Here is a 56,374-nt window from a genome sequence, read left to right as displayed (position 1 = left end):
GGTAATGACAATTTGCTTTGCGCCGACGCTGGCTGCGGTTTCGCTGACCATGACCGTCTCTTCTGCATAAGGGGAAAAGCTGATGGAGATAACGATATCGCGACTCTTGATTCGGCTGATTTGCTCTCGCAGCATACCCCCCATGCCATCAAGCAGTATTGGGCGGCATTCAAGGTGGCTGAGCGCGTAAGTCAGATAGGCGGCCACGCTAAAAGAGCGCCGCAGGCCAGCGATATAAATCGTATCGGCCTCCGCCAGTAATTGAACGGCGCGTTGCAGCATGTCGGGATCGGTACGCGACGCCAGCTGTTGCAGCGCCTGAGCATTCGAACGGGCAAATTCTTGCAGGATGTCTAACGGCGTTTCCGGTACGGATTCGCTCTCCATCTCTCTGAACAGCCGCGCGCGATCGCTGTAGCTGGCCGTTTCTTCCACCAGGTTCATACGAAACAGTTGTTTCATTTCGTTGAAACCGGTGAAGTCAAACGCGTTGGCGAAACGGATAAGCGTCGATGGCGGCACGTCCGCCCGCTCGGCGATGACGGCGACGGTATCGAACGCTACGCTGTTAGTGTTATCCAGCACATAGCGGGACACCTGCTGCAATCGTTTACTGAGACTATCGTAACGGTCGCGAATTTGCTGCTGTAGCTCGCTCAGACTGGATGCTGTCGTCATGTTATCCCCCATACTTAGTTTTCTGATTCTAAACGCAAAACCGTACATTTTAAATGTTAGCGATACATCCGGCCCGGCGATGCAGCCTGTTAACATAAAAATCCATTCCTGATCACAATAATCAATATTTATTTTATTTCAACTTAAAATAGAACGTTTGTTTCATATACAGTGTTCGGGTAACAGTCACGTATTAACAGCGAGAGGTTCAGGATGGAGACGGTAGCGAATTTTATTCACGGCGAATGTGTTACAGGCTCAGGCCAGCGCGTTCAGGCGATCTTCAACCCCGCCACGGGCGAGCAAATTCGTCAGGTGGTGATGAGCACGGCGCAGGAAACGGAGCGAGCCATTGCCGCTGCGCAGCAGGCGTTTGCCGCCTGGTCAAGGCAGTCGCCGCTGAAACGCGTGCGAGTGCTGTTTCGTTTTAAAGCGCTGCTGGAGCAGAACATGGATTCGCTCGCCCGGCTGGTCAGTGAAGAACATGGCAAAGTGTATTCTGATGCGGTGGGCGAACTGACGCGCGGTCTGGAAGTGGTCGAGTTTGCCTGCGGCATTCCACACCTGCAAAAAGGCGAACATTCGGCGAATGTCGGCACCGGTGTTGACAGCCATTCACTGATGCAGCCTCTGGGCGTGTGCGCCGGGATCACCCCGTTCAACTTCCCGGCGATGGTGCCGATGTGGATGTTCCCCATCGCGCTGGCTACCGGCAATACCTTTGTGCTTAAGCCGTCGGAAAAAGATCCCTCGCTGCCGCTTGCGCTGGCAAAACTGCTGAAAGAGGCCGGTCTGCCGGATGGCGTTTTTAACGTCGTGCAGGGCGATAAAGAAGCGGTGGATGTTCTGCTGACCGATCCGCGCGTTCAGGCCGTCAGTTTTGTCGGCTCGACGCCGATTGCAGAATATATTTATCAGACGGCGTCGGCGCACGGCAAACGCTGTCAGGCGTTGGGCGGGGCGAAAAACCACTGCATTCTGATGCCGGACGCCGACATGAATATGGCAACCAATGCGATTATGGGCGCGGCGTATGGTGCGGCGGGCGAGCGCTGTATGGCGCTCTCCGTGGTGCTGGCGGTGGGGGATAACACGGCGGACGAACTTTGCGCGCGGCTGGAAACGCAGATCGCCGCGTTACGCGTTGGGCCGGGGCTTGATCAAACGCCGGAAAATGAGATGGGCCCGCTGATCTCCGCCGCACATCGCAGTAAAGTGCTGGGCTATATCGACAGCGGCGAGGTGCAGGGCGCGCGGCTGCGGGTGGATGGTCGCGGCTTTAGCGTGAAGCGCCACGAACAGGGCTTTTTCGTCGGGCCGACCTTGTTTGATAACGTCACGCCTGAGATGACGATTTACAAAGAAGAGATCTTTGGCCCGGTACTCTCCGTGGTGCGGGTGAAGGATTACGCCAGCGCGGTGGATCTGATTAATCGCCACGAATATGGCAACGGGACGGCGATCTTTACCCGCGACGGCGGCTGCGCGCGTCGTTTCTGTGAAGAGGTGCAGGCCGGGATGGTCGGCGTTAACGTGCCGATTCCGGTGCCGATGGCGTTCCACAGCTTCGGCGGCTGGAAACGGTCTATTTTTGGTCCGCTTAACGTTCATGGTAATGACGGCGTGCGTTTTTATACCCGCATGAAAACTGTTACCGCCCGCTGGCCGGAGATGCAGCAGGATAGCGGCGCCGCGTTCTCCATGCCAACGCTGGGCTGACGGAGGGACTTATGACAACCGTACGTATGACCATGGCGCAGGCGCTGGTCAAGTTTCTCAACCAACAGTACGTCGATGTAGACGGGCAGGAGATGCCGTTCATCGAAGGCGTGGCGACCATCTTCGGCCACGGCAACGTACTCGGCATCGGGCAGGCGCTGGAGCAGGACGCCGGGCACTTGCGGGTGCATCAGGGCTGTAATGAACAGGGAATGGCGCACATGGCGACAGGGTTCGCGAAACAGCACCGTCGCCAGCGCATTTACGCCGTCACCTCTTCGGTAGGGCCAGGCGCGGCCAATATGGTGACGGCGGCGGCCACGGCGACGGCGAACCGTATTCCGCTGCTGCTGTTGCCGGGCGATATCTACGCCAGCCGCCAGCCGGACCCGGTATTACAGCAAATTGAGCAGTACCACGATCTCAGTATCAGCACCAACGACTGCTTTCGCCCGGTTTCGCGCTACTGGGATCGTATCAACCGCCCGGAACAGTTGATGAGCGCGATGCTTAACGCCATGCGCACCCTGACCGATCCGGCTGATACCGGCGCGGTGACGATCTGTTTACCGCAGGATGTGCAGGGCGAAGCCTGGGATTACCCGCAGAGTTTCTTTGCCCGTCGCGTTCACCATATTGAAAGACGACCGCCGGACCCACACCGGCTGGCGCAGGCGCGGGCGCTGATTGCCCGTAAACGCCGCCCGCTGGTGGTTTGCGGCGGCGGGGTGCGTTATTCCGGCGCGCACGACGCGTTTCGTCAGTTTGTGGAAAACCTGCACCTGCCGTTTGCGGAAACGCAGGCCGGGAAAGGCGCGCTGGTCAGCGACCATCCGCTGAATCTGGGCGGTATTGGCGTTACCGGCGGGCTGGCGGCAAACCAGCTTGCGCCGCAGGCCGATCTGGTTATCGGCGTCGGCACGCGTCTGACCGATTTCACTACCGGTTCGAAAGCGCTGTTTGCACACCCGGACGTAGAATTTCTCCTGCTGAATGTCGCCGAGTTCGATGCCCTCAAACTGGACGCCACGGCGCTGGTGGCCGATGCCCGCGCCGGTCTGACGGCGCTGACGGAAGGGCTTCAGGATTATCGCAGCGGCTGGGGAGACGAGGTGGCGCAGGCGAAATCGGCCTGGGACGAGGAGTGCCGCCGGCTGTGGTCTCGCCAGTGGCGCCCGGATGACGCGCCGGAAATTGCCGGGCACCTTGATGCGCAACTGGCGGAATACAGTGAAGCGCTGAACACGCGGCTGACTCAGACTCGCGTTCTGGGGATTATCAACCAGCACATTGAGGATGACGCCATTGTGGTCGGCGCGGCGGGATCGCTGCCGGGCGATTTGCAGCGTCTCTGGCAGGTGAAAACGCCCGACAGCTACCACCTGGAGTACGGCTATTCCTGTATGGGGTATGAAATTGCGGCCGCGCTTGGGGCGAAACTCGCGAAGCCGCAGCTGCCGGTCTATGCGATGGTGGGCGACGGTTCGTACATGATGCTGCATTCCGAGCTGCAAACGGCGGTGCAGGAGGGGATAAAAATCACCATCCTGCTGTTTGATAACGGCGGGTTTGGCTGCATCAATAACCTGCAAATGGGGCATGGGATGGGCAGTTTTGGCACCGAGAATCGCGCCCGTCAACCACAATCCGGCCAGCTGGACGGCCCGCTGGTGGCGGTTGATTTCGCCCAAAATGCGCAAAGCTACGGCTGCCGGGCGTGGCGGGTACATGATGAGCAGAGCCTGCTGACGGCGCTGGAGGCGGCGCGCGCGCATCCGGGGCCGACGCTGCTGGATATTAAAGTGCTGCCAAAAACGATGACTCACGATTACGCTTCATGGTGGCGCACCGGCGATGCGCAGGTGGCCGATTCACCGTCGGTGCGAAAAGCCGCCGAGCAGACGTTCGATCAGGTGAAAAAGGCGCGTCAGTATTGAGTGAGTAATGCCGGATGGCGCTAACCCGTAGGCCGGATAAGGCGTTCGCGCCGCCATCCGGCAACCTGCGACAACGAAATTTTCATTTCATTTTTCCTGTTTTTTCATTCCTCGCCCTCTTTCTGAATGAAAGGGGGCCAGGCTCTGCATCTTCTCCATCGTTGTGTTGTGAGATTGATAACAAAATTTACCTCAATCATCACAAGAATGTTAACTTGCGCGCAAAAACATAATTTTCACTATTTATAAAAATGAAATAAATGTTTTATTTAAGGGGTCGTTAGTTCACCGCATTCACCAACACCGGGAGCCGTTATGTTTAACATTGCTTTACTGGGAGCTGGCCGAATTGGTCAGGTACATGCCGCTAACATCGCAACCCACAAAGAGACAACCCTGTGGTCTGTCGTTGATCCGAACGAGACCTTTGCCTCCCGCCTGGCTACACAATATCAGGCCCGTCAGCAAAGTCTTGATGAGGCGATGACCGATCCTGATGTTCATGCCGTGCTGATTGCCTCCGCCACGGATACCCACGCCGATTTGATTGAACTGGCCGCCCGCCACGGCAAAGCCATTTTCTGTGAAAAGCCCGTACATCTTGATCTTGCCCGCGTGCGCGACTGCCTGAAAGTGGTCAAAGAGTTCGACGTGCCGCTGTTTATCGGCTTTAACCGTCGTTTCGACCCACAGTTCCGCCGCGTTAAAACCGAGGCGCAGAGCGGGCGCATCGGCAAGCCGGAATCATTGCTGATTATCTCCCGCGATCCTTCTCCGCCGCCTGCGGAATATGTGCGCGTCTCCGGCGGGATGTTCCGCGATATGACCATCCACGATTTCGATATGGCGCGTTTCATCATGGGGGAAGAGCCTGTTTCGGTCTACGCCCAGGGAAGCAATCTGGTCGATCCGGCAATTGGCGCGGCAGGCGATATCGACACCGCGTTTATCGTGCTCAAGTATGCCTCCGGCGCGCTGGCGACCATCGTTAACAGCCGTCGCTCGTCTTATGGCTATGACCAGCGTCTGGAGCTGCACGGTTCCGAAGGTCTGCTTACGGCGGGCAATATCCTCGAAAACCAGGTGCAGCACTTTGGCCAGAACGGCTGCACCAGCGCGCTGCCTGAGCATTTCTTCCTGCAACGTTATCAGGCTGCCTATGCCGCCGAGTGGGAGCACTTTGTCGCCATCTTACGCGGTGAGGCAGTGCCGGAGTGCAGCGGTGATGACGGTGAGCGTGCGCTGTATCTGGCTGATAAAGCGCTGGAGTCATTGCACAGCCAGCGTGAAGTTCTCCTCTGATTTTCCATAACAACACACCCTACACAGAGAGACATAACAATGAAAAAGCTGATTTTAGCCGCCTTCATCGCCATGACAGCCGGGGCGGCAATGGCCGAGAACGAACAAATTGTTTTCAGCACGCCGAATCTGGCAATGCCGTTTGAAGTTCACATGCAGCGCACGGCGGTGAAAGCCGCGAAAGAGATGGGCGTCAGCCTACAGGTTCTGGACGGGCAGGGAAGTTCGCCGAAGCAGGTTGCCGATCTGGAAAACGCTATCACCCGTGGCGCCCAGGGATTCATCGTCTCCCCGAATGATGTCAACGCAGTTTCCAGCGCGGTGGATGAGATTCAGGACGCTAAGCTGCCGGTGGTGACGCTCGATCGCTCCGTCGATAGCCAGAAGCAGGTTCCGCATTTTGGCGCGAACAACTACAAGGGCGGCCAGGCCATTGGCGACTTTGTCAAAAGCAAATTTCCTGACGGCGCGGACATTGTGCTGCTGACCGGCCAGCCGGGTTCTTCTTCCAATATTGAACGCACCAAAGGCATTCGCGACAGCCTGAAGGCGGGGGGCGATACGTACCGCATTGTTGCTGACCAGACCGGTAACTGGATGCGTTCGGAAGGAATGCGCATTGTTGAAAGCGTGCTGCCGTCGTTGAAAAAACGTCCGCAGGTCATCCTCTCCGCCAACGATGATATGGCGCTGGGCGCGATTGAAGCGTTGCAGGGGCAGGGGGTGAAACCGGGCGAAATTCTGGTGACAGGATTTGACGCGGTGCCGGAAGCGCTGGCGCGGGTGCGCGACGGCTGGATGGCGGCGACGGCGGATCAGCGTCCGGGTTTCGCGGTACAGACGGCGATGAGCCAACTGGTTGCGAACGTGCGTGAGAAGAAAGCCATCACCGGTGCGGATTATCCGCCGACGTTAATCACCAAAGAGAACCTGCAACAGGCCGAGCGTATCGGCGAAGCCGGTAACTGATTTGCCCGGAGCCGCCGTCGCTGCGGCGGCTCGCATTAAAGGAGGAGCAGACCGATGTTGCAACCCTTACTGAACGTTACCGATCTGGCAAAGAGCTTTTCCGGCGTCTGGGCGTTGAGCAACGTACAACTGACCGTCGGGACGGGGGAGATTCACGCGCTGCTTGGCGAGAACGGCGCGGGGAAGTCCACGCTGCTGAAAGCGCTGGCAGGGGCGCAGCCGCAGACCCGTGGGGACATCTGGTTCAATGGCGAAACGCTGCCGGTGGAGGACTCGCCGGTTGAGCGGCAAAACAAAGGCATCATTACCATCTATCAGGAATTTAATCTGCTGCCCAACATGACCGTTGCGGAAAATATGTTTCTCGGGCGCGAGCCGCGTAAACGTAATGTGATTGTCGATGCGAAGGCCGTGAACCAGGAGGCGCAGGTGGTGCTGGACTATCTGCAACTGAATGTCGCGCCGACCACGCCGGTCGCCCGACTGAGCGTGGCGCAGCAGCAAATGGTGGAGATCGCCCGCGCGCTGACCCTGAACGCGAAGCTCATCATTATGGATGAACCTTCCGCCGCGCTGAGCGACAGCGAAGTGGAAAGCCTGCACCGCGTCGTGCGGGAACTTAAAGGTCGGGGCGTGAGCATTATTTATGTCACCCATCGCCTGCATGAAGTTTTCCAGCTCTGCGATCGTTTTACCGTGTTTCAGGATGGCCGTTTTACCGGCAGCGGCGCGGTCGCGGAAACCAACGTGGAACAGCTGATCCGCCTGATGGTGGGACGAGACGTGGCCTTTAATCGTCGCCCCCCCAGCGAAACCCATCATGAAGACAAACCGATTCGCCTTGCGGTGAAAGGGCTGTGTCGCGAAAAGCCGCCGCTGGACCCGCACGGCATTGCGCTGCACGACATCAGCTTTCACGTTCACGCCGGGGAGGTGCTGGGGATTGCGGGGCTGGTCGGCGCCGGGCGTACCGAAGTGGCGCGCTGTCTTTTTGGCGCTGACGGCTTTACTTCCGGGACGTTCGAGCTGGACGGCGCGGCGTATCACCCCCGTGACCCGATGTACGCGCTGGATCAGGGCGTGGCGCTGGTGCCGGAAGATCGCAAAAAAGAGGGGGCGGTGCTGGGACTGTCTATTCGCGACAACCTGTCGCTCTCCAGTCTCTCTTCGCTGCTGCGCTGGCGCTTTTTCGTCAACACCCGCAAAGAAGATGACCTGATCGAATCTTACCGCCAGGCGCTGCAAATCAAGATGGTCAACAGCGAACAGGAGGTGCGCAAGCTCTCCGGCGGCAATCAGCAGAAAGTGATCCTCGCGCGCTGCATGGCGCTCAATCCACGGGTGCTGATTGTTGATGAACCGACGCGCGGCATCGATGTGGGCACCAAATCCGAGGTGCACCAGGTGCTGTTTGATATGGCGAAACAGGGCGTGGCGGTGATTGTGATCTCTTCCGATCTGCCCGAAGTGATGGCGGTGTCCGACCGGATCATCACCTTAAGCGAAGGCCGGGTAACCGGTGAAATCCACGGCGATGACGCCACCGAAGAGCGGCTCATGATGATGATGGCCATCAACCATAACGCCCTGAACGCGGCATAACGGAGTTTCACATGACGCAGATAGTGACCAAAACGCAACCCCCTGCCAAACGTAACGGACGTATCGATCCGATCGCTTTTTTCGAGCGCTTTGGGGTACTGATTTTTATGTTCCTGCTGCTGATTTTTTTCCAGACGCAGAACAGTAACTTCCTGTCAGAACGCAATATTTTCAACATCCTGACCGAGGTGTCGATCTACGGGATCATGGCCGTGGGAATGACGTTCGTCATCCTGACTGCCGGAATCGATCTGTCTGTCGGCTCCATTCTGGCGGTATGCGCCATGACGGCAGCATACGTGATTAAAGGCGACAACTTCACCACGGTAGACCCGAGCGCCTGGGGCGGGATGAGCTGGCTGATTGGCCTCGGCATCTGCCTGGCGATGGGGACGGCGATTGGCTTCCTGCATGGCCTGGGTGTGACCCGCCTGCGCCTGCCGCCGTTCATTGTCACCCTCGGCGGGATGACCATCTGGCGCGGCCTGACGCTGGTGATTAACGACGGCGCGCCCATTGCCGGTTTTGACCAGGGCTACCGCTGGTGGGGGCGTGGCGAACTGCTCGGTATCTCCATCCCGATCTGGATTTTTGCGCTAGTGGCGATCGGCGGTTATCTGGCGTTGCACAAAACGCGCTGGGGCCGTTTCGTCTACGCCATTGGCGGCAACCCGGAGGCGGCGCGTCTTGCCGGGGTCAACGTCAAACGTGTGCTGGTCAGCGTGTATGTCGTGATTGGCTGTCTGGCCGGGCTGGCGGGGTTTGTGCTGAGCGCCCGTCTGGGCAGCGCGGAGGCGGTGGCCGGGATCTCCTTTGAGCTGCGCGTTATCGCCTCGGTGGTCATTGGCGGGACATCGCTGATGGGCGGCTATGGCCGCATCGGCGGCACCGTTATCGGCTCGATCATTATGGGCATTCTGATAAACGGTCTGGTGCTGATGAACGTCTCCGCCTACTACCAACAAATTATTACCGGGCTGATTATTGTGCTGGCGGTGGCGTTTGATACCTATGCCAAGAGCCGTCGTGGCGCGCTGTGAGGGATAAATAATGAAACAAGTGCGAATTGGATTGATTGGGACGGGATACATCGGCAAGGCGCACGCCATTGCCTATGCCCAGGCGCCGACGGTGTTCAACCTGCAAGGCCAGCTGGTGCGCGAAATGGTGGCGGAGGTGACGCCGGAGCTGGCGGCGGAACGGGCGCAGGCATTCGGGTTTCGCCGTTCGACCGGCGACTGGCGCGAACTGGTGGCAGACCCGAATATCGATGTGGTGGATATCTGTTCGCCCAACCATCTGCATAAAGAGATGGCGCTGGCGGCCATTCGCCACGGTAAGCACGTCTATTCGGAAAAGCCGCTGGCGCTGAACGCTCACGATGCCCGCGAAATGGTTGAGGCCGCAAAACAGGCCGGGGTGAAAACGCTGGTGGGTTTTAACTATATGAAGAACCCGACGGCGGCGCTGGCGAAAGAGATCATCGCGCGAGGGGAGATAGGCGATGTGATCCACTTCTACGGCACCCACAACGAGGACTATATGGCCGACCCGCTTTCCCCTATTCACTGGCACTGCTTTAAGGAGACGGCGGGGTTAGGGGCGCTGGGCGATCTGGCGGCGCATATCGTCAATATGGCGCACTACCTGGTCGGCGATATTCGCGAAGTCTGCGGCGACCTGAAAATTGTGGTGCCGGAGCGCCCGGCCAGCGCGGGATCGGCGCAGAAGGTGGCTGTGGAAAATGAAGATCAGGCGCACGCGATGGTGCGATTCGCCAGCGGCGCGCAGGGGGTGATCGAAACCTCCCGCGTGGCCTGCGGGCGCAAAATGGGGCTGTCATACGTGATTACCGGCACCAAAGGCGCCATCAGTTTTACCCAGGAGCGAATGGCCGAGCTGAAGCTCTATCTGCATGACGATCCGGTTAACCGCCAGGGATTTCGCACCCTGCTGGTGGGGCCCGCGCACCCGGACTATGCCGCGTTTTGCATGGGGGCGGGGCACGGCATCGGCTTTAACGATCAGAAAACGGTGGAAATCCGCGACCTGGTGAACGGCGTTGCCGCCGATGCGCCGATGTGGCCGGATTTTGAAGAGGGCTGGAAAGTGTCGCGCGTGCTGGACGCCATCGCGCTCTCGCATCAGGAAGGCCGCTGGCTGAATGTGAACGATATTGTCTGACGAGGTATCAACGTGGAAAAGCAGTTTGATGTGATATGCATGGGCCGCGTGGCGGTTGACCTCTACAGCCAGCAGATTGGCGCACGGCTGGAGGATGTCTCAAGTTTTGCCAAATACCTCGGCGGTTCCTCAGGGAATGTCGCCTACGGCGCCGCGCGTCAGGGGCTGCGTTCGTCGATGCTGGCAAGAGTGGGCGACGAACATATGGGGCGCTTTTTGCGCGAAGAGCTTAACCATGTTGGCTGCGATACCAGCCATCTGATAACGGATAAAGAACGCCTGACGGCGCTGGTGCTACTCGGCATTAAAGACCGGGACACCTTTCCACTGATTTTTTATCGCGATAACTGCGCGGATATGGCGATTACCGCCAGCGATGTTGACGAGCAGTACATCGCTTCATCCCGCTGCCTCGCCATCACCGGGACCCATCTTTCTCATCCGCAAACCCGCGACGCGGTGCTGACCGCGCTGACCTGTGCCCGCCGTCACGGCGTGCGCACGGTACTGGATATCGACTATCGTCCGGTGCTGTGGGGGCTGACCTCGCTGGGCGACGGCGAAACGCGCTTTATTGCCGCAGAGCAGGTCACTCGCCAGTTGCAGGCGGTGTTGCACCTGTTTGATGTGATCGTCGGCACCGAGGAGGAGTTTCATATTGCGGGCGGCGCTACCGATACCGTGCAGGCGCTGGCGCAGGTGCGTGAGGTAAGCGCGGCGACGCTGGTTTGTAAACGTGGCGCGCTGGGCTGCTCGGTGTATACCGACGCGATTCCGCCGTCGCTGGATGACGGGCTGACGGTGACCGGCGTACGCGTCGAGGTGCTCAATGTGCTCGGCGCAGGCGATGCGTTTATGTCGGGGCTGCTGCGCGGTTATCTCAATGATGAAGGCTGGGAGCAGGCCTGCCGCTACGCCAACGCCTGCGGCGCGCTGGTGGTTTCGCGCCACGGTTGCGCGCCTGCGATGCCGAGTAAGGTGGAGCTGGATGACTACCTCTCCCGCGAGCATCAGGTGCCGCGCCCGGATCTTGATCCACGGCTTAATCATCTGCATCGCGTCACGACGCGTCGGCGGAACTGGCCGGAACTGTGTGTGATGGCGTTTGATCACCGCAGTCAACTTGAAGAGATGGCGCTACAGTGCGGCGCCTCCCTGAAGCGCATTCCGGCGCTGAAAACGCTGATCTTACAGGCCAGCCGCGATGCGGCGAACAGCGCGGGGCTGGAAGGAAAAGCCGGTCTGCTGTGCGACGGAACGTTTGGCCTGGACGCGCTGAATGCGATAACCGGCGAAGGGTGGTGGATTGGCCGCCCGATTGAGCTTCCCGGTTCACGGCCGCTGGAGATGGAGCACGGCAACATTGGCACTCAGCTTATCAGTTGGCCGCAGGAACATGTGGTGAAGTGCCTGGTCTTTTTCCACCCGGAAGATGTCCACGGCCTGCGCCTGGAGCAGGAGCAGAAAATCGCCGAGGTGTATCACGCCTGCTGTCAGTCGGGGCATGAGCTGCTGCTGGAAGTGATTTTACCTGTGGGTATGCCGCGCAGCGATGAGCTTTACCTGCGGGCTATCTCCCGCTTCTACAACCTGGGCATTTACCCCGACTGGTGGAAACTGCCGCCGCTCTCCTCTGATGGCTGGACGGCGCTGAGTGACATTATCGAACGCCGCGACCCGCACTGCCGTGGCGTGGTGATTCTTGGGCTGGATGCGCCAGCCGAACAGTTACGCGCAGGGTTCAGAGCCGCTGCCGGACATGAGCTGGTGAAGGGGTTTGCGGTGGGGCGCACGCTGTTTGGCGAGGCTTCCCGCGCATGGCTGAAACATGACATTGACGATGCGCAACTGGTGACGCGCATTCGGGATAACTATCTGCAACTGATCGCCTGGTGGCGCGAGCGCGGGCAGGCATAACTTTAGGAGAACATTATGGCTGTGCAATTAGGCATTAATCCCCTGACATGGACCAATGATGATTTGCCCTCTCTTGGCGCGGAAACGCCGCTGGATACCTGTCTGAGCGAAGGTAAAGAGGCTGGTTTTGCGGGCTTTGAACTCGGTAATAAATTCCCTCGCGAGGCGCGTCTGCTGGGGCCAATCCTGCAACGCCACGATCTGAAGCTGGTGTCGGGGTGGTATTCCGGTCGCCTGCTGGAGAGGAGTGTAGAAGAAGAGATTGCGGCGGCGCAGGCGCATTTGACGTTATTGCGCGAGCTGGGGGCGAAAGTGATGGTTTTCGCTGAGGTGAGCCATTGCATTCACGGCGAACAGCAGACGCCGGTTCACCTGCGTCCGCGATTCCCGCAGGCGCGCTGGGCGGAGTATGGCGAGAAGCTCACCGCGTTCGCCCGCTATACACAGCAGCAGGGGGTGCAGATTGCTTATCATCACCATATGGGGACGGTGATTGAGTCCGCTGAGGATGTGGACAATCTGATGACCCATACCGGTGATGAGGTCGGATTGCTGCTCGACACCGGACATTTGACCTTCGCAGGTGCCGATCCGCTGGCGGTGGCGCAACGCTGGGCAAGCCGTATTAATCATGTGCACTGTAAAGACGTGCGCGCCGACGTGCTGGCGGATGTGAAAAACCGTAAAACCAGCTTTCTGGATGCGGTGCTCAGCGGCGTCTTTACCGTACCGGGCGACGGCTGCGTGGATTACCCGCCGATTATGCGACTGCTGAAAGAGCACGATTATCAGGGCTGGCTGGTGGTAGAGGCGGAGCAGGATCCGGCGATTGCCCATCCGCTGACTTACGCGCGGCTGGGATATAACAACCTGAGCCGCCTGGCGCGGGATGCCGGTCTTATCTGAGGAGGCGCTATGTCACGTTTACTGTCACGCTGGCAACAGCCTGACGCGCAGGGACGTACCCAGTCCGTCACCCCGGAGCGGGCAGGCTGGGGCTACGTCGGTTTTGACGCGTTTGAGCTTGAAGAAGGGCAGCAGTTGCATCTTCCCGCCGTTGCTGAAGAGCGCTGTCTGGTGCTGGTGGCGGGGAGGGCATCTGTCACCACGCCAACCGCGCAGTTTTCAGAGATTGGCGAGCGGATGAGCCCGTTCGAGCGTATTAAGCCGTGGGCAGTATACGTTACGCCCGGAGAAACGGTACAGGTACAGGCGTTAACTAAGCTGGAGCTGGCGGTATGCGCCGCGCCGGGCAAGGGAACGTATCCCACCCGCCTGATTGCGCCGCAGGATATCGACGGCGAGGCAAGGGGCAAGGGGCATAACCAGCGCTATGTACACAACATTCTGCCGGAAGATAAACCTGCCGATAGTCTGCTGGTGGTGGAAGTGTGGACTCACGAAGGCTGTACCAGTTCGTACCCGAGCCACAAGCACGACACTGACAATCCGCCTTACGAGACCCTTCTTGAGGAGACGTATTACCATCGCCTCAACCCGGAACAGGGATTTTGTATGCAGCGGGTATACACCGACGATCGCTCGCTTGATGAGTGTATGGCGGTCTACAATCGTGACGTCGTGATGGTGCCGAAAGGCTATCACCCGGTGGCGACAATGGCCGGGTATGACAGTTATTACCTGAATGTGATGGCAGGCCCGGTGCGCAAATGGATTTTCACCTGGGAAGACGATCACGCGTGGATTAACCGCGATTACCCTGCGCGTTGAGAACGCGGTAAATAAAAAAGCCCCTGGCGTATGCTGAGGGCTTTTTGCTTTTCGCTGCTATCGTGAGGCGCCAAAAACCTGTACGGCCTGTTGCAGCCGTGACGCGCGTCCCGTTAAATCCCCCGCGGCATCCGTCACCTGTTCCACCATTTCCGCATTGTTGTCCGTCATGGAACCAATTCGTGAAATTGAATTGTTGATCTGTTCGAGCGCTAAAGTTTGTTCCCGCGTCGCCAGGCTTATCTCTTTGATCATGGTAGACATCTGCAACACGTCATCGATCATTCCGGTAAGGTGTGTTTCCGTCTGCTCGACCATTTGCACTCCCGTATTGACGTTGGTGACGTTTTTCTCGATAAGCTGTTTGATCTCTTTTGCCGCAGACGCAGAATGCTGGGCGAGGTTACGCACCTCTGCGGCAACGACCGCAAATCCGCGCCCGGATTCACCGGCGCGGGCCGCTTCGACCGCTGCATTCAGCGCCAGGATGTTGGTCTGAAAAGCAATACTGTCAATGACGCCGATAATGTCCACGATTTGACTGTTATCGCGTGAGATAGCCTGCATCATGGTGATGGTTTGCTTCATGATATGGCCGCCTTCAGTCGCATTGGCGCTGGTACTGTCGGCCATCGTCATTGTCTGGGCCGCGGTATCCGCGGTTTGTTGCACAGCGCTGCCGATCTCTTCAATGGCTGCGGCGGTTTGTTGCAGGTCGGCAGATGTCTCTTCTGAGCGGCTCTGCAATGCCGTGCCTTCCTGAGACACGCGCTGGCTGATAGCCTGAATACCGGATATTTGCGTGCTGACATCATCAACCAGGGAGCGTAGATTAAGCCCCGATTGATTCACCAGTCGCATGAGCATCCCTATTTCGTCTACGCGCTGCAAATGGCAATTATCAGGTTTACGGCCCGAAACCACTTTTTGCATCTGCACCAGCAGCGTATTAACCGGCTGACAAATTTGAACCTTAAGGTAAATAGCCAGGAGCAAAAATAATACGACGATGCTGCCCCCCTGAATAGCAGGAGGAACAGGTAAGAAAATAAATAACAGGGCTGCCAGACTGGTGATGGCTAAAGCATAATTGACGCGTTGGCTAACCGACAGCCATTTAAACATCGAAAGCCAGGACAGCGCTCCGCGACGGATAATTATGCCTTTAAAAAGTCGAAACCCTTTAATTCCATTATTGTTTATTTTCTGATAAAGCTGTTCGCTGTGCGAAACTTCATCCCGGGAAGGCACGGTGCGTACTGAAATATACCCCGTTAATTTTTCATTTTGCCAGACAGGGGTAACATTTGCGCGTACCCAGTAATGATCGCCGTTTTGTCGCCGGTTTTTGACCAGCCCGGTCCAGCTATCGCCTTGCAGTATCGTGTGCCACATGTCAGCGAAAGCGGCAGAGGGCATGTCCGGGTGGCGAATAATATTATGTGGTTTACCCATTAACTGCGTTTCATTAAATCCGCTGGCGTCGATAAATGCAGAGTTAGCATAGGTAATATGACTGTCTTTATCTGTGGTTGATAATAACGTTGTTTTATTGTTAAGCAAATATTCTTTTTGCGTGACAGCTGTGTTGTTTTTCATGAAAACTCCATGACGCTATTTATATAAAATGCAAATTTCACCTATTGTGCATCAGGTAAATAATAGTAAATGGCGGTTTTATCTGAGGTGTTACATTCTCTACTAATCATCATTTATATGAAAGCACTTCAAATGAATTTTTATTTTTAATAAACCTGGCGTGTCATAAATATGAAACACATAAATGCAGGTTGATAATCTGGAATTGATATATATCGACTTAAACTAAATCTAAAAGATAAAAAAGAGCTGATTTATTAGGGCTGATAAATGCCCGCTTTCCTTGATGGGTTTTAGCCCCCTCCGCGAAGCCCGTTGCCGTGTTGCGGTCAGTATTCTTATTCATGATGCGATCCCTTTGTGATGAGCTAACCCGATGTCATTTATAGACATCTGGATGGCTAATAATATTTTGCTTTATCTTATGCTTTTTATGTCGTTGTCAGTCAGGGAGAGCTGTGAAAAATTTCGTAAATCAAATGATTATCAGAAAGGATTTACAGCGGATGCTCTCCAGTCGCCTCGACATGCGTGGTATCAGCCTGGCCTTTTCCGGCTTTCAGGCGCTCTCCCGCGTTGATTTCACCCTGACGGGCGGTTCCGTGCACGCGCTGACGGGGGCGAACGGTGCGGGGAAATCCACGCTGATGGCGGTGCTCTGCGGCACGCACGACCATTACGAAGGGGAAATTGCAATTAATAACCAGCCGGTGCCGATACGCGAACCGCTGGACGCCAAACGGCTGGGCATTCATCTGGTGCAGCAGGAGGTGGATGTTGCGCTGATCCCGGGGTTGAGTATTGCGGAAAATATTATGCTCGATCAGCTGGCGCAGCCGGGACACCGCTACCGCTGGCGCGCTATTCGCCAGCAGGCGCGTGACGCGCTGGCCCAGCTCGATGTTCATCTGGACGTGCGCCGGGTCATCGAGGGTTGCACGCTCGCCGAAAAGCAGCAGATCCTGCTGGCTCGCGCACTCTCGCACCACTGTCGTTTTCTGATCCTCGATGAACCCACCGCGCCGCTCGATCAGCATGAAAGCGAACGGCTGTTTGCAGTGGTGAAACGCCTGCAACAACAGGGGATCGGCGTGGTGTTTATCTCCCATCGCATTCATGAGCTAAAGGCCATTTGCGACACCTTAACCGTACTGCGCGATGGCAAGTTGATTGAGTCCGGGCCGATGGCGGAACTGAGCGCTGACGCCATCGTCGAGAAGATGCTGGGTCATGAGTTAAACGATATCTATCCGCCAAAACGCCCGCCGCATGCTGATGAAACGCTGCTGCGCGTGGAAGGGCTGCACGATGAACGGCTGCTGAAAAATATCAGTTTGCACCTGCGTAAAGGTGAAATTCTCGGTATCGCCGGGCTGGCGGGAGCCGGGAAAACCGAGCTGTGTAAGGCGCTGTTCGGCGCGTCGAAAAGCCGCGTTGAACGCGGCGAACTCAATCATCAACCGTGGACGCCGCGCGACCCGGTTGATTCGGTGACGCGCGGGCTGGCGCTGGTGCCGGAGGAGCGGCGCAAAGAGGGCATTTTTATTGATGAGTCCGTCGCCATGAACCTGGCGGTTGCCGCCGATAACCGTTTCTCGCGCTGGAGCTTGTTTGGTCATCGTCAGGCATGGCGCTGGGCGGAAGCGGTGATTGCCCGCGTCGGCGTGCGCGCTCGCGGGCCGGGGCAAGTGTTGCGTCGGCTTTCCGGTGGCAACCAGCAGAAAGTGGCGATCGGCAAATGGCTGCGCGGCGACGCCCGCGTGCTGATTTTCGACGAGCCGACCAAAGGCGTGGACGTGAAAGCCAAAACCGATCTGTTTGCGCTGATCGACGGCCTGGCGCGGGAAGGCAAAGGGGTGATTTACGCCTCCGGTGAGTTCGCCGAACTGGTGGGGCTGTGCGACCGCATCTGCGTGTTGTGGGACGGGCGCATCGTGGCGGAAGTGGAGGGCGCGCAGGCCCGCGAAGAGACACTACTTTATTATTCAACCGGAGGAACGGCGTTGTGAGTAAGGCCCTTTCAGTCAATGCAGCGGCGTCTGGCCGCCAGCAGATTTTCGATTTTCTCTATAAGTGGGGCATGCTGCTGACGGTTGTCGCGCTGATCGCCATTTTTGGCGTCGCGTCGGATAACTTCCTCGATCCCTTCAATATCATCAACATCCTGCGCTCTATTGCGATCGTCACGGTGATTGCGATTGGCGTTTCCATCTCGCTTACCGTCGGCGGCTTTGATCTTTCCGTTGGCTCAACCGCGTCGCTGGCGAACGCACTGGTGATTTCGCTGTTCGTCTGGCACGGCTTTGGCACCACCGGGGCGATTGTCATTACCCTGGCGCTCTGTACGCTGGTGGGGCTGTTCAACGCTTTTCTGATTGTGGTGCTGCGTATTCCCGACATGCTCGCCACGCTTGCCAGCCTGTTTGTGATTCAGGGGGTGGCGATGACCTACAGCTACGGCGGTTCTATTACTGAAAACATGGTGCTGCCGAGCGGTGAAATGGCTGAGGGGCTTATTCCGGCGGCATTCGGCGCGCTGGGGCAGGTGCCGACTATTGTTGTCGTGATGCTGGTCGTGACGCTGGCGGCGCAGCTCGCGCTGTCGCTGACCACCCACGGGCGACGGATGTACGCCATTGGCGGCAACCCAGAAGCGGCGCGTCTCTCCGGTATTCGCACCACCCGCTATAAAGTGGCGGCCTACGTTATTGCCTCACTGCTGGCGGGGTTAGGGGGCATCCTGCTGGCTTCGCGTATTGGCTCTTCACAGGTTAACGCCGGGGGAGGCTATTTGATGGATGCCGTCGCGGCGGCGTGGATCGGCTTTTCGCTGGCCGGTTCCGGCAAACCGAACGCGCTTGGCACGCTGGTGGGGGCGGTGATCCTTGGCGTGCTCTCCAACGGGCTGGTGATGCTCTCGGTGCCCTATTACGCAATGGACATTATAAAAGGGCTGGTACTGGCGGCGGCGCTGGCGATCACCTACATACAAAAACGTTAACAACACAACGGGAAACGATAATGAAAAAAACTGCACTTTCTTTGTTGGCGCTGGGATTACTGAGTTCGCTGCCGGGCTATGCGGCAACGCCTGCGCCGGTGCCAGCGGCCATTGCCGGGCATAATGGCCCGGTTCGTATTGCGGTGATCCGCAACCTTGGCTCTGATGACAACACGACCCAGTTCGTTGCGGGCGCGATTCAGGAGGGGAAAAAGCTCGGCTTTAAGGTCAGCACCTTTTTAAGCAATGGTGACGACGCGAAATTCCAGGATTTCGTTAACCAGGCGATCAGCCAGAAGTATGACGGCATTATTCTCTCTCAGGGGCGCGATCCGTACTCCACCGCGCTGGTGAAGAAAGCAGTAGATGCCGGGATCAAAGTGGCGGTGTTTGATACCGCCGTCAACGGTGAGATCCCGGGCGTGACGGTAACTCAGCAGGATGACGCCTCGCTGACCCATCTCTCCTTCGGACAACTGGTAAAAGATTTCAACGGTAAAGCCAATATTATCAAGCTGTGGGTCGCCGGTTTCCCGCCGATGGAGCGCCGCCAGGCGGCTTATCAGCAAATGCTGAAGGACAATCCGGGGATTAAAGAGCTGGAGTCTATCGGCGCGGTCTCTTCCGACGTGCAGGGCGATACCGCCAACAAAGTGGGCGCGGTGCTGGCGAAATACCCGAAAGGGAAAATCGACGCTATCTGGGGAACCTGGGACGCCTTTAGCCAGGGGGCGTACAAAGCGCTGAAAGAGAACGGCCGCACTGAGATTAAGCTCTACAGCATCGACATCTCCAACCAGGATTTGCAACTGATGCGCGAGGCGGGCAGCCCGTGGAAGGTGAGCGTGGCCGTTGACCCGAAATTGATTGGCGCCACTAACGTGCGGCTGATTGCCAATAAGATTGCCGGTGAACCTACGCCTGCCACTTACGATTTTAAAGCCGCAGCCATTCCGCAGGCGCTGCTGGCAGCGCAGCCGGGGGCGGTTAACGTCGCCTCATTAGGCAAAATCATTCCGGGCTGGGGCCAGACGGAAGACTTTATCGCGCCGTGGTTTGCGACGCTTGAAGCGAAGAATAAATAATGCCCGGTGGCGCTGCGCTTACCGGGCCTACAATGTGCTCTAAGGCGGTTACGCCGTTTGGCAAAAGGAGATTAAGGTGACTGAATTACCGCGCCCCGACTATAGCCGCAATATGCGGCTGATTGGCCATAGCGACCAGGGCGGTCGCCCGGACGGCGTACAGCTGATGGTACATCGCGGTTTTGCCTATATTGGCCATATGGTGTCGCAGGGGTTTTCGATTGTTGACGTGCGTGACCCGAAAAATCCACGGGCGGCGGGCTATGTGCCTGCACCGCCAGGCACCTGGAACGTGCATTTGCAGGCGCATGACGATCTGCTGCTGGTGATTAACGCCCGCGATTTGTTCGCCGATGCCCGCTTTGCCGATGAAAAGGTCTACTACACGCGGCAGGTCGGTGAGACGGTCAGCGACGTGCAGGATCGGGGCTGGAGCGCAGGGCTGCGCGTGTTTGATATTTCCACGCCGGATAAACCGCGTGAAATCGGTTTTCTCTCCCTGAATGGGATCGGCATTCACCGCATCTGGTACGTCGGCGGACGCTGGGCCTACGTCTCGGCGCTGATCGACGGTTTCACCGACTACATCTTCCTGACCATCGATCTGGCCGATCCGCGTAAGCCAGAGGTGGCCGGGCGCTGGTGGTTGCCAGGGATGAATCAGGCGGCGGGAGAGACGCCAGACTGGCCGGAGGGCAAACGCTATGCGCTGCATCACGCGATTATCGCTGGCGATATCGCCTACGGTAGCTGGCGTGACGGTGGTCTGACGCTGCTGGACGTGCAAGATCGCACGCAGCCGAAACTGATTAGCCATCGCAACTGGAGCCCGCCGTTTGGCGGCGGCACACACACTGCGCTGCCGCTGCCGGACCGCGATCTGCTGGTGGTGCTGGACGAAGCGGTGCTCGACAATCAGGAAGACGGCGAAAAGCTGATCTGGCTGTTTGATATCCGCGAGCCGTCGAATCCGGTGAGCATCGCCACCTTCCCGCAGCCGGATGAAGCTGATTACGTGGCGAAAGGGGCGCACTTCGGGCCGCATAACCTGCACGAAAACCGCCCTGGCAGCTTTATTAGCTCGACGCTGATTTTCGCCACTTACCAGAATGCAGGGGTGCGCGCTTATGATATTACTAATCCTTATCGTCCGGTAGAGACCGGCGCGCTGGTGCCTGCGGCGCCTGAGAAGATGATGGATACGCGGCCAAATCGCCCGCAGGTGATCCAGTCCTGCGACGTGTTTGTCGATGCGCGGGGGATTATCTACAGCACGGATTACAACGGCGGGTTATCAGTGATTGAGTATCTGGGGTAAGTATTTGCCGGGTGGCGGCTTCGCCTTACCCGGCCTGCATTCGGATCGTAGGCCCGGTAAGCGCAGCGCCACCGGGCAAACAGCCCGCACTTAGCTGTACTGCCGCACCCGCGCGATCAGCGCTTCCACGCTCTCAATCCGGTCGGCAATCACAATCAGCGCTTTTCCGAGGGTAATGGCATGGCGCAGGCATTCATGGCGCATTTCCGCATCCTGAATGGTATCGATATCCGCTACGTGCGACAGCCCGACGCTGCGGCGAATCAGCTCGGTGCCGCAAAAGCCGATGGCGTCCGCCCAGACTTTTTTCAGAAATTCCGACGCGTAGCCCGGCGCGCGTAGCGCCGCGTCGCGGGTTTTCTCCGTCGCCAGCACCTGAAAACGTTCAGCAAAGGTGTTCCACAGCGCCTGAATATCCGTCAGCCGCTGCTCACGCGCGGCGGCGGCGTCGCGAATGCCCAGATGGCCCGGCAGGCCGCAGAAGTTCAGCAGCAGGTTGCCGATGGCGGTGCCTACATCAAAGCCTATCGGCCCAAAGTAGCCGAACTCGGCGTCGATGGCTTTCAGGCGACCGTCGGCGACAAAGATCGAGCCGCTGTGGATATCGCCGTGCAGCAGCGCTTCGGCATGGGAGAAGAAACGATGTTTGAGCGCCGCCACCGCCAGCTTAAGCTGAGCATCACTGCGCAACGCGGCGACGTCGCCTTCGATCTCCGCAGGATAGCTGTTGCGCTCGTGGATCTGGTAGGGATCGTTGAAGAACAGATCTTCGGTGATCTCACACATCTCCGGGTTAATAAATGTCGCCACCTGCGCTTTTTTGTCATGCGGGTGGAGATAAAAATCGCTGGTATGAAACAGCGTTTGCGCCAGGTATTCGCCGAGCTGGCGTGCCGCCTGCGGATACCAGGCGCCTTTAATCAGTTCGCCGCGCCAGATGTTATGGTCGGAGAGATCTTCCATCACCATCACCGCCAGTTCAGGGTCGAAATGGTGGATTTTCACCGTATGCTGCGGGCAGTGCTGGTAATGCGCCACCAGCGTTTGCGCTTCAAGACGAGCGCGATCCAGCGTCAGCGGCCAGGATTCGCCGACGCAGCGCACGTAAGGCAGCGCCTGTTTGACGACGATGCGGCTTACGCCTGTGGTATCGAAAATCTTAAACACCAGATTAAGGTTGCCGTCGCCCACCTCCTGCGCCTCTACCAGTGTGGATGGATCATCGATGCCGCCAAACGTTCGGGCGTATTCCACGGCATCCTGGGCGGTAAAGGTACGGTATTGCGACATTGCCTGTTCCTCACTCATTTCACTAATAAAGACATGTAGACGTCTATACATCTGTAATTCATCCTGACACAATGTGATACAACAACGCAACAGAGAATTAACGACATGCAGACATTACAGACGACCAGCCTGCGAGTGGCGGATAATCAATTATTTATTCTCGATCAGCAGGCGCTTCCGCAGGAGAAACGCTGGCTGGATGCCTCAACGGTAGAAGCGCTGGTGGGGCATATTCACGCGCTGCGCGTGCGCGGTGCGCCGCTGATTGGTCTTTCCGCCAGTCTGCTACTGGCGCTGCTGGCTGAGTCAGGCCATCGCCGGGATGGACTGGCGATAGCGCTGGAAACGCTGCGCGCTGCGCGCCCGACGGCGGTCAATCTGATGAACAATCTCGATCGCATGAAGCAGGCGCTGGGGCAAGAAGACTTTGTTCCGGCGCTGGCGGCGGAAGCGCTGCGTCTGATCGATGAAGACAAACAACTCTGTGACGATATCGCGCGTGCGGGAAGTGCACTGGTGAAGCCGGGCAGCCGTCTGCTGACCCACTGCAACACCGGCGGGCTGGCGACAGCGGGCACGGGGACGGCGCTGGGGGTGATTGCCCGCGCGTATGCACAGGGCAACGTGCAAAATGTCTGGGTGGATGAAACGCGCCCGTTATTGCAGGGCGGCAGACTCACCGCCTGGGAGCTGGGCGAACTGGGGGTTCCCTATCAACTGATTACCGACTCAATGGCTGCCAGCCTGATGGCGAAAGGGCTGGTGGACGCGGTGTGGGTAGGGGCCGACCGTATTGCCGCAAATGGCGATGTGGCGAATAAAATCGGCACCTATTCGCTGGCGGTGCTGGCGAAATTCCACGGTATTCCGTTTTACGTTGCCGCGCCGCAAACCACGCTGGACCCCCACTGCCCGAATGGCAACGCAATCCCGATTGAGCAGCGCGCAGCAGGAGAAGTCACCGGCGTGGCGGGCAGTTTTGGTGCGGTACAGTGGGCGCCGGAAAATGCGCAGGTCTATAACCCGGCGTTTGACGTGACGCCAGCAGCGCTGATTAGCGGCTGGGTGCTGGATAGCGGTGTGGTGACGCCAGAAGACGTGGTGAAGGGGAAATTTGCCTGAGTCCGGCTATCCTTGAAGGGCATTCCTTTAAAGAGGACTGAAACGTGACTCTTGATCCCAATACTGATTTAAAACTGGAACGCCTGGTGGATGCGCCACGCGACCTGCTGTGGCTCTGCTGGACTACACCGGAGCACATTAAAAAGTTTTTCATCCCTGTTCCGCATAAAGTGATCGAATGCGATCTCGACCTGCGCGTGGGCGGGCGGTTTAACACCGTTTTTGAGGTGGACGGCCAACGGATGGACAACAAGGGCGTCTTTCTGGAGATCGAACACGGCAAAAAGCTGGTTTTTACCGACGGCTATACGGAAGGCTGGAAACCTGCCGAAAACCCGTTTATGACGGCAATTCTATTGCTGGAAGATGCGGGAGAAGGGAAAACCCGCTACACCGCGATAGCCCGTCACCCAACAGCTGAAATCCGCGAGCAGCACGAGAAAATGGGCTTCCATGAAGGCTGGGGGATTGTGCTGGACCAGCTGGTTGAGTATGTGAAAGGGCTGAAACGGTGAATGTAGGACCTCTCTCCCGCTAGGGAGAGGGGGGAATGAATAAATTATGTCGAAGACAGATTTCTTTTCCTTATCGTTCTCATCTGACGAATGACTGGATTTCCTTTTTCATCAAAATACCTTTCTGGCCATATCACTTCTGGTGAAGTGTTTAGCGCTTGAGCGATGAGTAATTCCCCTTTTGGCCATGGGCGTGTGAGTGCGTTTGCCAATGTGGATGATGAAAGCCCCTCCTTGCGGGACAGTGCTGCGAGGCTGGTTCCGTGCTTCTTTAATGCGGCAATAATATCGGCAGTATGCCAATTTTGATGGTGCATTGTGTGTTCCTTACGTGTGTTCGTTACATGCTCAATTATCCTGTTTTGGGATAAAAAGGCAACAGGTGGATATTCGATTTCAGGATATTTGTATGGAATCGGAACAATGGCCTCGGTCTACTCAGATGAATACCAACGTGTTATTAACGCATTGAAGAAAGCCCGAAAAGAGCGCGGGATCACTCAGGCGCAACTCGCAGAAGCCTTAGGCAAACCGCAATCATTCATCGCTAAAGTTGAAAGCGGTGAGCGTCGGCTGGATGTTGTGGAGTTTGTGCATTTGGCGAGATTGGTTGGGGTAGAGCCAGTACGTATACTGGAGGTTATTTAAACCGCCTTTATGATATGGCATCACTTATATAGATACCAATGGTGAACTTGAGCTTGTAGTAAATTTATGGGTTAGTGTTATTGAATTTCCATTTGGTATAAGTGGTTTTGGTCAGTTTCCTGTTCAGGCAACAAGGTTTATGGCGCAAGAGCTCCAGTTGTTTCCTGTATCAAAGCACTCCCAGGTAAAATAGAGAGTGCTTACTTTTTTACTTCAGCCTGGGGTATCCGTTCGCAATCTCACTCCCGGTAAACTGCGCCACCCAGCCTTCCGGGTTATCGAAAATACGGATCGCGGTAAAGTTTGGCTCTGAGCCCATATCAAACCAGTGCGGCGTACCGGCGGGCACTGAAATCAGATCGTTTTTCTCACACAGCACCTGGTAAACCTGGTCGCCAATGTGCAGGCAAAACAGTCCTGCGCCTTCAACGAAGAAGCGCACTTCATCTTCGCCGTGGGTGTGTTCATTGAGAAACTTTGCACGCAGCGCCTCTTTTTGTGGATTGTCGGCGCGCAGGCTGATCACATCCCAGCTCTGATAGCCTTTCTCGGCAACCAGCTTATCAATCGCATGTTGATAGGCGGTGATCACCGTTTCTGGCGCGGGAGCCTGGCCTAAGTCGCGGTCTGCAACCCAGCGTTCGAAGCGGACGCCTTTCGCGTTGAGCTGTTGGGCGATCTCTGCGGCGTCGGTACTGTGCCACTGGGGCTGGCTGGCGTCTTTATCGGAATAAATAGTCAATGCGCTCATGAAAGGATCTGCTCCGGGTTAATGTCGTCGAATTGATGTACCTGGTGGTGGCGGCTGGCGCCATCACCCTCACCACGAATCAGTTGCAGGGTGCGAAGACCCGCCTCTTCAGCGGCGTCCAGCTCCTGGTATACATCGGAGAGGAACAGGATTTGCGACGGCGCGACGCCGATATATGACGCGATATTGCGGTATGACTGCGTTTCTCGCTTTGCGCCGATATGGGTATCAAAATAGCCGCTGAACAGATGAGTAATATCACCTTCGTCGCTGTAGCCAAATAACAGTTTCTGCGCCGCAACGGAGCCGGAGGAATAAACATAGAGATCAATGCCTTGTGCTTTCCATTTCTCCAGCGCTGGCAGAACGTCCGGGTAGAGGTGACCAGTAAAGTCGCCATTGACGTAACCGTCGTGCCAGATAATGCCTTGCAGGGCTTTTAGCGCCGTTGATTTGCGATCTTCATCCATAAAGGTGAAAAGCGTTTCGATAAGTTCTGCGGTACTGGCGTCCGGCCGGGCAATCTCGTTGCGCAGATTATCAAGAATTGATTTTACCGGTTCGGCATACTGCCGGGCGGTGACAAACGCCGCCAGCCGCTCGCGCGCATAGGGGAACAGAACATTGTGAACAAAACGGATATCGCTGGTGGTGCCTTCAATATCCGTCACAATCGCGCGAATCATAATCTCTCCAGTTGTCGCAAACGCATTTCGCATTCAAATAAAAATTCCAGCCCCTCCAGATGACGGCGGGCCTCCTCCACTGAGCGTCCCCAGCAGGTTAAGCCATGACCGCGCAGAAGAAAACCGTAATTCAGAGAATGCTCTTGCGCGTAATGCGCAATACGTGACGCCAGCGCGTCGATATCCTGGTCGTTGTCGAACACTGGCACGCAGACGGTATCAAGATGGGTGGTTTGCCCGCTAAGCGACTTTTGCATTTCAAAACCGCTGATATATAGCTCCGGCGTTTTAACGATGCGCGAGAGTACCGTGGCGTTGACGGTGTGGACGTGCAACACCGCGTTTGCCTGGGGAAAGAGGCGATAAATCAGGGTATGCAGCCCGGTCTCCGCCGATGGTTTGCGACCGGACGGTGCGTGACTGGTGGCGATTTCCACCTGCAAAAAATCGTCGGTAGTCAGGTTACCTTTATCTTTTCCCGACTCGCTGAGCCAGCAAAAAGCGTCGTCCTGGCGGACAGACATATTGCCGCCAGTGGCGGGAGCCCAGCCTTTTGCCCCTATCCAGCGGCAGGTCTCGACCAGTTGTGTGAGTTGCAGGTTATCTGTCATCTTCCTTTTAGCCTCTCTCGGGGTCAGGAATGGAGTTTTTAGACATCTAAGCGTCTTGATTGCCAAATGCTAACATCGTGTTACGGCAGCAGCAACACAACTCTTCCGGGCAGGAGCAACAACATTGTCCTGGTGGCAGTGTGACTTGGTGGGGGAGGTGGTTGAGTTTGTCAGGGGCGGGAGTTTTGCGTATTGATTGATGCTTTCAATGGAAGCTGTAGGTTTGTCGCCCATAGCAGACTTGATAGCCCTTCGTTCAGGCCGCTTTGTGCCAGGAGGGGGCATCCCTAAACTACTACAGGTATTAATCGGCAAGGTGCCGGTGGGCTGCTTAAATGTTCAGGGAAAGCAATGCAGGAAGTGCGCGGGTTTTTATCATGTTATTTAACAGACTCAGATAATGCATTACCACTGAAAAGCATCTTAAGTCCAAGCCCAATCATAACTACCCCAGTGAAACGCTCCTGCCACTTTATAAATCCAGGGTGCCTACTAAGCCATTCGCCAAAGGAGCCTGATGCTATGGCTACGGAGCCAAGCGAGATGATTCCCGTCAGTTTCTGAATGGTTCCCAGAATAAGGAGTTGCAGCCATATCGGACCAACTGCTGGGTTAACGAATTGTGGAAGAAAAGCGAACATAAAGAGCAACGACTTGGGGTTGGTCAGACTGTTGAGTGCACCTTGCTTAACGGCTTCACGCCCTGTTATCCAGGCAGTCTTTTTCACTTTTGTATCAGCGCCAGCGCTGACTAACATTTTGATCCCGAGCCAAATCAGGTATCCGGCCCCAGCCCACCGCAAGAGATCAAGCGCCATTGGCCACGCATGAACGACAGATACCAACCCAAGCACGAGAAAAGATACCTGGACAATGCCTGCAATAAAAACATTTCCCAGCACAGTAAGAAGTGCTATACGACGACCTTGCCCAATACCTCGGGCAATCGTCAGCATCATGTCCGATCCTGGTGAAATCTCTAACAAAAGTAGAGCAAAAAGGAACGTTATAAAGGTTTCAGCTGTTGGCATAGTGAGGGGGCAAAGAGTGAAATTTGTTGCAGGATAATCCTGTTCGGTAAATCACCCAACAACTTTTACTGGCGGCCTATGCTTTTCTTCGCACGCTTTTTTGTAACAGAGCGAATGTAGCGAAACTGCCAGATTTCACTCCCGCTGGATTTGATGAGTAGCTCAAGGCCATCATCATCATAGAGAACGTAGTCCGCTTCCCTGGGTTTGGCGGATTCGATTTCTTTAACGGATAGAGGTTTGTCTTGCCATTGCCGGGTTTCTATCGTTTTAGGCACCTCAAAAACAATAAAGCATTATGAGGTGCCTAAAAGGTTCGGATTTAATGAGTTGGCTTCAGACTTCGCGGGACAAATTGAGGGCACAAAAAAGCCCGCAGGGCTTGTGCCGTGTGGGCTCTTAAATGGCGCTGTGTTTGCGCCATTTTACCACATTAAGAATTTGTCACCGGTTTGTTCCCAAAGGGATCTCCGGGTCTGGTTGATGAGTAATCCTGTTACGCAGATCCCGACGGATAATTTCGATGGACCAGAACCAGATTAAATGTCCAAAAATCTCGGATACATTCTCATACCATGGAAGGTCAACCAAAGGTGGAGTCAGCCCCATGAGAGGGAAGGAAATCATATGTACGAAAAACTGTGCCAGCGCACCAGCCAGCAAACCCTGCCAGAGTTTAATTTTGGGGAAAACTTCAGCAACAACACAGTAACCCACTGCGAAGACAATCGAAAAGATGATGTGTGTTACACCAACCCAGTTAAACACATGCCCGGCAAAGGTGTAGACGGCAGCGTTAGGATCAGCAAGCCCCATCCAGTCACGAAGGAAAATATAAGGGGGATTCAGGAAATTGCGGGAACAGTCAATTTGCCCGGCAGCCCTGATTAATGATTCCGGCCCGCATGCAGCAGTGAACATATCAGTCGGACTGCGGGGTGGCAAAGGTACTTCAGCGCCCCATTTAACAAATGCTGATACGATACCAGCGATTAACCCAATAAATGCAGCCAGGCCATAACGCCTGCGGTTTGGTGGAGTTTGTTCAAATATATTCATATTTCATCCGTTGAATTTCATCGTGTTAACATAATCATTTAGTAGTATTCATGAAAACCACCAAATGTAAAGATGTGTATGTGATTGTATGTTCCGTATTTGCGTCAGTAACTGGAAATTCCCAATCGAGTTGCTTTATATGGCGTAACAGGAAGGCTGTGAAAGTGGTGAGAGCGGCAAGGTCGTATGCGATCTACAGCAATATTATCATCAGTAGAATTAATAGAGTAGCAACCACGCCGCATGGAAGAGCATGGTACGGACAGCTGGCGATCGTTCGATAGTCGAATATAGAAGGGTTGCCAGCCGCCGCGGATTGTATCTTCCCGGCATGACGGATCAATGTGTTTTAAGTATTAATGCCACGTCTTTTTGCTCAGGCTTGTTATAGCTGAAATCGCATGTGCTGAATCATCAAAAAGCCGGGTCAGTACAGGAACCCACTGCCTGTTTTTGTACTCAAGCACCAGATGTCCAGGCAGGTCTTTGCTGATGATGGCAAATGTCCTGAGTTCAAGCGTTGGAGCAGGGAGAGCGGTGCCAGGCGGGAAATATATTCTTACCCCGGCAATAATCATGTTGTCCATGCTCATCATTCGTTCACCAGCCACATATCGGCTTCTTCAAACATCTCTTCCAGCATACGGTTAAGTCGTTCTTTTTCGGTCTTTGTGCAATCGCTGTTTAATGCGTTAGCCTGCATTGGCTTAACTCTCACGTCGGCATCGGGGAAGATCCGGTGTACGCGCTTTGTCAGCTCGTTAAGAATGATGTTTCTTGCGTCCGGTAGCCCCTCGACATTACGCTTGTCATAAACCAGTTCAACGAACATAAAAGCCCCCCGGAAAAATACTGTGATTGTATACAGTATTTTTACTGTAAAAATAAACAGTGTCAAGGTGGGCGGAGCGCGAAAGGGGGATGTGTTTTTGTTACCCTTGGTTACAAATAGAAAAACCCCAAACCGTGAGATCTGGGGTTCTTTTAAAGTGCACGTGCATTTCACGTGCATATTTTTGTCTTTTCTCGGTCTGCATACTGTCTGGTCAGTGTCCGTAAGTGACTGTTTTTTATTGCCACTGTCCGGTTGCAGTCCTATCAAAAGTGGTGGAGCTGGCGGGAGTTGAACCCGCGTCCGAAATTCCTACATCCTCGGTACTACATGCTTAGTCAGTCTTTACATTCGCCTGGCACCTGCGGACGGACACGCCACTACCAAACTAGCCTGATTAGTTTTAACGCTTCAACCCCAGGCAGGGCATCCACGCGATCTCTTTTGGGTTTGACCTCTCTTTGATCCCCGTCTTAAGAGCGGAAGCTAGGGAGAGAGGGCTCAGAGCAGGTTATTAAGCTGCTAAAGCGTAGTTTTCGTCGTTTGCGACTATTTTTTGCGGCTTTTTACGAGGCCAACCGCCCCTCGGCATGCACCTTGGGTTTCGCAAATCCCGTCGAATCCAGAATCAGCCCCAATGTGTTACGTTAAGTATAACAGAGTTGTGACACGCGTGACCAGCCCCCGATTTTCCTTATCTTCAAGGATTTACCGCTCATTTCGCGCGATGGAACGATTTGCTTAAATAGCCAGCAACGAAAGCGGTGTTATCAGGGAACGTTTAGCGGCCTGCATTCTTCATGATGCGGGCTTTATCCAGTTGCCACTCACGCTCTTTCAGGTCTGAGCGTTTATCATGCTGTTTCTTACCTTTTGCGACGCCGATTTTCACTTTGCACCAGGCGTTCTTCCAGTACAGTGAAAGCGCGACGACGGTATAACCTTCACGATTGACGCGTCCGTACAGGGAGTCGAGTTCGCGCTGGTTCAGTAGCAGTTTACGGGTGCGAGTGGGGTCGCACACGACGTGCGTTGAGGCGACGGCCATTGGCGTAAAGTTTGCGCCGAACAGGTACGCTTCGCCATCCCTGAGAAGGACATAGCTATCGCTAATATTCGCTTTGCCCGCGCGCAGGGATTTAACTTCCCAACCTTGCAGGGCGAGTCCAGCTTCGAACTCTTCTTCAATAAAGTATTCGTGTCGGGCGCGCTTATTCAACGCAATAGTGGCTGAGCCAGGTTTGTGTGCTTTTTTCTTCGTCATAATGCCGCTCAGTATAGGTAATCTGAAATCGAAAAACACCCCATTTCATCCTGCGGGGGATAAGGCGTTATCTTAGCATGAACCTGCGTAGGCCCTGTTGAGGTATAGCGTTTTTTTTACCTGGGGATAAATGGTATTATTTGTTCGATTTATGTTGATGGAAATTGCTATGCCTCAGATTAGCCGGACCGCTTTAGTCCCTTATAGTGCGGAACAGATGTATAAATTAGTGAATGATGTTCAGTCCTACCCTCAGTTTTTGCCGGGATGCGTCGGCAGCCGTGTGCTGGAATCGACGCCGGGTCAGATGACGGCGGCCGTGGATGTGTCTAAGGCAGGGATCAGCAAAACATTCACGACACGTAACCAGTTGACGAATAACCAGAGCATCCTGATGCATCTGGTCGATGGCCCTTTCAAAAAATTGATTGGCGGGTGGAAATTTACGCCGCTCAGCCAGGAGGCGTGTCGCATCGAGTTCCACCTCGATTTTGAGTTCACCAACAAGTTAATTGAACTGGCGTTTGGCCGCGTCTTTAAAGAGCTGGCTTCCAATATGGTGCAGGCGTTTACCGTTCGGGCCAAAGAGGTTTACAGTGTCGGCTAAAATTGTCGTCGAAGTGGCGTATGCGCTGCCCGAGAAACAGTATTTACAGCGTGTGACGTTGCAGGAAGGCGCGACGGTTGAAGAGGCGATTCGTGCTTCCGGTTTGCTGGAACTGCGCACCGATATCGATCTCGCTAAAAACAAAGTCGGTATCTATAGCCGTCCGACAAAACTTGCCGACGTGGTTCATGACGGCGATCGGGTAGAGATCTATCGACCGCTGATTGCCGATCCAAAAGAGTTGCGCAGACAGCGAGCGGAGAAATCGGCAAATAAATAATCATGGATGCCTGAACGCTTATCAGGCCTGCATTCTTTCGGCAAAGCGGGTTCAGGTTCGTCAATAATTAAAAAAGGTGCCAATGGCACCTTTTTTAACACCAGAAAACAATCTTACTTGTTGTCGGTCAACGCTGGCTTATTGTCGATGTTGGTCAACACGCCGTTGCTGTTAAAGGTCAGCGTTAAGGTTTGTTGCGTTACGCCTTCATGACCCGGTTGCTGACGGAACACATAGAACCATGTGTTAGTGCCAAAAGGATCGGACATCATCGGTGTACCCAAAGCATAAGCAACCTGCTGTTGCGTCATACCGACGCGCACTTTGGCGACATCGTTAGCGGTCAGATAGTTCCCCTGGTTGATATCAGGGCGGTAAACCACTCGCTCCAGAGTGGAACAGCCTGCGGTCAACATCAGTAGTACTGCTGCGGCAGCAGTCAGCGTTTTACAGCGCATAGTGATTTTATTCCTTTTCGGGCCCGAGCAGTACGCGGCTCATATGTAATATGCCGATGATAATAGACCTTTCACCACTTTAAAACCTTTTGGTGTCGGGTCTTACGGCGATTTTGTTTTGTACTCAGACCTTAAAGGGTCAAAAAAGTTTACGCAGCCAACAGTTCTTTCGCATTTGCGAGGGTATTACGCGTCACTTCGCTGCCGCCAAGTAAACGAGCCAGCTCCTGTAATCGCGAGCGTTTATCCAGCGGCTGCATATGCGTTTCGGTCATGGCGCCGTCCGTTTCTTTGCTGACAAAGAAGTGCTGATGACCACAACCGGCAACTTGCGGAAGGTGGGTAACGCACATTACCTGAGTTGACTCACCTAACTGGCGCAGCAGTTTACCGACAACGGCCGCAGTAGGGCCGCTGATACCGACATCGACTTCATCGAAAATGAGCGCCGGGGTTTCCATTTTACGGGCAGTAATGACCTGAATTGCCAGCGCGATACGGGACAGTTCGCCCCCGGAAGCGACCTTTGCGATTGGCTGCAATGGCTGACCCGGGTTTGTGGTGACTTTAAACTCTACGCGGTCGGCACCGTCGCTGCTCAGATGATGCTCATCAAATTTCACATCAATAGTGAACTGGCCATGCGGCATCGACAGCGCATGCATGCTTTCGGTGATCAACTGCCCCAGTTCCTGCGCGTCATGCTGACGCTGAGTATGCAGCGCTTTTGCCGTCTCCAGCGCCTGCTGGCGATGTTTGTTCACCGCCAGCGTCAGGGTTTCCAGTGAGTCGGCCTGATCGTCAAGCTGCTGCTGTTCTTCGAGCAGTGACTGATAAAACTGCGGCAGCGCTTCCGGGCTGACGTGATGTTTACGCGCCAGTGAAATCTGCTTAGAAATGCGCTGCTCAAGTTCGAACAGGCGATTGGGGTCTAAATCCAGACGGTCGCAATAGTGACGCAGTTCGTCGCTGGCCTCAGTTATCTGGATTGTGGCCTCCTCCAGCATATCCAGAATGCCAGACAGTTTGCTGTCCATGCCCGTCAGTTCGGTGACTAACTGTTTTGCCGTGTACAGCTGGCTTTGCAGATTGACGTCTTCGCCATCAGCAAGCAACGTCAGCGCATTCTGGCTGGTCGTCAGCAACTGGCCGCTGTTTGCCAGTCGTTTATATTCTTCATCAATTTGCTCAAACTCACCGGGCTGCGGGTTAAATTCGTTCAGTTCTTTCAACTGATATTGCAGCAGCTCCATACGTGCGGCGCGTTCCTGGCTTTGCTGTTGATGATGCGCCAGATCGCGGCAGCTTTGATGCCACAGTTGATAGCGTGAGGACATTTCCTGAATCAGAAGTGCTTCGTTGGCGTAGCCGTCGAGCAGGGATTTTTGATGTTCAGACTTGGTCAGTAGCTGATGCGCATGCTGGCCGTGAATTTGAATGAGCAACTGGCCCAGTTCCCGTAACTGGGAGAGAGGCACGGCGGTGCCGTTGATGAAGCCGCGGGAGCGACCGTCGCTGCTAATGACGCGGCGAAGTAAGCACTCACGCCCTTCTTCCAGTTGGTTTTCTTCCAGCCAGCGCAGCGCTGCTGGCGTATCTTTCAGTGAGAAGCGGGCGCACAGGTCTGCGCGGGTTGCTCCCACCCGCACCATGTCGGCGTCTGCACGGCCACCCAGACACAAGCCGAGCGCATCAATCGCAATAGACTTACCCGCGCCGGTTTCACCGGTAATGACGGTCATTCCGCTCTGGAAATCGATCTCAAGTTCACGAACGATAGCAAAATTGCTGATGGTCAGTTGTGCCAACATAGCTGTTTTCCTGTATGAAAAACCATAACTGTGATTACATACAGTATAAACTGGTTTTTTATACAGTAAAGAGGGCGGCGTTAAATTAGAATAATTTTTTTGACCAGCCTAGTTTTGTGCTTAATGTGTTGAAATAACTGTAATCTTTAGGGTGTATCAGGTTCAGATGGTAGTCACAGCGGCGGATCAATACATCTTCACCTTCCTGTATGGGCAGGGCAATCTGACTGTCGCAACTGATTTCGAGGTCGCTACGGCGGTGTGAGAAACGCAAACGAATCGTGCTGCTGCCGTTAATGACCAACGGGCGTGCGGATAGGGTGTGTGGGAACATCGGCACCAGCGTGATGGCGTCCAGCGACGGCGTCAGAATGGGGCCGCCCGCCGAGAGTGAATAGGCGGTGGAACCGGTCGGCGTGGAGATGATCAGACCATCGGAACGCTGAGAAAAGGCGAAGGTTTCGTCGATATACACTTCAAATTCAATCATGTGCGCCACTTTTCCCGGGTGCAGCACGACTTCATTGATGGCGGTACTGATGCGTTTCTGGCAGTTTTGCTGGCAGACCTGAGCTTCCAGTAAAAAGCGTTTCTCGGCGATATAATGGCCTTCCAGTACGTCCGCGAGTTGTTGCAGGGCGTTGTCCGGGTCAAGGTCGGTCAGGAAGCCGAGATTGCCACGGTTAATGCCGATCACTTTGATGTCATAGCGCGCCAGCGTGCGCGCCGCGCCGAGCATATTGCCATCCCCGCCGACAACGACGGCGAGATCCGCCAGTTGACCAATTTCCGCCAGCGTGCCGGTTTTTACATTTTTCAGCTGTAATTCGTGGGCGATCTGCTGCTCCACGATGACCTCGTAACCTTTTGTGCATAGCCAGCGGTAAAGCATTTCATGTGTCGTCAGTGCAGTGGGGTGACGTGGATGTCCCACAATGCCAATACACTTGAAATGATTGTTCATTTTCTCGAGGTCCTTGTAGCGAAGATTGATGACAATGTGAGTGCTTCCCTTGAAACCCTGAATCTGATCCCCATAATAAGCGAAGTTAGCGAGATGAATGCGAAAAAAAAACGCGGAGAAATTCATGAGTAGTAAAGAACAGAAAACGCCTGAGGGGCAAGCCCCGGAAGAAATTATCATGGATCAGCACGAAGAAGTTGAGGCGGTTGAATCAGACGCTTCTGCTGAGCAGGTGGATCCGCGCGATGAAAAAATTGCGAATCTGGAAGCGCAGCTTGCTGAAGCCCAGAATCGCGAACGTGACAGCGTGTTACGTATCAAAGCGGAAATGGAAAACCTGCGCCGTCGTACCGAGCTGGACGTAGAAAAGGCGCATAAGTTCGCGCTGGAAAAATTCGTCAATGAGCTGTTGCCGGTTATCGATAGCCTGGATCGTGCGCTGGAAGTGGCGGATAAAGCGAATCCAGATATGGCGTCAATGGTCGAAGGCATTGAGCTGACGCTGAAATCCATGCTGGATGTCGTGCGTAAGTTCGGCGTAGAGGTGATTGCTGACACCAACGTACCGCTGGATCCGAACGTGCATCAGGCGATTGCGATGGTGGAGTCTGAGGATGTTACCCCGGGTAACGTGCTGGGCATTATGCAGAAAGGCTATACGCTGAACGGTCGTACTATTCGCGCGGCGATGGTAACGGTGGCGAAGGCGAAAGCGTAATTTGCCATCCGTAGTGCCGGGTGGCGGCATTCGCCGTACCCGGCCTACAGCATTACTCTGAGATACTCTCCCGCAACGGTTTCACCGGCAAGACTTTAACCTGCTTAATCATATTGTCCTGGACGTCGAGAATATCGATATCGTACTGGCCAATGCGCACGCGCGTTCCGGCGATGGGGATCTCTTCCAGCGCTTCCAGAATCACGCCGTTTACCGTTCGCGCATCGTCTTCCGGCAGGTGCCAGTTAAAGGCTTTGTTGATTTCCCGCACGTTGGCGCTGCCGTCGATAATCACTGAACCGTCATTCTGCGGCGTGACCTCTTCCGCCAGCGTTGGCGACATCGAGGTAGTGAAGTCGCCGACAATCTCTTCCAGAATATCTTCGACCGTCACCAGCCCCTGAATATCCCCGTATTCGTTGACCACCAGCCCGACTTTCTTTTTATTACGCTGAAATTTTACCAGCTGCGTGCTGAGCGGCGTGCCTTCCGGGATGAAGTAGATCTCATCGGCGGCGCGCAGCATGGTCTCTTTAGTGAACTCTTTTTTCTCGGACATTAACCGCCAGGCTTCGCGCACGCGCAGCATGCTGATGGCGTCATCCAGCGAGTCGCGGTAAAGCACAATGCGCCCGTGCGGCGAGTGAGAAAGCTGGCGGACGATCGATTTCCAGTCGTCATTGATATCAATGCCGATAATTTCGTTGCGCGGCACCATGATGTCATCCACGCTGACCTTTTCCAGATCCAGCACTGAGAGCAGCATGTCCTGGTTGCGGCGGGAGATTTGCGAGCGGGATTCATTCACGAGCGTGCGCAGTTCGTCTTTACTCAGAGAGCCGCTGATGACGATATCCGTTTTAATGCCCATCATACGCATCAGCAGCCGGGTAATGGTGTTAAGCAACCAGACCAGCGGCATCATCAGCACCTGCAAAGGCGCCAGCAGAAAACTGCTGGGGTAGGCCACTTTTTCCGGGTACAGCGCGGCGATGGTTTTCGGCAGCACTTCCGCAAATACGAGGACGACAAACGTCAGTACGCCGGTGGCAATCGCCACGCCCGCATCGCCGTACAGACGCATACCGACGATGGTGCCGATGGCTGAGGCGAGAATATTGACCAGGTTATTACCGATCAGAACCAGGCTTATCAGTCGATCCGGCTTGCGCAGTAGTTTTTCCACGCGCTTTGCCGGACGGTTGCCCTGTTTTGCCAGGTGGCGAAGACGATAGCGGTTCAGCGTCATCATGCCGGTTTCGGAACCGGAAAAATAGGCTGAAATAACCACCATGATGATCAGTGTGACGATCAGCGTGGTAGTGGAGATATGTTCCAGGGGGTGCTCCTTTAAGACTTAGCTTACAAACTGCTGCAATACGCGGCTGCCGAAATAGGCCAGCGTCAGAATGCCTGCGCCCGCGACGTTAAACCATACGACCCGACGTCCGCGCCAGCCTTCGTGGTAATGTCCCCACAACAGAACAATATAGACAAACCATGCCACGATAGAGAGAACGGCTTTGTCGATATTTTCCATGCTGAACAGGTTATGCATGTAAAACAGGCCAGTACACAGCGTGAGCGTCAGCAGCACCACGCCAATCTGCGTGATGTGAAACATTTTGCGCTCAATGCTCATCAGCGGGGGCATTTCATTATTGAACGCCAGCTTTTTGTTTTTGAGCTGATAGTCGATCCATGCCAGCTGCAACGCATACAGCGCGGCAATGATCAATGTGGCGTAAGCGAACAGCGACAGGCCGATGTGTATCATCATACCTGGCGTGGCTTCGAGGTGGGTGATGTACTCGTTCGGCATGAACGTGGCGAAGGCCAGGTTAATCAACGCAAAGGCGTAGACAACAGGCAGCAGCAGCCAGCCGCGATTGCGTGAAGCGACAATTGTCATGACGGTACAAATCATCAGGCTGACCAGCGAACCGACGTTCAGCAGGCTCAGGTTTTGACCGCTTTCGCCGCCGGGCAGGATTCGGGCTTCCAGCGCAAAAGCATGGCACACCAGCGCGATGACCGCAGAAAGGATAGCCATACGCCGCCAGCCGCTGTTTTTTTGCAGCAAAGCAGGAACGATCAGCGCGAGGCTGATGGAATAGGCGACAAGAGCGAGTAAAGCAAAAACGGGCATAGGAGTGTCGACAGTTGGCCAGTGAGAGAGAAGCAGTATAGCGTTACGTGACCGCTGCTCCAACCGTTGCATAACAACAAAGGCGGCTTCATGTTATACTGCGACAAAATTCTGTATATGTGTCGCGCTAGCGACCAACCGTTTCCACCCCAGGCGAGAGACAATGTTTGATAATTTAACCGATCGTTTGTCGCGCACGCTGCGCAATATCAGTGGCCGTGGACGCCTTACTGAAGACAACGTTAAAGAGACGCTGCGCGAAGTGCGCATGGCGCTGCTGGAGGCTGACGTTGCGCTTCCTGTAGTGCGAGAGTTTATCAATCGCGTAAAAGAGAAAGCGGTTGGTCATGAAGTTAACAAGAGCCTGACGCCGGGGCAGGAGTTCGTCAAGATTGTGCGCAACGAACTGGTTGCGGCGATGGGCGAAGAGAACCAGACCCTGAATCTGGCCGCGCAGCCGCCAGCCGTCGTGCTGATGGCGGGCTTGCAGGGCGCCGGTAAAACCACCAGCGTCGGTAAGCTGGGTAAATTCCTGCGCGAGAAGCACAAGAAGAAAGTGCTGGTCGTCTCTGCCGACGTTTATCGCCCGGCGGCGATCAAACAGCTGGAAACCCTGGCGCAGCAGGTTGACGTCGATTTCTTCCCGTCTGACGTCGGTCAGAAGCCGGTTGATATCGTCAATGCCGCACTGAAAGAAGCGAAACTCAAATTCTACGACGTGCTGCTGGTGGATACCGCTGGTCGCCTGCACGTCGATGAAGCGATGATGGACGAAATCAAACAGGTCCACGCTTCTATTAATCCGGTAGAGACCCTGTTTGTGGTCGATGCGATGACCGGTCAGGATGCCGCGAATACCGCGAAAGCGTTTAACGAAGCGCTGCCGTTGACCGGCGTGGTGCTGACGAAAGTCGACGGTGACGCCCGTGGCGGTGCCGCGCTCTCTATTCGTCATATCACCGGCAAGCCGATTAAATTCCTCGGCGTTGGCGAGAAAACCGAAGCGCTGGAGCCGTTCCACCCGGATCGTATCGCGTCCCGTATTCTCGGCATGGGCGACGTGCTGTCGCTGATCGAAGATATTGAAAGCAAAGTTGACCGCGCGCAGGCTGAGAAATTAGCCAGCAAACTGAAAAAAGGCGACGGCTTTGATCTGAACGATTTCCTCGAACAGCTCAACCAGATGAAAAACATGGGCGGTATGGCGAGTCTGATGGGCAAGCTGCCGGGCATGGGCCAGATTCCTGACAACGTGAAATCGCAGATGGATGACAAGGTGCTGGTGCGGATGGAGGCGATCATCAACTCGATGACGCTGAAAGAGCGCGCGAAGCCAGAAATCATCAAAGGTTCCCGTAAACGCCGTATCGCAGCCGGTTGTGGCATGCAGGTACAGGACGTTAACCGTCTTCTGAAACAGTTCGACGACATGCAGCGCATGATGAAGAAAATGAAGAAAGGCGGGATGGCGAAGATGATGCGTGGCATGAAGGGTATGATGCCGCCAGGCTTCCCGGGTCGTTAATCGGCCTGGCTTGTTTGCCATTTCGGCACCGGGGTGTGCTCGCCATCCTCACGTACTGCGTGTACGCTCCGGTGGCTGCGCGCACACCGGCACCGAACTGCCTGCACCGCCGACGGCCTTTTATAGCAGAGTTATCAACTGCTGATTGCATTTTCCCCAGAAATCAGTAAAATTTTCGGGCTTTTAATATGACACCCGGGCTCCGTTCCTCGATGGGGCCTGGGTGTTTTATTCACACAAGAGGATGTTATGGTTACTATTCGTTTAGCTCGTCACGGCGCTAAAAAGCGTCCGTTCTACCAGGTTGTTGTTACCGACAGCCGTAATGCACGCAACGGTCGCTTCATTGAGCGCGTTGGCTTCTTCAACCCGATCGCCAGCGAAAAAGAAGAAGGCACCCGCCTGGATCTGGATCGCATCGCTCACTGGGTTGGCCAGGGCGCGACTATTTCTGATCGCGTTGCAGCGCTGATCAAAGCAGCAAACAAAGCAGCTTAATCTGTCACGGTGGTCATGATGAGCAAGCAACTCACTGCGCAAGCGCCCGTTGAACCCATCGTTTTGGGGAAAATGGGGTCGTCTTACGGTATTCGTGGGTGGCTCAGAGTGTTTTCTTCCACCGAAGACGCCGAAAGCATTTTTGACTATCAGCCCTGGTTTATCCAGAAGGCGGGTCAGTGGCAGCAAGTACAGCTGGAAAGCTGGAAGCACCACAATCAGGATCTGATCATCAAGCTGAAAGGCGTTGACGATCGTGATTCGGCGAATCTACTGACTAATTGCGAAATTGTCGTGGATTCCTCGCAGTTGCCTGCGCTGGAAGATGGTTCCTACTACTGGAAAGACCTTATGGGCTGCCAGGTAGTGACCACTGAAGGCTACGATCTCGGTAAAGTCGTCGATATGATGGAAACCGGTTCGAATGACGTCATCGTCATCAAGGCAAACCTGAAAGATGCGTTTGGTATCAAGGAACGTCTTGTGCCGTTCCTCGATGGGCAGGTTATCAAGAAAGTCGATCTCGCTACTCGTACTATCGAAGTAGATTGGGATCCTGGTTTTTAAACCACCGGATAAACGGTAAAAGTCGGCGTTATGGGGATTGGCTTGTGTTTATAGGTATCGTTAGCCTGTTTCCTGAAATGTTCCGCGCAATTACCGATTACGGGGTAACTGGCCGGGCAGTAAAAAATGGCCTGCTGAGCATCCAGAGCTGGAGTCCTCGTGATTTCACGCATGACCGGCACCGTACCGTGGACGATCGTCCTTACGGCGGCGGACCGGGGATGTTAATGATGGTGCAACCCTTGCGGGACGCCATTCATGCAGCAAAAAGCGCGGCGGGTGAAGGCGCTAAGGTGATCTATCTGTCACCTCAGGGACGCAAGCTTGATCAAGCGGGCGTCAGCGAACTGGCAACGAATCAGAAACTGATTCTGGTGTGCGGTCGCTACGAAGGAATAGATGAGCGCGTGATTCAAACCGAAATTGACGAAGAATGGTCAATCGGCGATTACGTACTCAGTGGTGGTGAGTTACCAGCAATGACGCTGATTGACTCCGTTTCCCGGTTCATTCCGGGGGTTCTGGGTCATGAGGCTTCGGCAATCGAAGATTCCTTTGCCGATGGATTACTGGACTGTCCACACTATACTCGACCTGAAGTGTTGGAAGGGATGGAAGTACCGGCAGTATTGCTGTCAGGAAACCATGCTGAGATACGTCGCTGGCGTTTGAAACAGTCGCTGGGCCGAACCTGGCTTAGAAGACCTGAACTTCTGGAAAACCTGGCTCTGACTGAAGAGCAAGCAAGGTTGCTGGCGGAGTTCAAAACGGAACACGCACAACAGCAACATAAACATGATGGGCTGGTCTGAGACCCCCAAATATCAGTTTACCCAGGATAAGAGATTAAATTATGAGCAACATTATTAAGCAACTTGAACAAGAGCAGATGAAGCAGGACGTACCTTCCTTCCGTCCGGGTGATACCGTGGAAGTGAAAGTATGGGTTGTTGAAGGTTCCAAAAAACGTCTGCAGGCATTCGAGGGCGTGGTTATCGCTATTCGTAACCGCGGTCTGCACTCTGCATTCACTGTTCGTAAAATTTCCAACGGCGAAGGCGTTGAGCGTGTCTTCCAGACTCACTCTCCGGTAGTTGACAGCATTGCTGTTAAACGTCGTGGTGCCGTTCGTAAAGCTAAACTGTACTACCTGCGTGAGCGTACTGGTAAGGCTGCTCGTATTAAAGAGCGTCTTAACTAAGATATCGCTCAGGCGACATCCTGTAAGAAAGGGCTGGCCAGTTGGCTGGCCCTTTTTTTATCTTCGTGAAGCTCACAACGTTAACCATTAGTTCATAAATCATTTACAATGCCCGTTCGTTACGGGAGGGGCAGTGGTTATCGGTACATTTCGTCAGCCTGCGTATCAACGCAACGCGACATGGCTCGCGATGTTTGCGATCCTGCTGATCGTGGTGGCGCCGCTTATCTCCGTCTCGTTGCAAAAAGATCCCATGAGCGCCATGCCTGGTATGCATCATGACATGAGCATGATGGCTGAACATGTTGGACATCATGGGCAGTCTTCATCAATGCCGATGCCTGTCGATCACGGTGAAGCGTGCGGGTATTGCGTCCTCCTGACCCATGTTCCTAGCCTGATGCTGGCGCTGGTCATCCTGTTGTCCGGGATGCTGCTCAGACAAAAGCTGACGCCGCCACGCCCGGTTGTTAAACACTGGCATTTCTTCCCCTGGCTTTATCCCGATACGCGCGCACCGCCGCGCAGGTCTGCTGTTTCCTGAATCTAACAATACGTTTGTGCGCATAAGCGTCACGACACATGTGTGCTTTCTCTGAGGAAAAGTATGACAACCTGCACTCCGCGCGCGGCATGGATAACCCTGCTGCGACGTTTTCATTTCTACACAGGTCTGTTTGTCGGGCCATTTATCTTTGTGGCGGCCTTAACCGGTACGCTCTACGTTGCGACGCCGCAACTGGAAGAGGCGCTCTATGCACCGGCGCTACAGGGCACAGGGCAAGGAGAGCGGCAACCGCTGGCGGCGCAAATCGCCGTTGCCCAACAGGTGACGGGAGGGCATTTACGACTGCATGCCGTTCGTCCCGCTCTTGAAGAGGGCGCAACGACGCGGGTGATGTTTGCCGACCCCGGACTTGCCGCTTCCGAGAACCGGGCGATTTTCATCGATCCAGTGACGCTGGCGGTGAAAGGCGATATGACGGTCTATGGCACCAGTGGCATTTTGCCCCTGCGTCAGTGGATTGATTATGCTCACCGCTCTTTGCTATTGGGGGATATCGGGCGAATTTACAGCGAGCTGGCGGCCTCCTGGATGTGGGTTGCGGCGACTGGCGGCATTATGCTCTGGTATTTCACCCGACCAAAACGTCGGCTGAATAATCGGGTGCAAAATAACCGGCGTTTACACGTAATGCTGGGGTGGTTATTGCTGGCGGGGATGCTGCTGTTCTCGGCAACCGGTTTAACCTGGTCCCAGTGGGCCGGAGGCAACGTGGATAAAATGCGTGCGGCTTTTGGCTGGCTGACGCCGCAGGTGAATACGCAGCTTTATGGCGACGAACGCCCTGCTGATGAACATGCCGAGCATCATGCCGGGCAGGAAATGCCGGTTATGCATATGGATGTCAGCCAGTTTGATGCGGTTCTGCATACGGCGCAGGCGGCGGGAATTGATGCTAAAAAGCTGGAGATTCGTCCGGCCAAAGATGCGCAACATGGCTGGACGGTAACTGAAATTGATCGCCGCTGGCCGACACAGGTTGATGCGGTATCAGTAGACGCCGCAACCCTGCATGTTATCGACCGGACGCATTTTGCTGACTTTCCGCTTATGGCAAAGCTGACGCGCTGGGGCGTCGATTTCCATATGGGCATACTGTTTGGTCTGCCAAATCAGTTACTGCTGATCGCCTTCGGCATCGGGCTTTGCCTGATGATTATTATCGGCTACCGTCTGTGGTGGATTCGCCGACCGGCCAGGTCAGGCGTTAACCCGGCGCAAACGCTGATGCAGTGTTGGCTTACGTTAGGTTGGCCGGGAAGGTGCGGGGTTCTGGTGCTGGCTGCCGCCCTGGGGATGGCGATGCCGGTGCTGGGAGGCAGTCTGCTGGTATTTATCGTTATCGACTGGCTGCGCTGGTTCAGCACGTCTCGCGCCGCCCTTGCGCAGCCAGTTGACTAACATTACGGCGTGCTGATGACGACGGCAACGCGGCGGTTTTCAGCACGACCTTTCGCGCTCTGATTGCTGGCGACCGGGTGTTTTTTACCTAAACCCTGTGTCGTCAGATTGCCGCGTGGGATGTTGGCACCTTCGGCCCAGGCGTCAGCAACCACATTGGCGCGCTTGAGCGACAATGCCTCGTTATAACTGTCTTCGCCGTAGTTGTCAGTATGGCCATCCATACGGGCATGTTTCAGCCCGGTGGCTGCCAGCCTGGAGGCCATCTCACGGATTTGCTGCTGGCTTTCCGGGCGTAACTTATAGTCGTTTTTATCAAATAAAATGTTGTCAGACAGCCCCAGAGACCAGTCGCCTGCTGATTCAGTAAATCCATAGGATTTCATTGCCGCAACTTGTTCGGGCGTAAATTTCCCCTGCGGCGTCTGGCAACCCGCCAGAATCAACGCTATCAGAATGATCGGGGAGAAAAGTCGCTTTAGCATATATCTATTCCTGTTATTTAATTGAACGTTCAGAACGCTGATGTTTGGCCTGATACATATTACGATCGGCCAACTCTTGTAATTTTTCTGCGGAAGCATGTTCCCACGTCAGCGCGAAACCAATACTCAGCGTCATACTCGCCAGATGCCCGTTATGCAGATCAAAGGGGCGATTAAATTCTTGCGATAATGCCGAACAAATGCGTTTAACTTCGTACTCCGAATGCACGTTGTAAAGCACCATGGCGAATTCATCTCCGCCAAGTCGATATGGCTGGTGGTGATTGCCGCCAAACTCCGCCAGTCGCCGGGCGACCTCGATCAAAACGCGATCTCCTGCGGCATGCCCCCATGTATCGTTAATGAATTTGAAGTTATCGCCGTCCAGAAATAGCAGCGCCGAACAGCTACGGGCGGAGCTGTCGTTCATCAACTCGGTTATGCTGTTACGAAAGGCGGCACGATTAGCAAGACCAGTAAGGGGGTCGTGCAGCGCGGTACGCAAAAGCTGGGCGTTTTTAGCCTGTAGCCGCAGTTGCCACTCTTCCATCTCATCCAGCAGGCTGTTGAAATCCTGAGCAAAAAGATGGAACTCTTCAATGCGTTCCTCAGAAACGCGACGTGAAAAGTTACGGTTCGTGCGTACATCATGTACCACATCGGTGATGTTTTGCAGCGCGTCCACCACGCCATTATGCAAATAACGCGTGAGCATTAACGCAATGCCGGATGCGAGCAAAATACACCCGGTAAGAACCGCCAGCGAGAGCCAGATAAAATGACCAATCAAGCTGTCGCGCGCGGTCAGGCAGACCTCGCCGATAATTTTGCCATTGTGCCAGACGGGCTGAGTCACCGGCAGCGGGAAAAGCCACTGGCTGATCAGGCCATTGAGCTTATCGTCCGACGCTTGTACGTCATAGTACCAGGAGGCGATCACCTTCTGGTTTTTATCGCGAACCTCTGCGGCCGAGAACTGCCCCTGGCGCCCCAGCGCGGCCAGCGTTTCTGTCGCGGCGACGCCATCGGAAAACACCAATGCGGCCTCAAGACTATGGGTCATTGTCGCGGCAGTCAGATCCAGATTTTTTTGCGCATATTGTTTCAGCGTCAGGACAGAGGCGACGCAAAGCAGCAGCCAGATCAGCAGCATGGTGACCAGTACGCTGATCATGTTGATCCGGCGTAATGTACGCTTAAAGGTCGGGCGCGTTGTAGGGAAAAAATCCTTATCCATGCTTTTGATTCCGTGCAAGCATCAATACGTCGGGGTTCACTCTTACGCCACTGCGTGACAGGGAATCCAGATTTACGGAAAATCTGACTTCATCATTGTTTATGATCAGACAAAATGCGCTGCCAATAATGCATTCAGTATTTTGTTCGGCAATTAATAACAATGCCTTAGACGGATATTTATTCGTTAATTCTACCTGATACGCCGGAGATTCACTGCCGAAATAAAAGCCATCGCAACGGGCTGTCAGAGCTTCCTGCTCCGTGCGGATGATGACGGGCAGATAAGGTAATGACCTGGCGCTGTTGTCGTTCAGCACATCGGCAAAACGAGACGAGGCGAAAATACATAGCCGTGGAGGGCCAGATAATGCAGGCCAGCGTGTATAGCTGACGATACCGGAAACGATTGAGCGTACAGATTTCGCTTCTTCTGTGATGCCCTGAGCATACAGTGGTAATCCTGCCAGTAATAGCGTTAGCAGGAGTATGAGTCGGTGAGAAAAGCTCATAAACAGGTGCCCACCAGCGTCAGTCAAAAAGCATCAAAATACATCCGTGATTGTTTGCAGCAAAATAACATTATTTTGCCTGTCAGTCATTACACCATGCCGATTAATGGTATTTCCTTAAGTTAAATCCCATACTTATTTATTGGTAAGGTCTTAATTAATTTAGCCGCATTGAGCGAACACCTTCGTCTGCGCCTTTTTGCCAGGCATCATGCAATTGACGGGCGTTTTCAACCGTGTCGCAACTGGCGGGAAATGTTTTCCCGGCCAGTCCTCGGGCGTGGACAAAGTTTAACTGGCAGGTTTTTCGCTGGCCTTCGGCGTAGCCCTTAAGATATTGCGTTCGCTCCACGTCAGGATCGTTCCAGGCGTCAGCTAGTGTTTCGTTATCTTTGACGGCAACGCCTGAAATCGCATCTTCGATACCGGCGCTATACCAGTCGGTCGCGGTCCAGGTGGGAGCATGCGTGTAAGGATCGATCTGACATCCGCTGATGAATAAAACAAATAAGGCGCCTGCGAAACGCTTCATTGCCTGTTCTCCTGTGTTTTTCAAAGCATAGTGGATGCGCAAATATAATGATGTAAATTTTTATGTACGATTTGAATGGCGTTAATTGCGAGATAAATGGCTTGTGTAAAGTAAAATTTACGGAATGTGGATTGAAATCTTTACCGATTATGTTATCGTTACGCCATCCTCTGTGAGGATCATTTATCGCAAACGAGCTAAACAGGATCGCCATCATGCAAAAAGACGCGCTGAACAACGTACACATTACCGACGAACAGGTTCTGATGACCCCGGAACAACTCAAAGCGGCGTTCCCGCTGAGTTTGTCGCAAGAGGCGCAAATCGCCCAGTCACGTAAAACAATTTCTGACATCATCGCCGGTCGCGATCCGCGTCTGCTGGTGGTGTGCGGCCCTTGTTCTATCCACGATCCTGAAACCGCTCTGGAATACGCACGTCGATTTAAAACTCTTGCCGCAGAGGTCAGCGATAGCCTCTACCTGGTAATGCGCGTCTATTTTGAAAAACCCCGCACCACTGTCGGCTGGAAAGGGTTGATTAACGATCCTCATATGGATGGCTCGTTTGATGTGGAAACCGGCCTGAAGATTGCGCGTCAACTTCTGGTGGAACTGGTGAACATGGGCTTGCCGCTGGCGACGGAAGCGTTAGATCCAAACAGCCCGCAATACCTGGGCGATCTGTTTAGCTGGTCGGCAATCGGCGCGCGTACGACCGAATCCCAAACCCACCGTGAAATGGCCTCTGGCCTTTCCATGCCCGTTGGCTTTAAAAACGGGACGGATGGCAGCCTGGCGACGGCGATTAACGCCATGCGTGCCGCTGCTCAGTCACACCGTTTTGTCGGTATCAACCAGGCGGGGCAGGTCGCTCTGCTGCAAACGCAGGGCAACCCGGATGGCCATGTCATTCTGCGCGGTGGGAAAGCGCCAAACTACAGCCCGGCAGATGTCGCGCAGTGTGAAAAAGAGATGGAACAGGCAGGACTCCGCCCGTCTCTGATGGTAGATTGCAGCCATGGTAACTCGAATAAAGATTACCGTCGCCAGCCTGCCGTGGCAGAGTCTGTGGTCGCGCAGATCAAAGACGGCAACCGTTCCATTATTGGCTTGATGATTGAAAGTAATATTCACGAAGGCAACCAGTCCTCCGAGCAACCGCGCAGTGAAATGAAATACGGCGTGTCTGTTACGGATGCGTGTATCAGTTGGGAAGCCACGGATGCACTGCTGCGTGAAATTCATCAGGACCTGAACGGCCAACTGGTGGCGCGTGTAGCATAAGAGGTTGGTTATGGTTGCTGAGTTGACCGCGTTACGCGATCAAATAGATGAAGTGGATAAGGCGCTGCTGGATTTACTGGCTAAGCGCCTGGAGCTGGTGGCCGAAGTCGGTGAAGTGAAAAGCCGCTTTGGGCTGCCGATTTACGTGCCTGAGCGTGAAGCGTCTATGCTGGCTTCGCGCCGTGCGGAGGCGGAAGCGCTTGGCGTTCCTCCTGATCTGATTGAAGACGTCTTGCGTCGGGTGATGCGTGAGTCTTACTCCAGTGAGAATGACAAAGGGTTTAAGACGCTTTGTCCTTCTCTGCGCCCGGTGGTTATCGTCGGCGGCGGCGGTCAGATGGGCCGTTTGTTTGAAAAAATGCTCACGCTGTCGGGATACCAGGTACGCATACTTGAGCAACAGGACTGGGGACGGGCGCAGGAGATCGTGGCCGATGCCGGGATGGTGATCGTAAGTGTGCCGATTCATATCACGGAGCAGGTGATCGCGAAATTACCGCGTTTGCCTGCGGACTGTATTCTGGTCGATCTTGCATCGGTTAAAAACGGACCGCTACAGGCGATGATGGCGGCGCACGATGGCCCGGTACTGGGCTTACACCCGATGTTTGGCCCGGACAGCGGCAGTCTGGCAAAGCAGGTGGTTGTCTGGTGCGATGGCCGTCAGCCGGAGGCGTATCAGTGGTTCCTTGAGCAAATTCAGGTGTGGGGCGCGCGGCTGCATCGGATTAGCGCCGTTGAGCACGATCAGAATATGGCGTTTATTCAGGCGCTGCGTCACTTTGCGACGTTCGCTTACGGTTTGCACCTGGCGGAAGAGAATGTCCAGCTGGAACAACTGCTGGCGCTGTCGTCACCGATTTACCGTCTCGAACTGGCGATGGTTGGGCGACTGTTTGCGCAGGACCCGCAGCTGTATGCCGATATTATTATGTCGTCGGAAAATAACCTGGCGCTGATCAAACGCTACTATAAACGTTTTGGCGACGCGATTGGTTTGCTGGAGCAGGGCGACAAGCAGGCCTTTATCGACAGTTTCCGCAAGGTTGAGCATTGGTTTGGTGATTACGCCAAACGCTTCCAGAACGAAAGTCGCACGCTGTTACGCCAGGCGAACGATAGCCGACAATAAGTGAGATGCCTGATGGCGACGCTGGTGCGTCTTATCCGGCCTACAAAATTGCATGAATCGTAGGCCGGATAAGCGTAGCGCCATCCGGCATTATCAAACAGTTAGTTCGGATCGACAGGCACAACGTTCTCGCTGGGGTAGCAGCCCAGTACCTTCATTGAGCGGGTAATTTCCCCCAACTCTTTCAGCGCTTTTTTCATCTCCGGTGATTCCAGGTTGGCCTGGATATCGAGATAAAACATCTCTTCCCACGGGTTGCCGTGAATCGGACGGGACTCCAGTTTGGTCATGATCAGGTTGTGATTGCGCAGCACCAGCAGCGCCTCAACCAGCGCACCTGCCTGTTGACCCGTGGCGATCAGCAGCGTGGTTTTCGCCGGGACCTGGTCGGAAACATTGACGGCTTTGCGCGCCAGCACCACGAAACGGGTAATATTCTGCGTCTGGTTGGCTTCGATTCGTTCCAGCACCTGTAGCCCATGCAGCACGCCACCGGCTTCGCTACCCAGTGCCGCCACGCGTGGAGAGTTCGCCTGCGCCACTTTTTCCATCGCCGCAGAGGTGCTTTCAGTGTACTCAATCTTCCAGTGCGGATAGCGGTTAAGGAATTTACTGCACTGCTGGAACGGCTGCGGGTGGCTGTAGACCGTCTCAATGGTGTTTAAATCGGTCGTCCCTGAAACCAGCACGCAATGGTCGATGGTAATGGTCATCTCGCCCACGATAGAGAGGCTGGTGTGCTGCAACAGATCGTAGACGTCGTTGATCGCGCCTGAACTGGTGTTCTCAATCGGCACGACGGCGTAGTCCGCTTGCCCGGTTTCGACCTGATTAAAGATATCAGCGAATTTTGCGCAGCCGCTTTCAATAAACTGTTCAAAGTGGCGGGCGGCATACTGACGCGCAGCGAGGTGCGAGTACGACCCTTTTGGTCCAAGAAAGGCAATACGCGCTGAATGCGGGTTAATTTTGTTCAGATGTTGCTGCAACAGCGCCTGCTGGGTAAGGACGGAATCTTCAATGATGAGCTGGAACAGGCGAGTAATATAGTGCGCGTCCAGATGATGGGTTTTGCCAAGCGCGATCAGCCTGTCCAGCAGGTCGCGCTCGCGGTCGATATCACGCACCGGGCGATGAGAAAGCAGCTTCGCTTTCCCGACTTCAACGGCCAGTTCACGACGCTCCGCCAGTAAGGCCAGTAATTTTACATCCAGAGCGCTTATTTTCTCTCGCAGCGCCAGTAACGGGTTTTCCGATGTCATAGTGTTGCCTTTCTTGTTATCAATAAAAAAGGCCTCCCGTGTGGGAGGCCTTATTGTTCGTCTTCGCATTCTTTTTCACACGACGAAACGCCTCCCATTCAGGGGAAGGTAAAAAAGAATGCGAAGAAGAACGGGATAAGTTTCATGTCAGTTTCCTTGAGCGACTTCAGTAAAGTACCCGTACTGTTTTAATCCTGTCAACAAAAAACGCGCCCGAAGGCGCGTTGGCGATACACTCAATGTAAGGGACTACTCTTCTTCTGCTTCGACGAAGTTGGCGTCTTTTACTGAAGTTGTGGCACGACGGGCTTCGCCTTTGTGCTGCACTTTATTGAGCTGCCGTTCCAGCTTGTTGATCAAATCGTTAATGGCGGCGTACATATCTTCGTGTTTTGCGCTGGCGACCAGATGTCCGTTCGGGGTATTGATGGTGGCATCAGCGATGAAACCCTGTGGCTCCTTAGACAGAATGATATGTGGATTAATCAGGTGAGTTTGCCATTTTTCTAGTTTGGCGAGACGGTCTGCGACATGCTGGCGTATTGCCGGAGTAATTTCCATTTGTTTACTGGTAATGTTCATTGTCATAAATTTTACCTCTTGTCTTTCCCGTCTTGGTGATTCCAGCATACCGTTCCCAATGTCAAAAAGCGTGATTTAAATCACATTATTTTGTCACTTTTTGTCAAGGAAGCCTTTTTGTGAGTTATCGCAGGAACAACGGATTTTTTACTTGAGGAATAGCTGAAAGGGGGCCATATTTGACGGGATGCGTTGTACTGAAACCGCTTCAGCAACAGCGTAAAATGGATAAAAAAACGGCAGCCTTCGGGCTGCCGTTTTGCGTTCAGTACGCAATCAGGTGTTGCGACCATTGGCGGCGATAATTTTCGCCACTTTGTCAGCCTGAGTCGTCATCTGCATCTGACGATAAGCGTTTTCCATCAGCGGCAGAGCGTCGCGCGTCGCCTGCGTATCCGGGAAGTCGCGCAGCATACCTTCCACACGGTTTACCACGGCAACCCATGCGCCGCGAGCGGTGTAGTAGTCGGCAACGGAGTATTCATACTTCGCCAGACGATCTTTCAGGAAGACCAGACGTTTGGTGGCGTCGGTCGTGTACTGGCTGTTCGGATAGCTACGCACCAGCTTTGAGAAATCATTGAATGCAGCTCGGGCGTGCTGCGGATCGCGATCGCTACGATCGACGCCGAAGAAACCTTGCAGCGCGCTGTCATCCAGCGCCATATTGGTCAGACCGCGCATATACATGACATAATCAATATTCGGGTGCGTCGGATTGAGGCGAATAAAACGATCGATGGCGGCCTGAGCTAACGGCAGATCGGCGTTTTTGTAGTAGGCGTAGATCAGATCCAACTGCACCTGCTGAGAATACGGTCCAAATGGATAACGGTTATCCAACGCTTCCAATTGCGTTATTGCCTGTTTCCAGTTACCGTCCTGCAGCTTTTGCTGGGCAGTCGCGTAGATTTCGTTAGGCGGATTATCGGGCACCTCTTCCTTTGAACCAGAGCAACCCGCCAAAAACAGGCTCAACGTGGCTGCTGCCACCAGATATTTCATGCGCGTCATGACGTTTTGACTTTCCTCAAAATGTTTTACGGGAGATTCTCTGTTCCTGCTCCCGGTTAAGACCAGCTACAATAGCACACTATATTAAACGGCAAAGCCGTAAAACCCAACGTTAAACGAAGAAGCTGTATATGGCACAACGAGTACAACTCACCGCAACGGTATCCGAAAACCAACTCGGTCAACGCTTAGATCAGGCTTTGGCCGAAATGTTCCCGGATTATTCACGTTCGCGCATAAAAGAATGGATTCTCGATCGGCGCGTGCTGGTCAACGGTAAACTTTGCGATAAACCGAAAGAAAAAGTATTGGGCGGCGAACAGGTTTCCATTAACGCGGAAATCGACGAAGAGATCCGCTTTGAGCCGCAGGATATCCCGCTGGATATCGTCTACGAAGATGACGATATCCTTGTCATCAACAAACCGCGCGATTTAGTGGTTCACCCTGGCGCCGGTAATCCTGATGGTACGGTACTGAACGCGCTGTTGCATTACTACCCGCCGATTGCTGACGTACCGCGCGCGGGTATTGTGCATCGTCTGGATAAAGACACCACAGGTCTGATGGTGGTGGCGAAAACGGTTCCGGCGCAAACGCGACTGGTGGAGTCTTTGCAGCTGCGTGAAATCACCCGTGAGTATGAAGCGGTCGCGATCGGACATATGACGGCGGGCGGTACGGTAGATGAACCGATCAGCCGTCACCCGACCAAACGAACCCATATGTCAGTGCATCCAATGGGGAAACCTGCGGTGACTCACTACCGCATCATGGAACATTTCCGTGTGCATACGCGTCTGCGGTTGCGTCTGGAAACCGGACGTACGCACCAGATCCGCGTGCACATGGCGCATATCACGCATCCGCTGGTGGGCGATCAGGTGTATGGCGGTCGTCCGCGTCCACCGAAGGGGGCATCGGAAGCGTTTATCTCCACGTTGCGTCAGTTTGATCGCCAGGCGCTGCACGCGACGATGCTGCGTCTTTACCATCCGATTTCCGGTATTGAAATGGAGTGGCATGCGCCGATTCCGCAGGATATGGTGGAGCTGATTGACGTGATGCGCGCTGACTTCGAAGAACATAAGGATGATGTAGACTGGCTATGAGTAAGCTAATTGTTCCGCAGTGGCCAATCCCGGAGGGGGTTGCAGCCTGTAGTTCTGTACGTACAGGCGGTGTCAGCTTACCGCCTTACGATTCTCTGAATCTGGGCGCCCATTGCGGCGATAACCCGGAACATGTGGAAGAGAATCGCAAGAGACTCTTTGCTGCGGGCAATTTGCCGTCAAAACCCGTCTGGCTTGAACAGGTGCATGGCAAGGACGTGCTGAAACTCACCGGCGAGCCTTATGCATCCAAACGTGCGGATGCGTCGTACAGCAATACCCCCGGTACCGTTTGCGCGGTGATGACGGCGGACTGTTTGCCCGTGTTATTTTGTAATCGCGCGGGAACGGAAGTGGCGGCGGCTCATGCGGGCTGGCGCGGATTATGTGAAGGTGTGCTGGAAGAGACGGTCGCCTGCTTTGCCGATAAACCTGAAAACATTATCGCCTGGCTGGGTCCGGCTATTGGCCCTGCTGCTTTTGAAGTGGGGGCTGAAGTGCGTGAAGCGTTTATCGCAAAAGATGCGAAGGCGAGCAGCGCATTTCAGGCGCGCGGCGAAAAATATCTGGCGGATATTTATCAGCTTGCGCATCAACGTCTGGCGAATGTGGGAGTTGAAAGCGTCTATGGCGGCGATCGCTGTACTTACAGCGAAAGTGAGACTTTCTTCTCTTATCGTCGCGACAAGATCACAGGTCGTATGGCAAGTTTTATTTGGCTGATATAACCTAAAGAATCAAGACGATCCGGTACGTGTAATTTTCTTTTCACATAATTCAGGTCATTCACCTTGAATAATTGAGGGATGACCTCATTTAATCTCCAGTAGCAATTTTGACCTGTTATGGGAGGAGTTATGCGTCTGGATCGTCTTACTAATAAATTCCAGCTTGCTCTTGCCGATGCCCAGTCGCTCGCACTGGGGCACGACAACCAATTCATCGAACCTCTTCATTTAATGAGCGCCTTACTGAATCAGGAAGGGGGATCGGTACGTCCTTTATTAACGTCCGCTGGCATTAATGCTGGCCAGTTACGCACGAGTATTGATCAGGCGCTGAGCCGTTTACCGCAGGTGGAAGGCACCGGCGGCGACGTACAGCCGTCTCAGGATCTGGTGCGTGTACTGAATCTTTGCGACAAGCTGGCGCAAAAACGTGGGGACAACTTTATTTCGTCGGAACTGTTCGTTCTGGCTGCGCTTGAGTCTCGCGGCACGCTGACCGACCTACTGAAATCGGCCGGGGCGACCACCGCCAATATCACTCAGGCAGTTGAACAAATGCGCGGAGGTGAAAGCGTGAACGATCAAGGGGCTGAAGACCAACGTCAGGCCTTGCAAAAATATACCGTCGACCTGACCGAGCGCGCGGAGCAGGGCAAGCTCGATCCGGTGATTGGTCGTGATGAAGAAATTCGCCGTACCATTCAGGTACTGCAACGCCGTACTAAAAACAACCCGGTATTAATTGGTGAACCGGGGGTCGGTAAAACGGCGATTGTCGAAGGGCTGGCGCAGCGAATCATTAATGGCGAAGTGCCGGAAGGGCTGAAAGGCCGCCGCGTACTGGCGCTGGATATGGGCGCGCTGGTGGCCGGGGCGAAGTATCGCGGTGAGTTTGAAGAGCGTCTGAAAGGCGTGCTGAACGATCTCGCCAAACAGGAAGGCAACGTCATCCTGTTTATCGATGAATTACACACGATGGTCGGCGCGGGTAAAGCCGACGGCGCAATGGATGCCGGGAACATGCTGAAACCGGCGCTGGCGCGTGGAGAACTGCACTGTGTGGGCGCCACGACGCTGGACGAATATCGCCAGTACATTGAAAAAGATGCGGCGCTGGAACGTCGTTTCCAGAAAGTGTTCGTCGCGGAACCGTCTGTGGAAGATACCATCGCTATTCTGCGTGGTCTTAAAGAACGTTATGAGCTGCACCACCATGTGCAGATTACTGACCCAGCGATTGTGGCGGCGGCAACCTTATCTCACCGCTACATTTCCGATCGCCAGTTGCCGGATAAAGCCATCGACCTGATCGATGAAGCTGCATCCAGCATCCGTATGCAGATTGACTCCAAGCCGGAAGAACTGGACAGGCTCGACCGCCGTATTATTCAGCTCAAGCTGGAACAGCAGGCGTTAATGAAAGAGTCTGATGAGGCGAGCAAAAAACGCCTCGATATGCTCAACGAGGAACTGGATGATAAAGAACGCCAGTACTCTGAATTAGAAGAAGAGTGGAAAGCAGAGAAAGCCTCTCTGTCCGGTACGCAGACCATTAAGGCTGAGCTGGAGCAGGCGAAAATCGCCATCGAACAGGCGCGTCGTGTGGGCGATCTGGCGCGGATGTCTGAACTTCAGTACGGCAAAATCCCCGAGCTGGAAAAACAGCTGGAAGCGGCGACTCAATCTGAAGGTAAAACCATGCGTCTGTTACGCAATAAAGTGACGGATGCGGAAATAGCTGAAGTGCTGGCGCGGTGGACGGGGATTCCGGTTGCCAGAATGCTTGAAGGCGAACGTGAAAAACTGCTGCGTATGGAGCAGGAATTACACAGCCGCGTGATTGGGCAGAATGAGGCCGTTGAAGCGGTATCGAATGCCATTCGCCGTAGCCGTGCGGGACTGGCCGACCCGAATCGTCCAATTGGTTCGTTCCTGTTCCTTGGGCCGACCGGGGTAGGTAAAACCGAACTGTGCAAGGCACTGGCAAACTTTATGTTTGATAGCGATGACGCGATGGTGCGTATCGACATGTCTGAGTTCATGGAAAAACACTCCGTGTCTCGTCTGGTTGGCGCGCCTCCGGGATATGTGGGTTATGAAGAGGGCGGTTATCTGACGGAAGCGGTACGTCGTCGTCCTTATTCCGTCATACTGCTGGACGAAGTTGAGAAAGCGCATCCTGATGTATTCAACATTCTGTTGCAGGTGCTGGATGATGGCCGTCTGACGGACGGGCAAGGGAGAACGGTCGACTTCCGCAACACGGTTGTCATTATGACCTCAAACCTCGGTTCCGATCTGATCCAGGAGCGTTTCGGTGAGCTGGATTACGGCCATATGAAAGAACTGGTGCTTGGTGTGGTCAGCCACAACTTCCGCCCGGAATTCATTAACCGTATAGATGAAGTCGTGGTATTCCATCCGTTGGGTGAAAAACATATCGCTTCTATTGCACAGATCCAGTTGCAACGTCTGTACAAACGTCTGGAAGAGCGCGGGTATGAAATCCATATCTCTGATGATGCGCTGAAATTGCTGAGCGCGAATGGTTACGATCCGGTTTACGGGGCGCGTCCATTGAAACGTGCAATTCAGCAGCAGATTGAAAACCCGCTGGCGCAGCAAATCTTGTCTGGTGAGCTGATTCCGGGTAAAGCGATTCGTCTGGAGGCGAATGACGATCGCATTGTGGCAGTGCAGTAAGTCACAAATAATAAAAAACGGGCCCATTCGGGCTCGTTTTTGTTTAAAAACCAGGCAAAAATAAAAGGGTGATATGCAAAACGTCCAAAAAACGAACGGTTGATAAGTTTTTTCTAATTTCCCCTTGTCAGGCCGGAATAACTCCCTATAATGCGCCTCCACTGACACGGAACAACGGCACACAGGCCGCCGGGT

58 protein-coding genes, 1 other RNA gene, 1 pseudogene and 1 other annotated feature (1 of these 61 cut by a window edge) are annotated in these 56,374 nt (G+C 54.5%); of the genes and pseudogenes, 32 read left to right on the top strand and 28 right to left on the bottom strand.

Going from position 1 to position 56,374, the window contains the following annotated elements:
* A protein-coding gene (locus OGV50_RS22545) for a MurR/RpiR family transcriptional regulator (RefSeq protein ID WP_047463948.1) crosses the window boundary here: on the bottom strand, positions 1-678 show its 5' portion. Its footprint begins 156 nt before the window's first position; 678 of the gene's 834 nt are visible here — the first part of the coding sequence; its start codon is at positions 676-678; its stop codon lies beyond the left edge, outside the window.
* A gap of 213 nt (positions 679-891) precedes the next feature.
* On the opposite strand from OGV50_RS22545, the gene OGV50_RS22540 reads away from it, so the two are divergent.
* The 10 genes from OGV50_RS22540 (at position 892) to iolB (ending at position 14,039) form a co-directional block, all read left to right on the top strand.
* On the top strand, positions 892-2,397 hold the full coding sequence (locus OGV50_RS22540) for a CoA-acylating methylmalonate-semialdehyde dehydrogenase (protein WP_200092780.1): 1,506 nt from the start codon (positions 892-894) through the stop codon (positions 2,395-2,397).
* An 11-nt stretch (positions 2,398-2,408) separates the two neighbouring features.
* A complete protein-coding gene (gene iolD, locus OGV50_RS22535; protein ID WP_200092782.1) occupies positions 2,409-4,334 on the top strand; it encodes a 3D-(3,5/4)-trihydroxycyclohexane-1,2-dione acylhydrolase (decyclizing) in 1,926 nt (641 codons plus the stop codon).
* A 315-nt stretch (positions 4,335-4,649) separates the two neighbouring features.
* The gene (iolG, locus tag OGV50_RS22530; protein ID WP_012134755.1) at positions 4,650-5,636 is read left to right on the top strand and encodes an inositol 2-dehydrogenase; all 987 of its coding nucleotides are present in this window, start codon (positions 4,650-4,652) and stop codon (positions 5,634-5,636) included.
* A gap of 39 nt (positions 5,637-5,675) precedes the next feature.
* Complete coding sequence (locus OGV50_RS22525) at positions 5,676-6,605, top strand: substrate-binding domain-containing protein (RefSeq protein WP_012134754.1); 930 nt, start codon at positions 5,676-5,678, stop codon at positions 6,603-6,605.
* 54 nt (positions 6,606-6,659) lie between these two features.
* Positions 6,660-8,207 (top strand): sugar ABC transporter ATP-binding protein, encoded by a 1,548-nt coding sequence (locus OGV50_RS22520; RefSeq protein ID WP_047461783.1) that lies wholly within the window; start codon positions 6,660-6,662, stop codon positions 8,205-8,207.
* Positions 8,208-8,218: 11 nt separating this feature from the next.
* Positions 8,219-9,247, top strand: coding sequence for an ABC transporter permease (locus OGV50_RS22515; protein ID WP_047461785.1), 1,029 nt, complete (start codon positions 8,219-8,221; stop codon positions 9,245-9,247).
* 10 nt (positions 9,248-9,257) lie between these two features.
* Positions 9,258-10,391 (top strand): Gfo/Idh/MocA family protein, encoded by a 1,134-nt coding sequence (locus tag OGV50_RS22510; RefSeq protein WP_047461787.1) that lies wholly within the window; start codon positions 9,258-9,260, stop codon positions 10,389-10,391.
* A 12-nt stretch (positions 10,392-10,403) separates the two neighbouring features.
* Complete coding sequence (locus OGV50_RS22505) at positions 10,404-12,308, top strand: bifunctional 5-dehydro-2-deoxygluconokinase/5-dehydro-2-deoxyphosphogluconate aldolase (RefSeq protein WP_200092786.1); 1,905 nt, start codon at positions 10,404-10,406, stop codon at positions 12,306-12,308.
* A 15-nt stretch (positions 12,309-12,323) separates the two neighbouring features.
* Positions 12,324-13,214 carry a myo-inosose-2 dehydratase gene (iolE, locus tag OGV50_RS22500; RefSeq protein ID WP_112001714.1) on the top strand — a complete coding sequence of 297 codons (891 nt, stop codon included), beginning with the start codon at positions 12,324-12,326 and terminating at the stop codon, positions 13,212-13,214.
* A gap of 9 nt (positions 13,215-13,223) precedes the next feature.
* The gene (gene iolB, locus OGV50_RS22495) at positions 13,224-14,039 is read left to right on the top strand and encodes a 5-deoxy-glucuronate isomerase (protein WP_047461795.1); all 816 of its coding nucleotides are present in this window, start codon (positions 13,224-13,226) and stop codon (positions 14,037-14,039) included.
* Positions 14,040-14,096: 57 nt separating this feature from the next.
* Here the strand turns inward: iolB and OGV50_RS22490 are convergent, their stop codons facing one another.
* Positions 14,097-15,638: a methyl-accepting chemotaxis protein gene (locus tag OGV50_RS22490; RefSeq protein ID WP_071257965.1), complete on the bottom strand. Its 1,542-nt coding sequence runs from the start codon at positions 15,636-15,638 to the stop codon at positions 14,097-14,099.
* A 220-nt stretch (positions 15,639-15,858) separates the two neighbouring features.
* Positions 15,859-15,984, bottom strand: coding sequence for a hypothetical protein (locus OGV50_RS22485; RefSeq protein ID WP_286488787.1), 126 nt, complete (start codon positions 15,982-15,984; stop codon positions 15,859-15,861).
* 160 nt (positions 15,985-16,144) lie between these two features.
* Here OGV50_RS22485 and OGV50_RS22480 point away from each other — a divergent pair, with 160 nt between their 5' ends.
* The 4 genes from OGV50_RS22480 (at position 16,145) to OGV50_RS22465 (ending at position 21,042) form a co-directional block, all read left to right on the top strand.
* Entirely contained in the window at positions 16,145-17,647 is a 1,503-nt protein-coding gene (locus OGV50_RS22480; protein ID WP_200092833.1) for a sugar ABC transporter ATP-binding protein, read from the top strand.
* The gene (locus tag OGV50_RS22475; protein ID WP_047461798.1) at positions 17,644-18,639 is read left to right on the top strand and encodes an ABC transporter permease; all 996 of its coding nucleotides are present in this window, start codon (positions 17,644-17,646) and stop codon (positions 18,637-18,639) included. The genes OGV50_RS22480 and OGV50_RS22475 overlap by 4 nt, the downstream gene beginning before the upstream one ends.
* A gap of 20 nt (positions 18,640-18,659) precedes the next feature.
* Positions 18,660-19,724, top strand: coding sequence for a sugar ABC transporter substrate-binding protein (locus OGV50_RS22470; protein ID WP_060815943.1), 1,065 nt, complete (start codon positions 18,660-18,662; stop codon positions 19,722-19,724).
* A 76-nt stretch (positions 19,725-19,800) separates the two neighbouring features.
* Positions 19,801-21,042 (top strand): LVIVD repeat-containing protein, encoded by a 1,242-nt coding sequence (locus OGV50_RS22465; RefSeq protein ID WP_200092788.1) that lies wholly within the window; start codon positions 19,801-19,803, stop codon positions 21,040-21,042.
* A gap of 90 nt (positions 21,043-21,132) precedes the next feature.
* Here OGV50_RS22465 and mtnK read toward each other — a convergent pair whose 3' ends face one another.
* Positions 21,133-22,332: an S-methyl-5-thioribose kinase gene (gene mtnK / locus OGV50_RS22460; protein ID WP_200092790.1), complete on the bottom strand. Its 1,200-nt coding sequence runs from the start codon at positions 22,330-22,332 to the stop codon at positions 21,133-21,135.
* A 105-nt stretch (positions 22,333-22,437) separates the two neighbouring features.
* Between mtnK and mtnA the strand changes: the two genes are divergently transcribed.
* Entirely contained in the window at positions 22,438-23,454 is a 1,017-nt protein-coding gene (gene mtnA / locus OGV50_RS22455) for an S-methyl-5-thioribose-1-phosphate isomerase (protein ID WP_200092792.1), read from the top strand.
* A gap of 44 nt (positions 23,455-23,498) precedes the next feature.
* A complete protein-coding gene (locus OGV50_RS22450; protein WP_200092793.1) occupies positions 23,499-23,969 on the top strand; it encodes an SRPBCC family protein in 471 nt (156 codons plus the stop codon).
* A 44-nt stretch (positions 23,970-24,013) separates the two neighbouring features.
* Here the strand turns inward: OGV50_RS22450 and OGV50_RS22445 are convergent, their stop codons facing one another.
* Positions 24,014-24,286 carry a helix-turn-helix domain-containing protein gene (locus tag OGV50_RS22445; protein ID WP_200092794.1) on the bottom strand — a complete coding sequence of 91 codons (273 nt, stop codon included), beginning with the start codon at positions 24,284-24,286 and terminating at the stop codon, positions 24,014-24,016.
* 106 nt (positions 24,287-24,392) lie between these two features.
* Between OGV50_RS22445 and OGV50_RS22440 the strand changes: the two genes are divergently transcribed.
* Positions 24,393-24,617: a helix-turn-helix domain-containing protein gene (locus OGV50_RS22440; protein ID WP_200076264.1), complete on the top strand. Its 225-nt coding sequence runs from the start codon at positions 24,393-24,395 to the stop codon at positions 24,615-24,617.
* A gap of 208 nt (positions 24,618-24,825) precedes the next feature.
* On the opposite strand, the gene OGV50_RS22435 is transcribed toward OGV50_RS22440, so the two are convergent.
* The 10 genes and pseudogenes from OGV50_RS22435 to smpB form a co-directional block, all read right to left on the bottom strand.
* The gene (locus tag OGV50_RS22435; protein WP_200076263.1) at positions 24,826-25,368 is read right to left on the bottom strand and encodes a 1,2-dihydroxy-3-keto-5-methylthiopentene dioxygenase; all 543 of its coding nucleotides are present in this window, start codon (positions 25,366-25,368) and stop codon (positions 24,826-24,828) included.
* Entirely contained in the window at positions 25,365-26,054 is a 690-nt protein-coding gene (gene mtnC, locus OGV50_RS22430; protein ID WP_012134736.1) for an acireductone synthase, read from the bottom strand. The genes OGV50_RS22435 and mtnC overlap by 4 nt, the downstream gene beginning before the upstream one ends.
* The gene (locus OGV50_RS22425) at positions 26,051-26,665 is read right to left on the bottom strand and encodes a methylthioribulose 1-phosphate dehydratase (RefSeq protein ID WP_049011878.1); all 615 of its coding nucleotides are present in this window, start codon (positions 26,663-26,665) and stop codon (positions 26,051-26,053) included. The genes mtnC and OGV50_RS22425 overlap by 4 nt, the downstream gene beginning before the upstream one ends.
* A gap of 380 nt (positions 26,666-27,045) precedes the next feature.
* Complete coding sequence (locus tag OGV50_RS22420; protein ID WP_200092795.1) at positions 27,046-27,696, bottom strand: LysE family translocator; 651 nt, start codon at positions 27,694-27,696, stop codon at positions 27,046-27,048.
* 74 nt (positions 27,697-27,770) lie between these two features.
* Positions 27,771-27,962: pseudogene (locus OGV50_RS22415) on the bottom strand (integrase arm-type DNA-binding domain-containing protein); the annotation flags it as partial.
* Between the two features lie 178 nt (positions 27,963-28,140).
* Complete coding sequence (locus OGV50_RS22410) at positions 28,141-28,755, bottom strand: YagU family protein (RefSeq protein WP_200092799.1); 615 nt, start codon at positions 28,753-28,755, stop codon at positions 28,141-28,143.
* A gap of 356 nt (positions 28,756-29,111) precedes the next feature.
* The gene (locus tag OGV50_RS22405; protein WP_200092803.1) at positions 29,112-29,351 is read right to left on the bottom strand and encodes a hypothetical protein; all 240 of its coding nucleotides are present in this window, start codon (positions 29,349-29,351) and stop codon (positions 29,112-29,114) included.
* A complete protein-coding gene (locus OGV50_RS22400; RefSeq protein ID WP_130028064.1) occupies positions 29,348-29,587 on the bottom strand; it encodes a DinI family protein in 240 nt (79 codons plus the stop codon). The genes OGV50_RS22405 and OGV50_RS22400 overlap by 4 nt, the downstream gene beginning before the upstream one ends.
* A gap of 273 nt (positions 29,588-29,860) precedes the next feature.
* Positions 29,861-30,223, bottom strand: a transfer-messenger RNA (tmRNA) gene (gene ssrA / locus OGV50_RS22395).
* Between the two features lie 145 nt (positions 30,224-30,368).
* Positions 30,369-30,851 (bottom strand): SsrA-binding protein SmpB, encoded by a 483-nt coding sequence (smpB, locus tag OGV50_RS22390; protein WP_012134708.1) that lies wholly within the window; start codon positions 30,849-30,851, stop codon positions 30,369-30,371.
* Positions 30,852-31,020: 169 nt separating this feature from the next.
* Between smpB and ratA the strand changes: the two genes are divergently transcribed.
* Together ratA and OGV50_RS22380 are read left to right on the top strand one after the other, a co-directional pair.
* Entirely contained in the window at positions 31,021-31,458 is a 438-nt protein-coding gene (gene ratA / locus OGV50_RS22385) for a type II toxin-antitoxin system toxin RatA (protein ID WP_024130854.1), read from the top strand.
* Positions 31,448-31,738, top strand: coding sequence for an RnfH family protein (locus OGV50_RS22380; protein ID WP_012134706.1), 291 nt, complete (start codon positions 31,448-31,450; stop codon positions 31,736-31,738). Before ratA ends, OGV50_RS22380 begins: the two co-directional genes overlap by 11 nt.
* A 113-nt stretch (positions 31,739-31,851) precedes the next feature.
* On the opposite strand, the gene bamE is transcribed toward OGV50_RS22380, so the two are convergent.
* The 3 genes from bamE to nadK all read right to left on the bottom strand — a co-directional run bounded on the left by bamE (position 31,852) and on the right by nadK (position 34,971).
* Positions 31,852-32,196 (bottom strand): outer membrane protein assembly factor BamE, encoded by a 345-nt coding sequence (gene bamE / locus OGV50_RS22375; protein WP_012134705.1) that lies wholly within the window; start codon positions 32,194-32,196, stop codon positions 31,852-31,854.
* Between the two features lie 149 nt (positions 32,197-32,345).
* On the bottom strand, positions 32,346-34,007 hold the full coding sequence (recN, locus tag OGV50_RS22370) for a DNA repair protein RecN (RefSeq protein WP_134769153.1): 1,662 nt from the start codon (positions 34,005-34,007) through the stop codon (positions 32,346-32,348).
* A gap of 85 nt (positions 34,008-34,092) precedes the next feature.
* Positions 34,093-34,971, bottom strand: a complete 879-nt coding sequence (gene nadK, locus OGV50_RS22365) for an NAD(+) kinase (RefSeq protein ID WP_024130853.1) — start codon at positions 34,969-34,971, stop codon at positions 34,093-34,095.
* 124 nt (positions 34,972-35,095) lie between these two features.
* On the opposite strand from nadK, the gene grpE reads away from it, so the two are divergent.
* Positions 35,096-35,689: a nucleotide exchange factor GrpE gene (gene grpE / locus OGV50_RS22360; protein WP_024130852.1), complete on the top strand. Its 594-nt coding sequence runs from the start codon at positions 35,096-35,098 to the stop codon at positions 35,687-35,689.
* Positions 35,690-35,741: 52 nt separating this feature from the next.
* Here grpE and OGV50_RS22355 read toward each other — a convergent pair whose 3' ends face one another.
* Positions 35,742-37,028 (bottom strand): HlyC/CorC family transporter, encoded by a 1,287-nt coding sequence (locus OGV50_RS22355; protein WP_047461874.1) that lies wholly within the window; start codon positions 37,026-37,028, stop codon positions 35,742-35,744.
* Between the two features lie 18 nt (positions 37,029-37,046).
* Positions 37,047-37,838 carry a cytochrome C assembly family protein gene (locus OGV50_RS22350; protein WP_012134700.1) on the bottom strand — a complete coding sequence of 264 codons (792 nt, stop codon included), beginning with the start codon at positions 37,836-37,838 and terminating at the stop codon, positions 37,047-37,049.
* A 163-nt stretch (positions 37,839-38,001) separates the two neighbouring features.
* Between OGV50_RS22350 and ffh the strand changes: the two genes are divergently transcribed.
* The 7 genes from ffh to OGV50_RS22315 all read left to right on the top strand — a co-directional run bounded on the left by ffh (position 38,002) and on the right by OGV50_RS22315 (position 43,595).
* Entirely contained in the window at positions 38,002-39,363 is a 1,362-nt protein-coding gene (gene ffh, locus OGV50_RS22345) for a signal recognition particle protein (RefSeq protein WP_012134699.1), read from the top strand.
* 249 nt (positions 39,364-39,612) lie between these two features.
* On the top strand, positions 39,613-39,861 hold the full coding sequence (gene rpsP / locus OGV50_RS22340) for a 30S ribosomal protein S16 (protein ID WP_012134698.1): 249 nt from the start codon (positions 39,613-39,615) through the stop codon (positions 39,859-39,861).
* An 18-nt stretch (positions 39,862-39,879) separates the two neighbouring features.
* Positions 39,880-40,428, top strand: a complete 549-nt coding sequence (rimM, locus tag OGV50_RS22335) for a ribosome maturation factor RimM (RefSeq protein ID WP_024130851.1) — start codon at positions 39,880-39,882, stop codon at positions 40,426-40,428.
* 44 nt (positions 40,429-40,472) lie between these two features.
* Complete coding sequence (gene trmD / locus OGV50_RS22330; RefSeq protein WP_024130850.1) at positions 40,473-41,240, top strand: tRNA (guanosine(37)-N1)-methyltransferase TrmD; 768 nt, start codon at positions 40,473-40,475, stop codon at positions 41,238-41,240.
* A 41-nt stretch (positions 41,241-41,281) separates the two neighbouring features.
* On the top strand, positions 41,282-41,629 hold the full coding sequence (gene rplS, locus OGV50_RS22325) for a 50S ribosomal protein L19 (RefSeq protein WP_012134695.1): 348 nt from the start codon (positions 41,282-41,284) through the stop codon (positions 41,627-41,629).
* A 190-nt stretch (positions 41,630-41,819) separates the two neighbouring features.
* Entirely contained in the window at positions 41,820-42,173 is a 354-nt protein-coding gene (locus OGV50_RS22320; protein ID WP_286488805.1) for a DUF2946 domain-containing protein, read from the top strand.
* Positions 42,174-42,236: 63 nt separating this feature from the next.
* Entirely contained in the window at positions 42,237-43,595 is a 1,359-nt protein-coding gene (locus OGV50_RS22315) for a PepSY-associated TM helix domain-containing protein (protein WP_047461878.1), read from the top strand.
* A gap of 2 nt (positions 43,596-43,597) precedes the next feature.
* On the opposite strand, the gene OGV50_RS22310 is transcribed toward OGV50_RS22315, so the two are convergent.
* The 4 genes from OGV50_RS22310 to OGV50_RS22295 form a co-directional block, all read right to left on the bottom strand.
* Entirely contained in the window at positions 43,598-44,080 is a 483-nt protein-coding gene (locus OGV50_RS22310) for an OmpA family protein (protein WP_047461881.1), read from the bottom strand.
* A gap of 13 nt (positions 44,081-44,093) precedes the next feature.
* On the bottom strand, positions 44,094-45,317 hold the full coding sequence (gene dgcN / locus OGV50_RS22305; RefSeq protein ID WP_047461882.1) for a diguanylate cyclase DgcN/YfiN: 1,224 nt from the start codon (positions 45,315-45,317) through the stop codon (positions 44,094-44,096).
* Positions 45,310-45,828, bottom strand: coding sequence for a regulatory sequestration protein YfiR (yfiR, locus tag OGV50_RS22300; protein ID WP_047461885.1), 519 nt, complete (start codon positions 45,826-45,828; stop codon positions 45,310-45,312). Before yfiR ends, dgcN begins: the two co-directional genes overlap by 8 nt.
* 157 nt (positions 45,829-45,985) lie before the next feature.
* A complete protein-coding gene (locus OGV50_RS22295) occupies positions 45,986-46,360 on the bottom strand; it encodes a DUF2799 domain-containing protein (RefSeq protein ID WP_047461887.1) in 375 nt (124 codons plus the stop codon).
* A gap of 215 nt (positions 46,361-46,575) precedes the next feature.
* Here OGV50_RS22295 and aroF point away from each other — a divergent pair, with 215 nt between their 5' ends.
* Complete coding sequence (aroF, locus tag OGV50_RS22290) at positions 46,576-47,646, top strand: 3-deoxy-7-phosphoheptulonate synthase AroF (protein ID WP_047461890.1); 1,071 nt, start codon at positions 46,576-46,578, stop codon at positions 47,644-47,646.
* Between the two features lie 10 nt (positions 47,647-47,656).
* Positions 47,657-48,778: a bifunctional chorismate mutase/prephenate dehydrogenase gene (gene tyrA, locus OGV50_RS22285; RefSeq protein ID WP_047461893.1), complete on the top strand. Its 1,122-nt coding sequence runs from the start codon at positions 47,657-47,659 to the stop codon at positions 48,776-48,778.
* A gap of 101 nt (positions 48,779-48,879) precedes the next feature.
* Here tyrA and pheA read toward each other — a convergent pair whose 3' ends face one another.
* The 4 genes from pheA to bamD form a co-directional block, all read right to left on the bottom strand.
* A complete protein-coding gene (gene pheA, locus OGV50_RS22280; RefSeq protein ID WP_047461896.1) occupies positions 48,880-50,040 on the bottom strand; it encodes a bifunctional chorismate mutase/prephenate dehydratase in 1,161 nt (386 codons plus the stop codon).
* Between the two features lie 22 nt (positions 50,041-50,062).
* Positions 50,063-50,187: a sequence feature (Phe leader region), on the bottom strand.
* Entirely contained in the window at positions 50,139-50,186 is a 48-nt protein-coding gene (gene pheL, locus OGV50_RS22275) for a pheA operon leader peptide PheL (RefSeq protein ID WP_101706155.1), read from the bottom strand. (Overlaps the previous feature by 48 nt.)
* Positions 50,188-50,289: 102 nt before the next feature.
* Positions 50,290-50,628, bottom strand: coding sequence for a ribosome-associated translation inhibitor RaiA (gene raiA, locus OGV50_RS22270; RefSeq protein WP_024130845.1), 339 nt, complete (start codon positions 50,626-50,628; stop codon positions 50,290-50,292).
* Between the two features lie 270 nt (positions 50,629-50,898).
* Positions 50,899-51,636 (bottom strand): outer membrane protein assembly factor BamD, encoded by a 738-nt coding sequence (bamD, locus tag OGV50_RS22265; RefSeq protein WP_012134683.1) that lies wholly within the window; start codon positions 51,634-51,636, stop codon positions 50,899-50,901.
* A gap of 131 nt (positions 51,637-51,767) precedes the next feature.
* On the opposite strand from bamD, the gene rluD reads away from it, so the two are divergent.
* From rluD to clpB, 3 genes are all read left to right on the top strand, one after another.
* A complete protein-coding gene (gene rluD, locus OGV50_RS22260) occupies positions 51,768-52,748 on the top strand; it encodes a 23S rRNA pseudouridine(1911/1915/1917) synthase RluD (RefSeq protein WP_047461899.1) in 981 nt (326 codons plus the stop codon).
* Positions 52,745-53,476, top strand: a complete 732-nt coding sequence (gene yfiH, locus OGV50_RS22255) for a purine nucleoside phosphorylase YfiH (protein WP_200092824.1) — start codon at positions 52,745-52,747, stop codon at positions 53,474-53,476. The genes rluD and yfiH overlap by 4 nt, the downstream gene beginning before the upstream one ends.
* Before the next feature lie 129 nt (positions 53,477-53,605).
* Positions 53,606-56,179, top strand: coding sequence for an ATP-dependent chaperone ClpB (gene clpB / locus OGV50_RS22250; RefSeq protein WP_024130844.1), 2,574 nt, complete (start codon positions 53,606-53,608; stop codon positions 56,177-56,179).
* The last annotated feature ends 195 nt before the right edge of the window (positions 56,180-56,374 follow it).

Source organism: Citrobacter sp. CK180, from assembly GCF_030333655.1.
GTDB classification, from domain to species: Bacteria; Pseudomonadota; Gammaproteobacteria; order Enterobacterales; family Enterobacteriaceae; genus Citrobacter_B; species Citrobacter_B koseri.
The sequence above is the reverse complement of the archived record's forward strand: the minus strand, read 5'-3'. Positions and strand labels throughout refer to the sequence as shown.

Bases quoted from the DNA above. Each gene is read 5' to 3' on its own strand.
- OGV50_RS22420 (WP_200092795.1), bottom strand. From the start codon at position 27,696: ATGCCAACAGCTGAAACCTTTATAACGTTCCTTTTTGCTCTACTTTTG.
- OGV50_RS22470 (WP_060815943.1), top strand. From the start codon at position 18,660: ATGAAAAAAACTGCACTTTCTTTGTTGGCGCTGGGATTACTGAGTTCG.
- mtnK (WP_200092790.1), bottom strand. From the start codon at position 22,332: ATGTCGCAATACCGTACCTTTACCGCCCAGGATGCCGTGGAATACGCC.
- OGV50_RS22540 (WP_200092780.1), top strand. From the start codon at position 892: ATGGAGACGGTAGCGAATTTTATTCACGGCGAATGTGTTACAGGCTCA.
- OGV50_RS22510 (WP_047461787.1), top strand. From the start codon at position 9,258: ATGAAACAAGTGCGAATTGGATTGATTGGGACGGGATACATCGGCAAG.
- rimM (WP_024130851.1), top strand. From the start codon at position 39,880: ATGAGCAAGCAACTCACTGCGCAAGCGCCCGTTGAACCCATCGTTTTG.
- yfiR (WP_047461885.1), bottom strand. From the start codon at position 45,828: ATGAGCTTTTCTCACCGACTCATACTCCTGCTAACGCTATTACTGGCA.
- bamE (WP_012134705.1), bottom strand. From the start codon at position 32,196: ATGCGCTGTAAAACGCTGACTGCTGCCGCAGCAGTACTACTGATGTTG.
- OGV50_RS22410 (WP_200092799.1), bottom strand. From the start codon at position 28,755: ATGAATATATTTGAACAAACTCCACCAAACCGCAGGCGTTATGGCCTG.
- OGV50_RS22445 (WP_200092794.1), bottom strand. From the start codon at position 24,286: ATGCACCATCAAAATTGGCATACTGCCGATATTATTGCCGCATTAAAG.
- OGV50_RS22485 (WP_286488787.1), bottom strand. From the start codon at position 15,984: ATGAATAAGAATACTGACCGCAACACGGCAACGGGCTTCGCGGAGGGG.
- rluD (WP_047461899.1), top strand. From the start codon at position 51,768: ATGGCACAACGAGTACAACTCACCGCAACGGTATCCGAAAACCAACTC.
- OGV50_RS22295 (WP_047461887.1), bottom strand. From the start codon at position 46,360: ATGAAGCGTTTCGCAGGCGCCTTATTTGTTTTATTCATCAGCGGATGT.
- nadK (WP_024130853.1), bottom strand. From the start codon at position 34,971: ATGAACAATCATTTCAAGTGTATTGGCATTGTGGGACATCCACGTCAC.
- OGV50_RS22405 (WP_200092803.1), bottom strand. From the start codon at position 29,351: ATGATGAGCATGGACAACATGATTATTGCCGGGGTAAGAATATATTTC.
- grpE (WP_024130852.1), top strand. From the start codon at position 35,096: ATGAGTAGTAAAGAACAGAAAACGCCTGAGGGGCAAGCCCCGGAAGAA.
- tyrA (WP_047461893.1), top strand. From the start codon at position 47,657: ATGGTTGCTGAGTTGACCGCGTTACGCGATCAAATAGATGAAGTGGAT.
- OGV50_RS22440 (WP_200076264.1), top strand. From the start codon at position 24,393: ATGGCCTCGGTCTACTCAGATGAATACCAACGTGTTATTAACGCATTG.
- mtnA (WP_200092792.1), top strand. From the start codon at position 22,438: ATGCAGACATTACAGACGACCAGCCTGCGAGTGGCGGATAATCAATTA.
- smpB (WP_012134708.1), bottom strand. From the start codon at position 30,851: ATGACGAAGAAAAAAGCACACAAACCTGGCTCAGCCACTATTGCGTTG.
- iolD (WP_200092782.1), top strand. From the start codon at position 2,409: ATGACAACCGTACGTATGACCATGGCGCAGGCGCTGGTCAAGTTTCTC.
- iolG (WP_012134755.1), top strand. From the start codon at position 4,650: ATGTTTAACATTGCTTTACTGGGAGCTGGCCGAATTGGTCAGGTACAT.
- bamD (WP_012134683.1), bottom strand. From the start codon at position 51,636: ATGACGCGCATGAAATATCTGGTGGCAGCAGCCACGTTGAGCCTGTTT.
- raiA (WP_024130845.1), bottom strand. From the start codon at position 50,628: ATGACAATGAACATTACCAGTAAACAAATGGAAATTACTCCGGCAATA.
- pheA (WP_047461896.1), bottom strand. From the start codon at position 50,040: ATGACATCGGAAAACCCGTTACTGGCGCTGCGAGAGAAAATAAGCGCT.
- yfiH (WP_200092824.1), top strand. From the start codon at position 52,745: ATGAGTAAGCTAATTGTTCCGCAGTGGCCAATCCCGGAGGGGGTTGCA.
- iolE (WP_112001714.1), top strand. From the start codon at position 12,324: ATGGCTGTGCAATTAGGCATTAATCCCCTGACATGGACCAATGATGAT.
- OGV50_RS22425 (WP_049011878.1), bottom strand. From the start codon at position 26,665: ATGACAGATAACCTGCAACTCACACAACTGGTCGAGACCTGCCGCTGG.
- recN (WP_134769153.1), bottom strand. From the start codon at position 34,007: ATGTTGGCACAACTGACCATCAGCAATTTTGCTATCGTTCGTGAACTT.
- iolB (WP_047461795.1), top strand. From the start codon at position 13,224: ATGTCACGTTTACTGTCACGCTGGCAACAGCCTGACGCGCAGGGACGT.
- OGV50_RS22400 (WP_130028064.1), bottom strand. From the start codon at position 29,587: ATGTTCGTTGAACTGGTTTATGACAAGCGTAATGTCGAGGGGCTACCG.
- OGV50_RS22490 (WP_071257965.1), bottom strand. From the start codon at position 15,638: ATGAAAAACAACACAGCTGTCACGCAAAAAGAATATTTGCTTAACAAT.
- OGV50_RS22525 (WP_012134754.1), top strand. From the start codon at position 5,676: ATGAAAAAGCTGATTTTAGCCGCCTTCATCGCCATGACAGCCGGGGCG.
- clpB (WP_024130844.1), top strand. From the start codon at position 53,606: ATGCGTCTGGATCGTCTTACTAATAAATTCCAGCTTGCTCTTGCCGAT.
- OGV50_RS22320 (WP_286488805.1), top strand. From the start codon at position 41,820: ATGTTTGCGATCCTGCTGATCGTGGTGGCGCCGCTTATCTCCGTCTCG.
- OGV50_RS22515 (WP_047461785.1), top strand. From the start codon at position 8,219: ATGACGCAGATAGTGACCAAAACGCAACCCCCTGCCAAACGTAACGGA.
- OGV50_RS22480 (WP_200092833.1), top strand. From the start codon at position 16,145: ATGCTCTCCAGTCGCCTCGACATGCGTGGTATCAGCCTGGCCTTTTCC.
- rpsP (WP_012134698.1), top strand. From the start codon at position 39,613: ATGGTTACTATTCGTTTAGCTCGTCACGGCGCTAAAAAGCGTCCGTTC.
- OGV50_RS22350 (WP_012134700.1), bottom strand. From the start codon at position 37,838: ATGCCCGTTTTTGCTTTACTCGCTCTTGTCGCCTATTCCATCAGCCTC.
- OGV50_RS22310 (WP_047461881.1), bottom strand. From the start codon at position 44,080: ATGCTAAAGCGACTTTTCTCCCCGATCATTCTGATAGCGTTGATTCTG.
- dgcN (WP_047461882.1), bottom strand. From the start codon at position 45,317: ATGGATAAGGATTTTTTCCCTACAACGCGCCCGACCTTTAAGCGTACA.
- OGV50_RS22435 (WP_200076263.1), bottom strand. From the start codon at position 25,368: ATGAGCGCATTGACTATTTATTCCGATAAAGACGCCAGCCAGCCCCAG.
- ffh (WP_012134699.1), top strand. From the start codon at position 38,002: ATGTTTGATAATTTAACCGATCGTTTGTCGCGCACGCTGCGCAATATC.
- OGV50_RS22315 (WP_047461878.1), top strand. From the start codon at position 42,237: ATGACAACCTGCACTCCGCGCGCGGCATGGATAACCCTGCTGCGACGT.
- mtnC (WP_012134736.1), bottom strand. From the start codon at position 26,054: ATGATTCGCGCGATTGTGACGGATATTGAAGGCACCACCAGCGATATC.
- ratA (WP_024130854.1), top strand. From the start codon at position 31,021: ATGCCTCAGATTAGCCGGACCGCTTTAGTCCCTTATAGTGCGGAACAG.
- rplS (WP_012134695.1), top strand. From the start codon at position 41,282: ATGAGCAACATTATTAAGCAACTTGAACAAGAGCAGATGAAGCAGGAC.
- OGV50_RS22520 (WP_047461783.1), top strand. From the start codon at position 6,660: ATGTTGCAACCCTTACTGAACGTTACCGATCTGGCAAAGAGCTTTTCC.
- aroF (WP_047461890.1), top strand. From the start codon at position 46,576: ATGCAAAAAGACGCGCTGAACAACGTACACATTACCGACGAACAGGTT.